This is a genomic window from Candidatus Tisiphia endosymbiont of Nedyus quadrimaculatus, from assembly GCF_964059235.1.
Classification (GTDB): Bacteria; Pseudomonadota; Alphaproteobacteria; order Rickettsiales; family Rickettsiaceae; genus Tisiphia.
Genome location: NZ_OZ060452.1, coordinates 1,211,101 through 1,268,771, shown reverse-complemented (window position 1 = coordinate 1,268,771; position 57,671 = coordinate 1,211,101). Strand labels below are relative to the sequence as shown.

Below are 57,671 nucleotides of genomic sequence, written 5' to 3'. Positions count from 1 at the left end.
AATTCTGCCTTCAGTTTTGGGAATTCTTCTACTAAATATTTTTTTAGTCCGACCTGATCGGATTTGTCTTTAATAATTCCGTATTCAATAAGTTTTTCTAAATCTTGATCACTTAGCGTAGTCGTAGAATCCTGCTTTTCAAAAATCGTCAGAGGTTTTTTAACTATTGAGTATTTAGCTCCAATTTCACCATGCAGGGCAAGCATACAAATATCATCTGAAACTAACATACCTTTAAAACCAATGTCATTTCTAATGAACTTTATGGCAATTGGCGATAAAGTCACTGGTAAATTGGGATCTAAAGCCTCAAATACAATGTGAGCTGTCATAGCCCATCCTGCCTTAGCATTTTTAGATAGTTGTCTAAACACTTCAAAATCTGTATTATTTAATTCAGCAAGCGAACTGGTAACACGCGGCAACTTATAATGACTATCACACGTAGCTCTACCATGCCCTGGTATATGCTTAATAATGGCAATGCCCCCCTGCCCTTCTATCGCCTCTATTGTTTTTGTACATAAGTCAACTACTTTTACTACAGAATCTCCAAAGCTACGATCTCCAATAGCATTATCAGTATAAGGGTAACGCAAATCAGCAACTGGACAACATGGCGAGTCTATTCTATATTCTTTTAAACTCTTCATCAGGCTTGAATAATTTGCAAAAACTTTTAAGTATGCATTCTCTGCACCTTCTTGATCATATATTTTACCGAAATCACCAGCAGGGGGATATTCTATATCTATGATAGCTGGCTTCAACCTCGCAACCCTGCCCCCCTCCTGATCGACAAAAATCAATATATTATAGTCATATAAGCCTCTTAAATCTTGTACTAACTTCACTAACTGTTCTCGATCTACAATATTTCTCTTAAAGAGAATAAAACCATATATTGGATTTTTTGACAATAATTCCTTTTCTTGCACCGTCAAACTAGTACCAGCAATACCAAATATTAAAGGTTTCTTGAACATTTATTATCCCTATAGTGTTTTCTGTAAATTACTAAATTTTGAATACTGACTATCATATTGAAGTTTTACGCTACCAACACGACCATTACGATGTTTTGCTATTATAATATCGGCAATATTATATACTTGATTTAAATTACTCAACCATTCTGCGTGTTTTTCTGCGTATTTTGCATCACTCAAAGAAGGCTCTTTACGAGTTAGATAATATTCTTCTCGATAAATAAACATCACTATATCCGCATCTTGTTCAATAGACCCAGATTCTCGCAAGTCAGATAACATTGGTCTCTTATCTTCTCTAAGTTCTACAGCTCTAGATAATTGCGATAAAGCAATTACTGGGATATTTAATTCTTTTGCTATAGCTTTTAATCCTTGAGTAATTTCCGAAATTTCATTTACTCTATTATCAGATTTATTTATCCCTCTAATCAACTGCAGATAATCTATAAATAATATACCAAGATTATATTTACGCTTCATTTTTCTTGCCCTAGTACGAATAGCCGCAATGGATAAAGCTGGCGTATCATCAATAAAAAATGGTAGGTCAAGAGCTATAATTTCTCTACGTAATCGATTATAATTCTCTTCTGTCACATGACCAGACCGTAAGGCTGAAGAGTCAATGTTAGTATGCATGGAAAGAATACGAGTAGCAAGCTGCTCAGATGACATTTCAAGAGAGAAAAAACCTACTGACTTATCTTTTTCTTGTTCCTTATTTTTTAACTGCATAGAATTACAAGCATTTATCGCAAGATTTATGGCAAAAGCTGTTTTCCCCATTGATGGACGTGCAGCAATGATAACCAAATCTGAATTATGAAAACCTGATAACTCCCTATCTAAATCAATTAATCCTGTAGAAATACCTATTACGTGATTAGAATTCTTCATCGCCCTGTTAATACTAGCAAGAGACTCTGAAAGAGACACAGCAATTTTAACAAAACTCTTGTCATTAATTCCTTCACTAGCAAGGTTATAAAGCTTACCCTCTGCATGCTCTATTTGTTGACTTGCATCATATTCTAAAGAGGAGTCATAAGCATTATTAACTACCTCCTCCCCTATCTGAATTAAATTACGCCTTACTGCCAAATCATAGATTATTCTTCCATAATCAAGAGGATTAATTACCATCATTGACAGAGTAACCAACTTATTTAGATAGTCACTGCCACCTAATTGCTGAAATAATTCATCTCGTTCTAACATACTTCTAAGCGTTACCGGAGTAGCAATTAAGCCTTTTTCGGTAATAATTTCAATAGCATTATAGATCTTTTGATGTATCGGCTCAAAAAAATGGTCTGATCTTAGGAATTCTGAAACAGTATTTAAGTAATCATGGTTGACTAAAATTGCTCCTATTAACATTTGCTCGGCCTGAACATTTGCCGGTAAAGTTCGAGCAACAGGCAAAACTATACTTGTCTGATTTGATCCACTTAACTTATCTGCTTTATCACTCTCTTTTTTACTACGAGGCATAATTTTTTATTTAATGGTTTAAAAACTTTTCTACTTCTAAAGCTGCCATGCATCCCGTACCAGCAGCGGTAACTGCTTGTCTAAAAATTTTATCTTGTACATCTCCAGCAGCAAAAACACCTTTAACACTGGTTTCCGTTGAATTTGGTTTAGTAATAATATAATTATCACTATCTATATCTAGTTGTCCTTTGAACAAACCAGTATTCGGCATATGACCAATTGCTACGAATATACCAGTACAATTAATTGAACTAAGCACACCTGTTTGAGTGTTTTCAAGCTTGGCTGAATTAACCGATTTAGGATTATCAGTACCAATGACCTCAACCAGTCTATGATTCCAAATGACCAATATTTTGGGATTTCTAAATAATCTCTCTTGTAAAATCTTCTCGGCTCTAAAACTATCCCGGCGATGAACAATAGTCACCTGACGTGCATGATTGGTTAAATATAATGCCTCTTCAACAGCACTATTCCCCCCACCAATAACTAATACATCCTGATTCTTGAAAAAAAAACCATCACAAGTAGCACAAGCTGAAACACCATACCCTTTGAATTGTGCTTCGGAAGGAATATTAAGCCACCTTGCTTCTGCACCGGTACATATTATAACGCTGTCCGCCCTAATTATACCAGACGAGGTGGTTACCACTAAGGGTTTTTTTGAAAAATCAACCTTTTCTACATAATCACAGATAATTTCTGCACCAACATTTTTTGCCTGTTGCGTCATTTGCTCCATTAACCATGGACCTTGAACAGGCTCTGCAAAACCTGGATAATTTTCAACATCTGTAGTAATAGTTAGCTGCCCACCTGGCTGCATACCATGCAATAATATCGGTTTTAGTGCTGCCCTAGCTGTATAGATTGCTGCACTCAGTCCAGCAGGACCTGAACCTATAATAAGTACTTTAGTAGAACGATTCATAGCAACCTAAATTTTTATATTTTCAAAGCATTTACCCAAGATTTTATATAACTAATCTGATCATCGGTCATTAATGAAGGTGTATGACCAGCATAATCAACAACGAAAAGATCAAAATCTTTGGTTTTTTTCATCTTATCAATAGTATCTTGTTGTAAAATTTCTGATTTAGCCCCGTGGATAACCAACAATTTACAAACAATCTTATTCCATATAGTCCATATATCAACATTTTTTGGCTTATCTGCATTAGCATTCATACCTTGTATGATGCCAGGATCATAATTCATTTTATATTTTCCATCTTGGATTTTTATAAAACTATATTTGGTAAGATGATCCCAATCTTCCTCACTACTAATACCGAATTGGCTATATATTAGCTTTAAATGTTGCTTGGCACTAACTAAATCAACAAATGAGGGAGTTTGACCTGCATATTGACCGATTTTAACCAAAGGAGCTGCTGGAATAAAAGGTCCTACATCATTTATAATCATTGCTTTGATAAGTTCCTTATATTTACTAGCTAGCACATAACCAATTATTCCACCCATGGAAGTACCAAGCCAAATACAGTTGTTAATAGCTAATTTTTTTAAAAAAAGCACCGTATCTTTTACATATACTTGATAATTATAATGCTTTTTCGTTTTAAAAACATCACTATCCCCTCGTCCTGGATAATCTATAGCAATTACTCGAAAATTATCACTTAATGCCATAGCGATTTTATCAAAATCATGAGCATTCCTAGTTAAACCATGGGCACAAATTATTACATTTTCATTATTAGGGTCACCAAACTCAAGATAAGCTATTTTATGAGCTGGAATATATTGTGAGCCTAACCAATTAATATAAGGCCCAACTTGGATAAATTTTTGTATCATTTTTTTCTACTAATTAATTTTAAGTCGGGGATATCCTCCTGAATTTATTTCAGGACGATGTCATTCCCGCGTAGGCGGGAATCTATAATATCTAATAGCCTTTGCAGGCTATTTTTTGGATTCCCGCCTACGCGGGAATGACATCGTTTTTGATTCTGTAAGTACCATACTAACGTCGGTGTTTTTGATACACACAACAAAGCCTTCCCGCATTGCACACACTGTGTTCATTGGTTAATTCAAATCGCTTAAAAATATAGTTACCATAACTGGTATATATACTACACCAAAAAGCAGGGAAAGAAATACTGTAGTAGCAACTTTTTCTGGATAGAATTTTTGTAAACTGGCTATGACAATTACGTTTGCTGCCATAGGAGCAGTTGAAAGAAGCCTTAAAGCATTGTAATAATTCTCATCATACCATCCTAAAACAAACTTATCCAAAAGAATAAATATGTTAACCCCTAGTGGATAGAATAAAAATTTTGCCATGAAAGTAGCTAAAGTAAACTTTATGTCTATTTCAAACTTTTTCAAAGCTGAAAGAGCTAAACCAACCATAACCATACCAAGTATAGAAAATGCCCCCCGCATGTTATATATAAAATCATCTAGGAAATCAGGTAAAGTAAAACCAGCAAAACTAAATAAACAACCTAGTAAAAAACCGTTTAAAATTGGTAACTTCACAACCTTCAAAATACTTTCACTACTATTAGCAAAGCTCCTAGCACAAATATAAAAACCTACTGATGATTCGAAAATATTTATTCCTATAACTGCCATCATATAGATGCTTAAAACATAATCATCAAAGAGAGCAGCGGCTATTGGCAGCATAAAATAACCACCATTAGCGGTACCCGCAGATAATGCTATAATGTTTCGTGTATGATCAAGCCAATATCGCCCAAAAAAATAGTAAGAAAATATTGATAACAAAGTGGCGATGAAAAAAACAACTACAGTAACGCTTAATGCTGATAAAGTCAAAGTAGTACTGGCGGGAATAGCAAAAAAAACAATAGGAGATATAAAATAGAATAACAAAGAAGCTATACTATCTCTCTCAACTTTAGAATATCTTCCTGCTAAAAAACCAATTACTACACTCAGTAATACAGAAATGGTTTTAAAAAAAACTATAGTAAAAATTGCCATGCAATAAAAGCCAAAAGATATCAGATGCTGTTTTACTTAACCTTTTAGAAAATAGCAAATTTATTCCACAATTAACATAAATAAAGTACCTTTATTCACCTAATTCTTGTATAGCAAGACACAGATCTGCTAATTGAGTTCTATATTTTTGTTTACTAAGATAGCGACTATTTAATTTAAGATTTTCAAAATCTTTATTACTGGTAGGTAAATATTGACAAATCTGTACTAATTCCTCATCAGAAATAAAATGTCTCCTTGGTAAATCTATTGTACTGGCTTGTTCTTCCCGATAAGCTGCCATAATTTTCATTTTATGAATAAAAGACTCTGAATGATTATCGAATCTGACTTTTTGCCAAGCTTTTTGTACATTAACAATATAATTTTCAATATTAAGCAAAGATTTTATTTGCTCGTCATATTCGTTTTGTAAATTATTATCTTGAATTATTTGTTGTAATAGCTTGTAAACCGGTTCTAAATATTCAACATCTTTAATAGCATAATTTAACATATTAGCATTAATTGGACGCTTTAACCAATCAGACCTTTGGTAAGTTTTATCAATGTGAACGAAGCAAATTTTGCTACATATATCCGCATAACTCAAATATTTACCAAAATCACAAATACCAGCTGCAATTTGTATGTCAAAAACATTTTTGGGCAGTTTCTTAAATAAATGATAAAATATCTCAAAATCCTCTCTAGGGGCGTGAACTATTTTAAGAATCTTATCGTTCAAAAATATTTCGTTAATAGGAGAAAGATCCAAATTACTCAAAGTGTCAATTATCACTTTGTAACTACTGGTCATAATTTGAATTATGCTAAGCTGAGCAAAATAGGTATTTTTACGCAAGAACTCAGTATCAACACTTATAGTCTTACAATCCAATAACTGTCGACAGAATTCATTTAATGCTTTCTGATTATCAATAATAAGTATTTTTGAAGTATTAGTAATTAAATTGCTCCTATCTAATAAACTTACGCGAATTTTGGATAAGAATTAACTAATTCTTATCCCGAATTGGGGTAACTTGGTATTTTTCTATGCTTTTTTGTGCTTAAAAGTAGCGTAACACTTTTACACTACTTTGTCAAAGATGGAATCCTTAATTTATAAAACTTATCTTGTATAAGTGTCTCATAAGTGCTACAATTAAAAAAACAATTTAAAATCATTATACGTCAATTCGGGATAAGGATATTGAGAACATGTAGATTAAAATCAAATTTTGTTGAAGGTTTATTTTTCTTTAATGAATAAGCAACAAGAGTAGATAATATATGGACAAAGGCATTTATTGGTGATCTATGTCTAGTATGTTCAAGGTTCATTTTATTTTTTAGATAATCAAAAACTGTTTCAATTAAGTTACGCTTTCGAAGTAAGATTTTTTCTTTCAAATCCATTAATTTATTTTCCATATTCTTCTTAATTCCATGAATCATTTTTAAGCCTCTTTCATATAAATTTAAGAACAAATTTTGCTTAATATAACCTTTATCAGCTGCTATAATTCCAGTTAATCTTTTTGTTAACTCCGGTACTGGAACCCTATCATCTACATTGCCTTTGGTCACTTTTAATGCCATAAACTCCCCTTTATTATTGATTATTACATGTAATTTAAAACCATAAAAATACCCCATAGAGGATTTATAGTGAAACACATTGAATTAGGTGAGTTTATATGATATAAATAAGAGAAAAAATGTCAACAAGCCCATATAGTCAAGATTTAAGAGAAAAAGTAATAAATTATATAGAAAAAGGTAATAGTCAAATATCTGCTGCTAAGATATTTGATATACACAAGAATACAATTAGTCGTTGGAAGGTAAGGAAGAAAAAAGAAGGAACAATATTAGCAAAAGCGAGATTAGGATTTAAAAGTAAAGTTGACAAGCAACAATTAGAAGATTTTGTTAAAAATAATTCAAATATTACGCTAAAATATCTTGGTAAAAGATTTGGGATTACAGGCACTCAAGTTGGAAGAATATTAAAGAAGTTAGGCTATAGTTATAAAAAAAACCCTTCAGCTATTTGGAAGCAAGTGCAGAGAAACGATCTGAATATTTAGAAAAGGTCAGTAAATATGACAAAGAGCAAATGGTGTATCTTGATGAGAGTGGTATAGATAGGACCATTTGCCAAGATAGAGGTTGGGGTAAGATAGGAGAATTGTTGGTTGGACAAAAAAGTGGTAAACAGTATCAAAGAACTAATATCATAGCTGGTTTAGTAAATAATAAGCCGATAGCCCCTTTTGTGTTTAATGGAACTTACGTCAGTTCGGGATAAGATATAGATGAAATAGTAATAGATAAAAGGATTGTCAAAAAGGAGTGCCTGCAGTATTTATATTTTTAAACAAAAAAACAAACTACAGGCATGAAAAAAGATATCACAGAATTATATAGTTTTATAGATGATTTTTGTAAAATTTATTTGGAGTATGAACAGAGAAAGTTATTACCATCAAATAAGCAGAGAAATCGCTGTTGTAGCATGAGTTTAAGTGAAATGTTAACAATAATAATTATGTTTCATACATCCTATGCTAAGAATTTTAAATTTTTCTATAAAAGTTATATAGAGTGCATGCATAAGGATGATTTCCCTAAAGCCTTGAGTTATAATAGATTTGTTGAATTAATGGCACGATTATTCATACCGCTAAATATGTTGATTCATTTGTTGTTTGGTGAGGAAACAGGTATTTATTTTATTGACTCTACAACGATTAAAGCTTGTCACAATAAAAGGCGTTATAGCAATAAAGTTTTTAAAGGATTAGCCAAACATAGTAAATCCTCTATGGGGTATTTTTATGGTTTTAAATTACATGTAATAATCAATAATAAAGGGGAGTTTATGGCATTAAAAGTGACCAAAGGCAATGTAGATGATAGGGTTCCAGTACCGGAGTTAACAAAAAGATTAACTGGAATTATAGCAGCTGATAAAGGTTATATTAAGCAAAATTTGTTCTTAAATTTATATGAAAGAGGCTTAAAAATGATTCATGGAATTAAGAAGAATATGGAAAATAAATTAATGGATTTGAAAGAAAAAATCTTACTTCGAAAGCGTAACTTAATTGAAACAGTTTTTGATTATCTAAAAAATAAAATGAACCTTGAACATACTAGACATAGATCACCAATAAATGCCTTTGTCCATATATTATCTACTCTTGTTGCTTATTCATTAAAGAAAAATAAACCTTCAACAAAATTTGATTTTAATCTACATGTTCTCAATATCCTTATCCCGAATTGACGTAACTTGTAATACAGAACTATTTAATAATTGGGTTGAGAAGTTTTTAATTAAAGAATTAAAAGCAGGACAGGTTGTAGTACTAGATAATGCTAGTTTCCATAAATCAAAGAAGACGAAAGAATTAATAGAATCAGTAGGTTGTAAGGTTATTTTTTTACCCCCATATTCACCAGACTTAAATCCAATAGAAAAATTTTGGGCTAATATGAAAAAATGGATTAAAAATAAGATAACAGAAACTAGTAAATTATTCGAAGCTATTTCTATGTTCTTTGTCACCTAATTCAATGTATTTTAGTATACTATGTTTGGCTAATCCTTTAAAAACTTTATTGCTATAACGCCTTTTATTGTGACAAGCTTTAATCGTTGTAGAGTCAATAAAATAAATACCTGTTTCCTCACCAAACAACAAATGAATCAACATATTTAGCGGTATGAATAATCGTGCCATTAATTCAACAAATCTATTATAACTCAAGGCTTTAGGGAAATCATCCTTATGCATGCACTCTATATAACTTTTATAGAAAAATTTAAAATTCTTAGCATAGGATGTATGAAACATAATTATTATTGTTAACATTTCACTTAAACTCATGCTACAACAGCGATTTCTCTGTTCATACTCCAAATAAATTTTACAAAAATCATCTATAAAACTATATAATTCTGTGATATCTTTTTTCATGCCTGTAGTTTGTTTTTTTGTTTAAAAATATAAATACTGCAGGCACTCCTTTTTGACAATCCTTTTATCTATTACTATTTCATCTATATCTTATCCCGAACTGACGTGATATGTAACTCTTCCACCAAAAAAACCTACAAATTAATTGTAAATTGACAAGTAATAAAATTTTCTATACTATTAAAATTTAGTCTAATTAACTGGAGGAAATACCATGAGTATCAGGCTTCTAACCGAAATGTTTCTAAAAGGGTTGGCGGGGCGTAGTGGACAATTTCAGAACCACGATAGACGTAAAATTGCTAGTTATTCAAACGCTCACGGTCTATTACTGACAATTAGCCTTAAGTTTTAGTTGACATCAAATAAAACATTTGTGTGATTGGATAAAAAATTTTCAGAGCTGTCCACATAGTTTTTATATACTCGGTGAACTTCAAGAATTGGTGTCGTCGTGTCTAAAGATCTCCGCTGCTCACGTACTAATGTACGCTCCGCTGCTCGACTTTGACACTCCTAGCTCTTCTTGAAGTTGACCTTCGTCTACCAACTATTCATTTACGAGCAGTATACTTGGAGGAGCAGAGTGTTTTGTATGTTTGTATCCACTAAGTCTAGCAATTAATAAAACTACCTCTTTTATACTAGGTTCAATTTTTGGTATTTCTAATTTGTGATACATATATATAGCTTGCCACTCATGTTCTCTAAAACATTTACTTGCTCTGTTATTGTCATCATTGCGACCCATAAAAATTATCCAATATAAACGGCATGCACATATTGCTATCATTGTTAGTAAATTCTTAATTGCCTCAGAACTTGAATGCAAATAAACCTTCTCTATTTGAACCCCTGTTTTTAATATTTTATGATAATCTTCTATGTGCCATCTCATACGATAGCAATTTATCACTGTTCCTAATTTCTCTATATTGTCAACTGGTAAATTGGTCAATAATATCCAACATCTATCATTATCATAGCATTTAACTACATTTAATTTTATCGCATGATAATTTTCTTTATTTAACATTTTTTCTAGAACTGGAATACTGACCTTCTCTAACTTCTTAATATTTAATAATACTTCTTCTAAACTCCTAGTTTCAGGGCCATATATCTCAAATTTTGACTGTACCTCTATTTTCTCTTTGTCTATTAATTCTATTATTTTAGCCTCTCTTCTACTAGCTTTTTCACCAGTATACCGATTATGGAAAGCTCGGATCACAAATAATTCATCATGGTTAACTAAGTCGTGTATGTAGTCAAAAAAATCCGATTCTCTATCAGAGACTCTCACTAACTTACGACTTGTGTCTTTAACTCTATCTCTTAAATTCTTATTGGCTTTAACCCAGTAATTTGTTTTTTTATCTTCTGCACAACGCTTATCTCGACTAGCTTTATTTATAAAATCTTCATTGTCATAAAATTGCAAATCTATTAACCCTAAAGGTTCATTATTTAAAGTAGTACACAAACTGGAATGTTGGATAATACCATATTGCTCTGTATTACTATTTTTCCCTATCCTACCAATGTCAATCTTGGCTTTGTGCTTAGTAAAGTTAAGATACGTACTGTCTTGTATCACTAGCAATAAATTATCATTATTGTTGTTAATTCTATCAGTAGTTTGCCTAAAATGCGGCTCTATTAAATGATCATTGTTAACTTTGTTATTAACAAAAAAATCATAAGCTTGTCTTTGATCTTGTGGATTATCAAAAAGATTTTTAATACAGCTTGTAAATTTTGCCATTAGGGCTGTAAAAATCTTTAAAGCTCTTGATTTAAGACGTTGATCTTTTAAAACTAAACTTTCAAATTCTGATTCAAAAAATAACTTATTACTTCCTTCTCCTAGTCCTACACTACTCAATTGCTTGCCTCAAATCTTAAAAAATAAAATTTAATATTATCTTATTTCTTTTTTATCCTTGCAATTAAAACTTAAGGCTAATTGTTAGGTCTATTATTAGGGTTCATTAACTTGGTATTGTAACTCCATGTTCTTACCGCAAAAAGCTATAGAAATTTTGAGTATTTGCTTAACATATTGATACTGCCTTATTTTTACATCATATTGTTTATCTATAATCTGGTTCAATCCTATTTTAGCTACTGAGGCTAAATCTTCTGTATTTTTAGCTATCTTATACTCAATAATAATTGCTTTATCTCCTTTACCAGCTTTTGGGATCATGATCACATCAGCTCTGCCACTTCCTGACTCCTGTTCACTTGCTATTATATAACTAGGTGCTAACATATTAATTAAACCAAGCATAAAGCCGCTATAAAATAATTCTGCCTTTTTCTCTCCTGTTTGATGAAAACTAGTAGAATTTAGCAACAATTCTTGTAAACGCTCTTTAAATTCCTCTACTTTACCTGTTGGCAATAAACTAATAAACGAATAATATCTAGAGCTATCAATTTTTAATTGATCAGTAACCCATTGCAGCACTCTTGTTTCATAGATATATTTTAGTTCATAATTAGGGATAGATAGCTCATAGATATTTTTTTCTGATATTTTGGCAGTAGGATTTAAATAACCGCTGAACAGTAATAAACTGAGCAATCCTACTGGTTTATTGATATCAGCAAAACTTATTTGTTTGGTAATAGGTGAGATAATACTTTTTCCAGCAACTAAGCTCTGTAAATCTTCTTGCATTTCGTCTGACAATAATGCTTTATCAACAAGACCTGTGCCTCCACTATCTAGCCAATAATAATCAAGCTTACCTTTGTGTGCTAAACATTGCATTAGTGACCACGGATTGTAAATGACCTCTCCACCAAATGTATAACCATTATACCAATCCTTAATTTGTTCAGTATTAGTGTCGAGCGGTACTTTTGTAAGCAAATCATCTACCTCTGCTTGAGTGAAGCCATAGAACTTAGAGAAATCATCATCAAGTAAAGTATATTCAGTAACATTATTCAAGTCTGAGAACAAGTTAGCTTTAGCAACCCGTAATATGCCAGTAATTACTCCTTTCTCTAAGTAGGGATTCGTTTTTAAGCTACTACCAAATATTCCTCTAAACAACTTAAGAATCTGCTCAAATTCTTTTGTTTTATGACCAAATTCTAAATATGCATTATTAATTGGTGTATCATATTCATCTATTAATATGTATACTTTTTGTTTAAAATGTTTATACAATATTTGACTTAAAAACTTCAGGCTATTTTTTAAATAGCTTATATTAATATCACCACTTAGATAATTTTTTAACTTTACTTTTTGCGGGATACTGAGAAATTTACTACCTTCTTGAGTATATTGTTCTAAATAATTAAATCTTTCGTATAATTCTATTATTTGATCTATAATGCTACTAACAATCTCCTTATAGTTACTCCCCTTCACTTCTTTAAAATTTATATATATTACTGGAAATTGGCCTTGACGCTTTATTATATTTTTATGAATGGATATTTTTAAAGGCTGTAGCTCTTTGGTTTCATCAAAGCCCAAATCTACTATGCCTCCAGTAAAGAGTTTATGATTTACTCTCTTTTCTTGAGCTAAAGGCTTACCTCTCTCATCTACTTCGATTTCTAAGAACCTCCTAATCATATCCATATTAAGGCTTTTACCCCAACGTCTTGGCCGAGTGATTAGGATAACCTTACCGCTATCTTCTAATAATTCTTTGATCATTAGACTTTTATCAACAAATACATCACTATTAACTACTAAGTCATAGAATTCATCCGTACCTACTAGCATTTTAGGCGGCTTATTACTCTCCTTAACAGTGTTAGCTCCTTTGATATATGTATTAGTGTCTGAAAGTTCAACTATCATATTATTCGATTATATTTATGTTCTAGTAGTGAAATTCTTAGTTAAATTTTAATAAAATGTGGTAGTAAGCTGTTTCGATAAAAATATGATATAGTATAGATAAGTTTGATTCAATACAGAATTACATCTCGTTGTAAATTGTAATCAGCTATTGACCCCTTTAAGGGAAAAATTGTAATGAAAATTGACCCCCTAAATAAGTAACAATATCTCCAAAAAATTAATATTTTTAATATTTGTAAATTGTAATCAGCTATTGCCCCCCTATTGTAATAAACTATTGCCCCCCCTAACCACATAAAAAAATTAGTTAATTTTGGTTAAAATTCAGATAGAATTTTCTAAAATCATTGTAATTTTTAATTAATACCGTAGTCTATTATTTTAATCTTTAATCTACATCTTTCCCTCCTCTAAAACTTTTATTACCAGTTTCTATGATTTGACAATGATGTGTCAATCTATCGATAATTACTTTTGTTGCCTTAGCATTACCAAACATATCATTCCATTCTTCAAATCTCAAATGGGTAGTAATGATCACTGAAGTTTGCTCATACAATTTAGCAAATAACTCAAATAACAGGAATCTAGCTTCGGCTTTTATTGGTATACTGCTCATAAATGAAGAGTTGGTAGACGAAGATCAAAATCAACAAGTGCTAGGAGTGTCCAAGCCGAGGAGTACAGCGTACACTAGTACGTGAGCACCGCAGGTCTTGGACAACGCAATTGTTGATTTTCATCGAGTATACATAGCCTAATTCATCTACTACAATCAGATGGAATCTCTTAACTGAATCGATGAATTTGCTTTCATAATTATGGATTCTAGCATTAAGCAATTGGCTAGCTAATTCATTTAAAGTATAAAATCTTACCCTGTAACTTTTTTCAATGGCGGTGAACGCCAAACCAATTGCTAGATGAGTTTTTGCAGACCCAGAACCACCTATGAACATGATATTCTGATGATTATCAATCACTTTTTGTATATCAATATTTTCAACCAATTTAGCTTGGCATGTATCTGATAGTAACTTTATGGTTGGGAACTTAGCTAGTTGCAACCTATAACCTAGCGAGCGTGACTTCTTATATACTACTCGTAAATGAAGAGTTGATAGACGAAGATCAAAATTATGAAGTGCTAGGAGTCGAAGGGTCGAGGAGCGGAGCGTACATTTAGTACGTGAGCACCGAAGATCCCTGAAGACGACAACGCAATTCTTGATTTTCATCGAGTATATTCACACTCTGCTTCAAGAAGTTTCTTTAACACATCATACACACTAGTAGTAGGGACATCATTTGTTAAATTACTTGACTCAGCTAACTGCATCTTCATACCGACTAAACCTAATTTATCTAATAACAATATTAAGTCTTTCATTTAATTTACCTCCGTTGTTAAATGCAACTTGCTATAAATACTACAATCAGCATCAGGAGGATTTTTTAGCTGAATAAACTCAGTCTCTTGGATATCTAGTTTCATTGCTGGTTGCAACAAATATTGCTCAACTAATTTAGAGCTACAGCCGCCAGCAGCAATTGTTAGGTTACAAGCATTTGTTACCTTTTCTAATCCATACTTATTAACAAGTAGCAGGATATCTATAAATTGTTTATCACCATCCTTGTAAGTCTCTAACTTATTTCGTAGTTTGCCAAATATCTCAGGTAACAAACTCATTAACTCTTTGAACGGTCCACCATTACGTAAAGCACCGGGTTTACGTTCTAGAGCTGCTATATAGTGCCATGGATTATAATTCTTCTGATAGCGTTTAAAACTACGAACATGCTCTGCAATAATCTTGCTTTCATGTAAAATCACTATTTGCCAAGCATAGGATTTAATCTGTACGCTAAGTCCCACATATTCACACGGAACACTATACATATTGCTGTCGTATTGTATTAAACTCAAAGGTGATACGGTCGTTGGATGTAATCTATAACCGGTAAACTGCCCTCTATATCCTATTAAATATGCCTTCTCTTCCTCATATATTTCTAGAATCGTTCTTTCTGTAAATTCAGGATGTCTTTTAGTTTTAGCCCACTCTATAGACATCTCTCTTAGCTGAATGTTAATAGCTTCATAACTATCTCCTTTCAATATTGGAGTAAAAAAGTTACGTCTAGTGTCTCCTACTTGTTTCTCAACCTGTCCTTTCTCCCATCCTGATGCTGGAGTACAGGCAAGTGGCTCAAATAAATGGTGAGAGACCATTTGGATAAACTTCTCGTTAAAGATACGATCCTTGCCAATCAATATTTTTTTGACAGCCGTCTTCATATTGTCATAAATACCATTCTTACAACAACCAGCAAAAAACTTGAAAGCTTGATCATGGGCATCCATAACCATTTCCAGCTGCTCATTAGGATAAACCACTACCAAAGAATAACGACTATAGCATAGCTTTATTCTCGCTGCTTTAACTCTAGTAACCTCCCCATTTAAACATATTTCTTCCTCTCCCCAATCAAACTGAAACGCCTGACCAGCTTCAAAATTTAATGGAATAAAAACTTGCCCGCCCCTTGCCTCGTATTCTCTACGGAAGTTTCGTACAATTAGATTCACAGATTCGTAACTTCCTGTATAACCCGATATCTGAAGCTGTTGGTATAGCTGCCGTCATTCTACGTCGAACCGACTCCTTGCTATTCTCTGCTAATAGCTGATTTAGTACTTCAAGATGATTGCCAAGAACAGGCTTACCTTTGCTATATTTTGCTAACTCAAATTTAGTTTGATTGCTGCAAATGACTTTTTTTACTGTATTCTTTGATATATTCAGTTCTCTAGCAATTGCTTTAATTGCTTTGCCATCAACGTAATACATTCTACGTATTCTTCCAATTGTTTCCACTATAAACAACCTTTTAAAAACTCCTTAAAAAAATATTAAAAATATTAATTTTTTGGAGATATTGTTACTTATTTAGGGGGGCAATTTTCATTACAATTTTTCCCTTAAAGGGGTCAATAGCTGATTACAATTTACAAAAAGCCGAAGCTAGATTCCTGTTATTTGAGTTATTTGCTAAATTGTATGAGCAAACTTCAGTGATCATTACTACCCATTTGAGATTTGAAGAATGGAATGATATGTTTGGTAATGCTAAGGCAACAAAAGTAATTATCGATAGATTGACACATCATTGTCAAATCATAGAAACTGGTAATAAAAGTTTTAGAGGAGGGAAAGATGTAGATTAAAGATTAAAATAATAGACTACGGTATTAATTAAAAATTACAATGATTTTAGAAAATTCTATCTGAATTTTAACCAAAATTAACTAATTTTTTTATGTGGTTAGGGGGGGCAATAGCTGATTACAATTTACAGATGAGCATGATTTTTACAATTATGACCTAGTAAATGAAGAATTTACCAACAATTTACTTGGCGACTTAAAATGTGATTTATACTGCTAAAAGATTGCAAAGCAGTTTGCTGCACGTATACGTTTTATCAAGTCCGTTGGGGTTTTTAATTAATATCTGTTAAAATCCTAGTTTAGAAAAAGACCTTAATTAGTTATCCAATATTTTTTTAAATGAACACAATTATGATAATTAGGCGATGTTGTCACGAGATATAATTCTATATTGAATCAAACTTATCTATACTATATCATATTTTTATCGAAACAGCATATTACCACATTTTATTAAAACTTAATCGGTAAAATAATTTATTAAAATTTAACTAAAAACTTTGGTATCAGAATATAAATATAATTGAATAATATGATAGTTGAACTTTCAAACACTAACACACATCTCAAGGGGGCTAACACTGTTAAGGAGAGTAATAAGTCGCCTAGACTGAGAGTAGGTACTGATGATTTTAAAACATTATTGTTAAATAGCGATGTATTTGTTGATAAAAGCTTAATGATCAAAGAATTACTAGAAGACAGTGGAGAGGTAGTTCTAATCACCCGACCAAGACGTTGGGGTAAAAGCCTTAATATGGATATGCTCCGTAAGTTTTTTGAAATAGAAGTAAATCAAAAAGGTACAGCTTTACCTAAAGAGGATAGAGTAAATCACAAATTATTTATCGGTGGTGAAATTGATTTAGGACTAGCTAGTGGTAAAAAAAGACTACTTAAACCACTTCAGATAACACAGTATTCAGACATTATCTCTGACTACCAAGGCCAATTTCCAGTAATATACATAAATTTTAAGGATGTTAAAGGTAGTAGTTACCAAGAAATTGAGAGTGGGATAAGGATAAATATTACAAATGCTTATGACCATCATAAATATCTAGAAAGTAGTGATAAACTTAGTGTAGAAGAAAAAAAGAATTTTCAATATTATTTAACAGGTACAGATAAGCTAGAATTAGCACAGTTGAAAATTAGTTTATCTTTCTTAAGTAAACTACTGTTTAAGCACTTTAATCAAAAAGCCTATATATTGATTGACGAATATGATACGCCTATTAATAGTTCATACATTGAATTTGGGGATAAACCAAAAGAGTTTGAGGATGTACTAAAGATATTTCGCGGAATATTTGGTAGTAGTTTAAAGAGTAACCCTTATGTGGAAAAAGGCATAATTACTGGGATATTACGGATAGCTAAGGCTAATTTGTTCTCAGATTTGAATAATGTTACTGAATATACATTACTTGATGATGATTTTTCTAAGTTCTATGGTTTCACTCAAGCAGAGGTAGATGATTTGCTTACAAAAGTACCGCTCGACACTAATACTGAACAAATTAAGGATTGGTATAATGGTTATACATTTGGTGGAGAGGTAATTTACAATCCGTGGTCAATAATGCAATGTTTAGCACATAAAGGTAAGCTTGATCACTATTGGCTAGATAGTGGGGGTACGGGAATAATTGATAAGGCATTATTGTCAGATGAAATGCAACAAGATTTACAACTACTTGCTAGTGGTAAGAGTATTATATCGCAGATTACTAAACAAATAAGTTTCAATGATATTAATTCACGCTCAGGACTATTTAGTCTATTACTATTTAGTGGTTACTTGAATCCAATGGTCATCGAGTTAGAAGAGAATGTTTATGAACTATCCGCCCCTAATAGAGAGGTAAAACATATCTATAATGCGAGATTATTACAATGGGTTAGTAATAAGTTACAGATTGATAGTTCACTATATTATCCTTTTGCTACTCTATTACCTGCTTGTCGGTTAGAAGAATTTAAGAAACGGCTTCAGGAATTGTTATTAAACGCTACTAGTTTTCACCAAACAGGAAATAAAAAAGCTGAGTTATTTTATAGTGGTTTTATGCTAGGACTTGTTAACATGTTATCTTCTGCCTACATCATAACCAGTGAACAAGAGTCAGGCAGTGGACGAGCTGATATTATGATGATCCCAAAAACTGGTAAAGAAGATAATGCAATTATTATTGAGTACAAGATCGCCAAAAATACAGAAGATTTAGCCTTGGTAGCCCAAATGGGATTAAAACAGATTATAGATAAGCAATATGACACTAAGATAAAAGAATATTCTCATGTCAAAAAAATCATTAAACTTTCTATAGCTTTTTGCGGTAAGAATGTGGAATTACAATACCAAGTTAATGAACCCTAATAATAGAGTGTAATGGCTTGAATAACCAGTAATTTTATGTCTGTTGTGGTTCTGAAATTGTCCACTACGGAGAACATTCGCTGAACTGTGTCAGTATAGAATATCATACTTTAAAATTCAACCTATCAGGGAAGAAAATATCTAGCTGCGAAACGGTCACTGCCCAATTTGGTATTGGCATATTCCATTTAGCTGTAATCTGTTTTATAGCACAAAATACCAGTTTAAACAAAGCATTTTCACTAGTAAAAGCTCCTTTTGTTTTAGTATATTTTCTGACTTGACGGTGAAAACCCTCAATCGGATTGGTGGTATAAATCAGCTTTCTAACCTCGCCTGAATACTTAAAATACGTTGCTAGATTATCCCAATTTTGTTGCCAAGATTTAATAACCATCGGATATTTTTTACCCCATTTTTCCTCAAGTCGTAGCAGGTTATATTCTGCCACATCTCTACTTTCCGCTTGGTAAATCATCTTTAAATCTACCATAAATGATTTCTGATCTTTGCTAGCTACATGCTTTAAAGAATTACGAATTTGATGTACTATACAAAGCTGTATTTCAGTTTTTGGAAATACTGTATTAATGGCTTCCGGAAAACCTTTCAGCCCGTCAATACAGGTTATTAATATATCTCTCATACCACGTGTTTTTAAATCGTTAAGAACACCTAACCAAAAATGTGATCCTTCTGATTCACAAGCATAAAATCCTAGAATATCCTTATGACCATTTTGGTCAATCCCCATAATATTATAAACAACTTTAGTTGTTACTTTGTTATCTTGTCTAACCTTAAAAAACATAGCATCAAGAAAAACTATCGCATACATCGCTTCAAGTGGTCTACTTCGCCATTCATTTAATTGCGGCATCAGCTTGTCGGTAACAGATGAAATTGTAGCAGCTGATACCTCTACACCATATATCTCTTGTAGGTGTCCAGCAATCCCTTCGTAAGATGTCCCAAGATCATAAAGAGCTAATATTTTATTATCCAGCTCCTCATTTAAAATAGTTTGTCTTTTTTTAATCAATTGTGGTTCAAAACTACCATTACGGTCTCTTGGTGTTTCAAGTTCGAAGGAACCTGTAGCCGTCTTCATAGTCTTAGTATTAATGCCGTTTCTACGGTTACTACCTTGTTCCAAACTATTTTCTAGTAAGTGATAATCCATTTCACCTTCTAGGGCAAGCTCCGTAAAATCTTTCACTAAAGACGTTAGCAGTCCACTTGGACCAAGTAATGGCTTGCCTTGGTATAGTCCTTGTATGATCTCCATACATTTATCTTGATTAAGTATTTGTGATACTTTATCTAGTTGAATTGGTTTCATTGGTTTACTCATGTCAAATTTCCTATTATTTTACGCGAAGAACATGTGGATAAGTTGATAGTAACTTATCCACATTCTTCGCTATTTACAACATCAATAATCTTTATTTTATATATTTAAAAGATTATCTTTTTCTATTTGACACAGTTAGACGAACATTCCCCCACTACCCCGCCAAATGGGACAATTGGTTAATTTTGCTAGTTCTGTGAAGGGGAAAGCCAAGGTGTACTCTAGGTTTGAACCATTAAGATTTAGGTTCGCAAACATAAAATTTAGTAATTCCCGTTTTTCAGCTATCGTCGAATCCCTAAAAGTTTCATAGGCGTTTGTAGTAATACTTATCAGGTCTACAAGCTTTTTTGATAATTTGTCATCTACCTTGTCATAACTTTTAATCAGTTCACTTAATTCATATTGCCTATCTCTTAATTGTGTTTTTTTACGCAAAAATTCTTCCCTAGTTAAAACCCCTTCTGTAACTAAGTCTACAATCGAGTCAAGTTTATTTTGAATTTGGGTATGTTCTTGCTTTAATGCACCAACTTCACGATTAAATTCATGTGCCTTTCCGTGATTAACATTCATAAGATATTCCATCGTCTGTTTTAATATTTCAGTATCTTTAATTTTTAAGCTTTTCAGTACTTCTTCAAGCTGCAGCACTATTTGATCTTCTCTGACCCAAATCATCTTTTCAGGATTTTGTGGATCCCAAGTACGTAAATAAGTCCATTCTGATACTTTACCATTTTTGTATCTTTTGGTTTTAGTATCAGCAGTAATTAGTTTATCAGTAACAGCACATTTGAGAATACCCCTAAATAAAAATTCTTTACCTCTATACTGAAAAGGTGTTTTATTCCAGCCATTTCTTACTGTTTCGCATGCCATAAAAATCTCTCTTGTGGTAAGTGGTTCATACTTATGAGGCCACAATTCTTCTTTAATCCTCATTTCTCCGTAATAAAATGGATTTTGTAAAAGTCGGTGCAAAGGTGATTTAGTAAAATGAAAACCCTTTTTACTCCTTAAACCCCACTCTTTTGCCTTGGCTACCATTTCAGATAAAGTATAAACTCCTGTAGCATAAGTTTCAAAGATTTTTTTTATTATTGGACCACTCACTGGGTCTACCACTATACTAAAATACATTGAATTAGATGACAAAGAACATAGAAATAGCTTCGAATAATTTACTAGTTTCTGTTATCTTATTTTTAATCCATTTTTTCATATTAGCCCAAAATTTTTCTATTGGATTTAAGTCTGGTGAATATGGGGGTAAAAAAATAACCTTACAACCTACTGATTCTATTAATTCTTTCGTCTTCTTTGATTTATGGAAACTAGCATTATCTAGTACTACAACCTGTCCTGCTTTTAATTCTTTAATTAAAAACTTCTCAACCCAATTATTAAATAGTTCTGTATTACAAGTTCCATTAAACACAAAAGGGGCTATCGGCTTATTATTTACTAAACCAGCTATGATATTAGTTCTTTGATACTGTTTACCACTTTTTTGTCCAACCAACAATTCTCCTATCTTACCCCAACCTCTATCTTGGCAAATGGTCCTATCTATACCACTCTCATCAAGATACACCATTTGCTCTTTGTCATATTTACTGACCTTTTCTAAATATTCAGATCGTTTCTCTGCACTTGCTTCCAAATAGCTGAAGGGTTTTTTTTATAACTATAGCCTAACTTCTTTAATATTCTTCCAACTTGAGTGCCTGTAATCCCAAATCTTTTACCAAGATATTTTAGCGTAATATTTGAATTATTTTTAACAAAATCTTCTAATTGTTGCTTGTCAACTTTACTTTTAAATCCTAATCTCGCTTTTGCTAATATTGTTCCTTCTTTTTTCTTCCTTACCTTCCAACGACTAATTGTATTCTTGTGTATATCAAATATCTTAGCAGCAGATATTTGACTATTACCTTTTTCTATATAATTTATTACTTTTTCTCTTAAATCTTGACTATATGGGCTTGTTGACATTTTTTCTCTTATTTATATCATATAAACTCACCTAATTCAATGTGTTTCACTATATTACTATATGTCGTATTGTTCAGGGTATATCTTCAGTTCTGACAGAACCCTTTTAGTTTAAGATTAACCAATTAAATTAATAAATGGAGAAATTGAATTATGGCAAAAATTACAATAAAAGAAGAAGAGGTTAGTAGATTCAAAGAAAATCCAAAAGTACTACTCTCTTTTTTGTCTGATTCTTTCAGTTCATTATATCTCCCATGCAGCTTACTTCATCATATTTGAGATAATCTCCTAGAAAAACGTCGTACTTTAAAGGATCATCTTCTACCTGTATACTATGGTCTACACCCCCAGGAACTTTTTTAACCTTGATATCCTTTCTCAACACCTTTTTCATTTCCTTATGATTAGCTTTCTTATTAAATATTGCTAAAATACCACCATCATCATTTTCGTAAATGGTTGGGTATAACCGATCATCTCCCTTTATTTTAAGTTTTAGAAAACATTTTTTTTTACATATTTTAACCCCATTAAGCTTGGGATCTGTTACTATACCTTTCTTTAAAGCATCAGTAAATTTTTGTTGTTCAGATGTATCTAATGATCCTAACAGTTTAGGGTCAATAATAGCATAAATATTCTTGTGTTTACTAATACGTATAACATCATCTTTTTTCTTTGTTGTATATGATACTTCGTTAGAAATGTTCCAAGTGTGATAATTTTTCTGATGATGATCGGAGCTTTTATCATGAGAAAATCGAGTAGCTTTTTTAATATTTTGACAATATTGATGGATAATTGTCCCGTGATTTAAAAATCTTGTAACAAAACTGTCTTTGTAAGAGACTTCTTGAATAGCAGTATCACTTATCTTAGTATCAGATTTTCTTTCAAAACTATATTCTTCTGCACCACAACTAGATGCACCAATATTATCATCCTCATGAGTCTTAGTCTCAGGCTGTTTCTTTTCACTAGTAGTTTGATTTATAATTTCTAAGGAAAAAGTAAGTTCATCATCTTCAATGATTTTATCAACAATTTTGTTAATTTGATCTTGTGAGTTTGAGCTTGTTTCAGGATCTTTGGTTAATATATGATATTGACATATATCAATTATACTGTGAAACGCCTCTAAAAACTCTTTTCTTTTAGCACTACACATGCTGTATATTTCTTTAATATACCCCCAATTTTTATTTAGAAATTCTTTGTTATTATCTGCAAATGCATTGAGCATTAAACTTAATTTATCTTCGTTAATGTGTTTTTCAATTATTGCAGAGGATTTATGACGTTGTAACAGCTTTTCTGCCCGATCTAAACAACATTTAGCTTGCTCTAAGTTTTCTATAGCTAAATAGAATTCCGCTACTTTTATATTAACTATAGGATCTTTTTTTAGATCGCTTTCTGAAAGTGTACCTAAAACTTTTGTATAATTTACTTGTTCTATATCATCTTTAGACCAATGTTGTAAACTAGTTAAAACCCTCAAAACACACTCAAAATCATTAGTATCAAGATCATCAATTACCTCCTTTATAGTGCTAACACTATACTCTCCTATTTGCATGATGAATGCCTGTAAGTATTTTATAATAGTCGTATTGATTGCCTGCTTGTTTGTTGTTATTAAAAGAGCTTGTTTAATTATTTCTACATCTTCCTGTATTGTCTTAACAAATGCTTTATCAAAACTATGATATGAAAATAACTTTATAAATTTCTCTTTAACTTCACTAGATAACTTAAAATCATTAGCTAACTGATTAAGGGTTGACGTTTTAAATTCACTACTTTCTATATTATATAAAGCTATTAATAAACGATATAAATCTGTCTTTATTTCAGTATTATCAGCATATTTTATTAATTCCAATGATACTTCAATTGTTTCTTGTAAAACCGTTCTTTTTAAATTTTCTTCATTCTTACAGTAAACAAAGCGCTTCTTATAAGCTTGGTATTTCAAATCGTTGCTAATTTTGGCCTTAGTGCTTAATTCAACCAGTGTATTAGTATAATTATCGAATAATTCTCGCTCTTCCTTTGTGAAGAATGACTTTAGACTTATTTTTTTAAGATATAGGTTTATTAACTCTTCATAGTGAATCATCTTTGATGTCTTTAATGGTATATCTTTTATAACAGAACGTATTATTTCTATATATTTATCACGATCTATCTCTTTGTAATATTTACTTAGAAGCGTATCTATCACTTCCCAATAAATTTCATCACATTTACTATATTTACGTTTATTATATACACACAAAAATAATTTCACTCGTTGCGGAATCTCATTTCTTTTATTATGTAAAATAACATCGAGACATTCTAAAAATTCTTGTGGTCTCTTGTTCTCCAATGCAGGTGTTACTACTTTTATCCCCCTTCCCTTGTGTTCCTCCTGTGGTAAATAATTTTGTAACTCTTGCTTGAATTTCTGTATATTTTCATCGTAATCCCCTTTATTAAATTTGTCTTGTAGTATTTCTGAAGAGTGCTTAGCCCCTTTTGTATCTTTTAACCATTTAATTAACTTTTTGTTGTTATTGATTTCTGGTTTAGTTCTTAATACATCCTCTAAAGATTGGAGCAAATCTAATAATGCTAAGTTATTATCGTCATCTAATTTATTAGGATTAAATAAATTCTTATCAAAAACTTCACTATTCAATAAATATTCGATAACACTTTCCTTACCTTTCCCTATATTTAAATGATCACGAATTAATACAAGATTATATAATTGTTTCTGCCATCTTAATTGTTCTATTACAACCTCATCTGTTTCTTGAACAAATTTTGACAAAAATTGCTCGATAATCTTTATATATTTTATTTTGTTTTCATTAGTTATATTAGTTGCATCAAGGGAAAGTATAATACAATTGACTATAAAATTTCCTATTTTACTATTACCTAAAAGGATATTGCAAAATGCTTGTAATTTATCATCAGATTGTTGTTTAACACTGGAATTACTTGCTGAACTACTAGTTGATGAGCTAATACTTGTATACTCTTTTGTAGAGGGTTTATGTTTTTTTGCCTTTGCCATATAAATAAACTAATATAAATTAAACATTGGTCCAGAACCACTTAATAAAAAATAAAATAACAAAAATTACAATTTATTATATTATTTATTATATAATACTTAAAGTATATTATTAATATTACTATATGCCGTATTGTTCAGGGTATATCTTCGGTTCTGACAAAACCCTTTTAGTTTAAGATTAACCAATTAAATTAATAAATGGAGAAATTGAATTATGGCAAAAATTACAATAAACCTCTTTCGAAACTGGTTAATGTAGTTCAAAATTATAAATGCCAGAGATCAAATTAAATCTAAGTATTATTTGTTCTATTAATTTTATGCTTGCAAAACTATTAAAAAAGTAGTCTCCTATTAATTGTGATAACGCTGTACTCATTCTCTTGCCTCTTAAGTCTTCAATAACCTAAGTAATAGAGCTTTGGCTACGCGTTATCTACTATTTTATTCTCTCCTTAATCTCTTTGTCCTGTACTGAGGACCGAATCTTTTACGTCTATTTCGATATTTGTCAGCAATAATTTTGAACCGTTTTAGCATACCAATAACGTTTTCATTTATAACTCTTTCTCCTGCTAACCTACGATTATTCTTTTTATCATTTTTAGTTAAAGGATTTTTCTTGCTTTTTTTCTTTGGTAATTCAGAATTATTGTGAATTGTAAATTGTAATGTGTTTTTGACCCTCTATTGTAATTATAAGTGACCCTCTTATCATAACAGTAAAACCCCTGAAGATATAGCTTTTATACAACTTATCAATGGGGTCAAAATTTGTTACAATAGGGGGGCAAAAACACATTACAATTTACAATCAACGTAATACATTCTACGTATTCTTCCAATTGTTTCCACTATAAACACCCTTTTAAAAACTCCTTAAAAAAATATTAAAAATATTAATTTTTTGGAGATATTGTTACTTATTTAGGGGGTCAATTTTCATTACAATTTTTCCCTTAAAGGGGTCAATAGCTGATTACAATTTACATTTGAAGAATGGAATGATATGTTTGGTAATGCTAAGGCAACAAAAGTAATTATCGATAGATTGACACATCATTGTCAAATCATAGAAACTGGTAATAAAAGTTTTAGAGGAGGGAAAGATGTAAATTAGTAAAGAGCAATATTGTAATAAAAAAATTATCAACTGAGTATAGTGAAATATTATCTGAATCTGAATTTTAATAATGGTTAAAATCTGATCAAAAAACTATAATTCATTTAATTTTTTACTATGGTTTGGTGGGTCAATAGTTCGTTACAATTTACAATTGTTCCACTAACTTAGCACTGCAGCCACCAATTGTATACTCCTCTGCTTTGAAGAATTGTTTTTTGAAAATATCATGGATTCGCATGCTCACGTACTATATACGCGAATTCGGGATAAGAATTTGTCAATTCTTATCCCAAATTGGAGTAAAACGCAGAAAAAACTTAGATAAATTAATTATAGAATTATTAGTGCAACAAAAACCTTTACCACAAAAAAATCATAATCATGTATTAATAGGTAATTAACCTGAATTCGATGTAACTTGTTACATCGAATTCAGGTTAATTTATAATTGCTGATTAAGAAAGTTCAACTTATCAAATGTACTTCTTAATGTAGGAATGTAAGATTTAATATTATTATAAATTTTATCCGCTAGCTGCTCATCATAAGTGTGAGAGGTAATATTTCTATCTAGCAGCATTTTTAACCACTCTTGTTCATGATCAATCAGATGTCCCTTAAATGCTTCTCTTAAAACATCTTTAGGATATTGCACTGCTACTCCTTTGCTTTCAAGAATCACCCTTAATAATTTCCAAAATAGTTCTATTGTAAACTCAAACCTTTGAATGGTAGCATCTATATTACTTCGATCTTCTAGCATGGGCTTAAATACAATATCTTCTAAAGATATTAAAGCTCTACTTAGCTTTGAGAAACCTAACTCTATTTTAGGATCTTTCATATAATTTCACCCCTTCTCGTATTATAGATAATTTTAAGTCTGATGAGTCCTCTAATTCGTCAAGCCTTATACAATCTATTTTTAAGAGTGTATCAGCATTATCAACAATTTCTTGTAATTTCAACCAATCCTTAGTAGTAGCATTATGACATACTATAGCTAAATCAATATCTGCTCTATCCTGATTATCGTTCCTTGCCCTAGAACCAAATAACCAAACTTCCTCAACCACAATCTGTGATATTAAATCATTATAAAATTTATAGTCCTGAACTTTCATTATATTAATTCCATACTTTTTGTTTATTTACCTTTTACCCCCACACAACTACTCAATGTTAAAAAATAAGGTACATGATCAGAGGGCATAAGCCAATTCCTAGCTTCTGATAAGGAGCTGACAGATAGCATCTTATCTTGTAAGTTAGAACTAGTCCAAATATGATCTAATCTACGTCCCCGATTAGATTTTTGCCAGTCTACATTTCTATAACTCCACCAAGTATAACATTTTTCATTATACGGTACGAAATGGCGGCTACTATCGATAAAACCTAAGGAAGCCTGTAATTCCAACAGAGTTGAACGCTCTATGTCTGTATGGCTGACAACATTACTCAATTGACGGCTAGACCATACATCATGCTCATGAGGGGCAATATTTAGGTCTCCCGTTATGATAATCTTACTATCTTTACTCCGATTATTAGTTAACCATTCTTGCATTAATTTGACGTATGCCAATTTATGTTTAAATTTTTCATTAACATTCACATCAGCTATATCACCACCAGCCGGTACATAAAAATTATGTATCTCAATACCTAAAACTTCTACTGCTACATGCCTTTTATTGCTATTATACAATTCAAGAATGAATTTATTGGTAAAAGGAAATTTTGATAAAATTGCTACTCCATTATAAGATTTCTCCCCTGAACAATATATATGCTGGTAACCCATATCATTAATAGCTTGGTGAGGAAATAATTCATTAATTGTTTTAATCTCCTGCAATGATATAATATCAGGCTGATGTTCATCAATTAGCTTTTTGAGCAAACTAAGTCGCAAGCGTACCGAATTAATATTCCAAGTTACTATTTTCATTTATTAAATCTCTCCAATATTTCCACTACAACATGCTTTAAAATTCTAAGAATCTTCGCCTCTGGGCTAAGATTCTTAGCCGCCCATTTCTTGATCCATGGTTCTATAAGCTGCCATACGTTAATTTCTGGATCAAGCTGCTGCCCTACCCCTTCAACTACTACTATAGTTTTTTGTAATAATAGCAATTGTGGTTGTACCTCCATGCCAAAATCTTCGGTGATTTTAAACAATTGTGCAAGTAACCTACCTATAGAAATATTTTTGACAGCATATCCCATAATCGGTTCACTCACTGCTCTGCACGCCTGAGCAAAAAGATCAAGATCGGTATTCTGAGGAATATAACCAGCCCTAAGATGGACAAGTGCTACTAACTTATAGTTTCTACTTAAAAAACCAAATAGGCTTTCAGCAATTGCCATTCTATCTTTATCAGATAACCTACCCATTATACCAAAATCTAGCAACACTATGCTACCATTCGACCTAACTAAAATATTGCCGGGGTGTAAATCTGCATGAAAGAAACCATCTCTATATACTTGGTTAAAAAATATTGTAGCAAATCTTTGGGCTACTTTAGTTAGATCTAAGCCCTGCTCTATAAGCTTATCTCGAGCATAAATTGATATTCCCTCTACCCATTCTGTGGTTATTATATATTCATGAGTCAGTTGCCAATAAACTTTAGGAATATATATAGCAACATCATTTTGCAGATTATCAGAGAGTTCTGAAGCTGCCGCTGCTTCTAAACGTAGGTCAAGCTCAAATTTCATAGTAGTATTAAATACATCTATTACCGCTACTGGTCGCAATCTTTTAAATTTTATAAATATTCTTGCTGCTAGTTTAGCAAGAATATATAAAAGTTTAATATCCTTATTATATGTATAATGAATTCTTGGGCGTAATATTTTTACTGCAACGAATTCACCGGTCTTCAACTTAGCTCTGTGTACTTGAGAAATCGAAGCTGCTGCAATTGGTATATCCTCAAAGACGGAGAATAACTCATCGGTACTTTGGCCAAAAGACTCATCAATAATCTTTCGTGCTATACTACTACTAAAAGGTGGCAACTTATCTTGCAGAGTCTGCAAATAATTGGCAATCTTAACTCCTATAAGATCCGGTCTTGTGGAAAGAGTTTGACCAAATTTTATATAAACAGGACCTAATTTTTTAAAACAATCGGTTAACCTTATACCAAAATCATCTTTTGGTGTTTTAAATAGACCAATTGGATAAACTACTATGGTTATCATCCAGCCAAGAATTTTTAACCTAGATGGTAATCTTATTGTACCAGGATAAGTCAGTATTTGCTGCTTGCTTATCACTCTTAATATATATAAAAAATTCAATAATAAGCTAATCATATATACTCAAATATACTACACTATTGATTTTGACGATTATAGTTCTTTACAATAGGGGGGCTGACACTGCTTACAATTTACTATGCTTTAGTATTTATAAACTTGACGGCAAATTGTAGACCCCTATCATCAATAGAATGCATAAGATTTGGTATCTTGTAGTTACTATGAGCAATATTATATTTCTGTAAATATTCTATTATCTCGTCCATGCTACTTACATCAACCACATCGTCTAATTCGCCATGTATTACGCAAACTGGCGTAGTTTTATTGATACATTCTAGTGGGGCAATTAATTTACCAGAAAAGCCTACCATACAAGCAAAAGGCTCTTTTTGTACCAAATTTAAATATAATCCCATCATAGTGCCTTGTGAAAAACCAATTATGATAGTATCTTTATTAGTTAAATTTAGTTCTGCTTGTTTTTTTTGAATTATCTTTGTAACTAAACCACTATTTTTAGCAACTAATTCCCCTATTACATGAGGGGTACGATCATTTATACTAAACCATTGTCTACCATACGGTGCATTATCAAATTTTTCAACTCCATGCGGCGAAATAAAATGACAATCTAGCAATTCCTTAGATATAAAGGGAACTAAGCTTATTAAGTCATGCCCATCTGAACCAAGCCCATGTAACAATACAACAAGCTTTTTACATTGACCATTCAAACTTTTTACTTCTGGGTAAGATAATATTTCACTTTCAATTTTAGTCATTTTTAACACTCTTAGGATTAATCCGAGTTCGATATAACATTGCTATTAAAATATCTTACATCAAATTCAGGTCATGGTTAACTTAGCAATAGTTTTATTAGCTTCTTCTAGCTCCTGTTTAGTATTTACTCCAAGCACTATGTCGTGGTCTGAAGATAGCAAATATGATACTTTTTCTCCGCTATCCTTAGCTATTTTTACAAGGGCGGTCAAATATAACTCTTTTGATCTATCAACCTCACCTAAAAAAATAGTATGTAGATATTTTTTTAATATACCAGCTTCAAAAGCCATAATACCAGAATTACAAATTGTTATAGCTTGTTCTTCATTCGTTGCTTCTTTAAATTCTACAATTTTTAAAAAATTTCCTAGTTTATCAGTAACTATTCGTCCATATTGCCCGGGGTTATCACGTCTAAAGCATAACGTTGTAATGGCTGAATTTGTAGAAACTAGGTGGTCTAGTAAATCATTAATAATATTTGCGGTGATTAAAGGATTATCTCCGTAAAGCACTGCTACAATTTTATTGTCATCAACTAAGTCTAAAGCAGTATATACCGCATGAGCAGTACCCAATCGTTCTAGCTGCAATGCAAATTTACACCCCTCTTTATAAGAAGGAATATATTCTTCTAATTGTAATGAGTGAACTAAGATAACATCGTTAGTCACTTTCTTGGCATTTGTTAGCACCCTATCAAGCATAGGTCTACCACCAACTTCGTGCATTACTTTTGGTAACGAAGATTCCATTCTTCTACCATTACCAGCAGCTAGAACAATAATTTGGCAGTCCATATTAAACGTCCTTCATAGTTTCATAAATTGCATCAGATAATTCATAATTACCAAAAACTTTTTGTACGTCATCGCTTTCTTCTAAAAGATCCACTAATTTTAATAGCTTCTCTGCCTTATCTTTATCTTCTATAATCATGATATTCTGAGGAATCCAACCGATGTAGGATTCCTCAGGAGTTCCATATTTATTAGTCAAAAATTCAAGAGTTTGTACAAAATTCTCAATATCTGTATAGATTAAATACGCATCTTCTTCAGAAATCACATCTTTTGCCCCAACCTCTAGGCTACTTTCCAATATAGATTCTGCCGATATTAATTCTACTGGATATTGTATTACTCCAAGATGATCAAACATATAACTGCTACTTCCAGTCTCACCTAAATTACCACCAAATTTAGTAAAAGCCGACCTAATTTCAGCAGCTGTGCGATTTTTATTATCAGTTAAAGCCTCTACTATTATTGCAATACCGCCCGGAGCAAAGCCTTCATATCTAATCTCTGTATAATTTTCGTTATTATTCGAATCACTTGCTGCACTTATTGCCTTATCTATTCGATCCTTTGGCAAATTCTGACTGCGTGCTGCAGCTATGCTACTCCGCAGGCGTGGATTATTGCTTACATCAGTTCCCATTTTAACAGCAGTGATAATTTCTCTAATTAGCTTAGTAAAAACTTTCGCCCTTTTCTTATCTTGTGCACCTTTTCGGTGTTGAATGTTTTTAAATTTCGAATGACCGGCCATAATGCTCCCATAAAACCTAAAGCTATCAAAGCCGGATCGTATCAGAAGGCAATTTAAAGTCAAGAATAAATTCTTCAAGCTTTTCCAACATTAGAGTCATTTTTTACTTTAATAAAACTGCATATCCTTTTATATTAGCTAGTATAGCACATAGAACGAACCCACTAATACCAAATATGAAAAAATTTATAATTTTATATCTGTTATTTGCTCACGATTGCTTAGCCTCAGAACCTCAGGCGTGGCAAATGTTGTTGCAAACTCCAGCAAGCCCTCTTATGGAAGAGCTTCACGGGTTTCACAATTTCCTACTGTTAATATCAGGAGGAATAGTTGTCTTTATTACCATTCTACTAGTCTATGTTTGCATTAGATTTAATGCCAAAGCCAACCCTATTCCAGCAAAATTTTCTCATAATATCTTAATTGAAGTTATTTGGACGATAATCCCTATAATAATTTTAGTTATTATTGCCATACCATCATTTCGTATTTTACGTTTTGCAGAAAAAATTCCTGAAATAGATATGACTGTTAAAGTCGTGGGCTATCAGTGGTATTGGCATTATATATATCCTGATCACGATAATATCGAATTTGATAGTTATTTAATTACCGATGAAAAATTAAAACTTGGTCAAAAACGCTTATTAGATGTCGATAACCGTATTATCATACCAGAAAATACTACTGTGAAATTTCTAATTACGGCGGGAGACGTCATACATAGTTTTGCAGTACCAGCACTGGGCATAAAGATGGATGCTGTTCCTGGAAGAATCAATGAAACTTGGACTAAAATTAGCAAAAAAGGCGTGTATTATGGTCAATGTTCAGAACTTTGCGGTGTTAATCACGGTTTTATGCCGATTGCCATTGAAGTGGTAAGTAAGGAAGAATTTCAAAACTGGTTGATTATGGCAAAATCAAAATTTTCTATGAATATGAAGACTAAAGTTATTGCGAGGAAACCATGAGGTCGACTAAGCAATCTAAGTGGATTGCCACTACACTCACGTGGTCTCGCTAATAGGCGAAAGTACTTATAACTCGTCATTGCGAGGAGCTACTTTAGTAGCGACGAAGCAATCCATTTCTAGTCATTTTCCTGGATTGCTTCGTCGACCTACGGTCTTCCTCGCTAATAGACGAGGAGACTATCTAGAATATTAACGGGTTAGCTATAGATTCCGCACTGAAGCGGGAATAATTATTAACTAAATAAGCAGGACTCATATGGTAAACTCAAATAATAATTATCCACATCTTTATGCAAAACAGGTTAAAGAAACCGTATTTTTAAAACATTTTATTCACAATCCTAACATAATGGTAGGTGATTATACTTACTATCATGATAACCAACACCCAGAATATTTTGAGCGTAATAATATCAGAGGATGCCATGAGTGTAAATTAATTATCGGTAAGTTTTGTTCTATCGCCATGAGAACCACTTTCATCATGGATGATGTGAATCACCCAATGGATGGCTTTTCTACTTATCCATTTTTTATTTTCGAGAATTGGGACAATTATACGCCAACTCTTGGTAAAAGCAGAAATACCGTAGTTGGTAATGATGTGTGGTTTGGTACGAATGCAGTCATTATGCCAGGAGTAACAATAGGAGACGGAGCAATTATCGGAGCATATGCAGTGGTCACCAAGGATGTACCACCCTATTCTATCGCTGTAGGTAATCCTAGTAGAATTATTAGAAAAAGATTCTCAGAAACAATAATAGGCGAATTAGTACAAATAAAATGGTGGGACTGGGATTATGATAAAATTACTAGAAATATCGAAGTTATAGTAGGGGCAGATATTAATCAACTTAAAGAATGTAAATAGTAACCATTATGACACTTAAAGATCAAGCCTCTACTGAATTAATATCTGATCATCACGAAACTCCTACGGGTTTACAAAGATGGATTTTTTCCACTAATCACAAAGATATTGGCGTAATGTATATTATATTCGCCATATTTGCTGGGCTTGTTGGTGGATTATTTTCTGTTATTTTTAGGTTAGAACTAGCAGTACCCGGCGGACATCTACTAGGTGGTAATTATCAGCTATACAATGTATTAATTACCGCTCATGCTATAATTATGGTGTTTTTCATGATTATGCCAGCTTTATTTGGCGGATTTGGTAATTACTTCATACCAATTTTAATAGGTGCCCCGGATATGGCTTTTCCAAGGCTAAATAATATAAGTTTTTGGCTACTTGTCCCTGCTTTTATATTATTAATGCTGTCAGGTTTGGTTGATGGAGGAGCTGGTACTGGTTGGACATTTTATCCTCCTCTAAGTAGTCTAGTAGGGCATCCTGGGGCTGCTGTGGATATGGCTATTTTAAGCTTACATCTTACAGGACTTTCCTCCATTCTTGGTTCAATTAATATGATTGTCACTATCTTTAATATGAGAACTGATGGTATGGGGTTATTTGAAATGCCCTTATTTGTTTGGTCAATTTTGGTTACTGCCTTCTTGTTGATACTGGCAATTCCTGTGTTAGGAGGTGCAATAACCATGTTACTAACTGATCGAAATTTTGGTACTACTTTTTTCAAGCCTGATGGTGGCGGAGATCCAGTGTTATTTCAGCATTTATTTTGGTTTTTTGGTCATCCAGAAGTATATATTGTAGTATTGCCGGGATTTGGTATAGTCAGTCAGGTTATTTCTACTTTTTCCCGTAAGCCAATATTCGGTTATTTTGGTATGGTGGTAGCTATGGTAATTATCGGGTTTGTTGGTTTTATAGTCTGGGCTCACCATATGTTTACTGTTGGTCTTTCGTACAATGCATTAATATATTTTACTGCGGGCACTATGATTATCGCTGTACCTACTGGTATCAAAATCTTTAGCTGGATTGCCACAATGTGGGGAGGATCAATTACTTTTGAAACCCCTATGTTATTTTCCATAGGGTTTATCTTGCTATTTACTATTGGCGGAGTTACCGGTATAATATTATCAAATTCAGCAATCGACAGAATTTTACACGATACATATTATGTTGTAGCACATTTCCATTACACTATGTCACTTGGAGCGTTATTTACTGCATTTGCTGGGTTCTATTATTGGTTTGGTAAAATGTCAGGGCGGCAATATCCTGAGATGATGGGCAAAATTCATTTTTGGGTTACCTTTATTGGTGTTAATTTGACATTTTTCCCTCAGCATTTTCTAGGATTAGCTGGTATGCCAAGAAGAATACCGGATTATCCGGATGCGTTTGCCGGCTGGAATATGGTTTCATCTATCGGAGCTAGTATTTCATTTGTTGCGGCTCTTTATTTTGTATTCATTGTTATTTATACTCTGAAATACGGGAGAAAATGTCCAAATAATCCTTGGGGGGATGGGGCGGATACTCTCGAATGGACAATCTCCTCTCCACCACCATTTCATACTTTTGAAACATCACATAAAGGAAACTAATTTTATGAATGGATATATCTATTGTGGCTTTTGGCGGAGATCTATTGCTGTAGTTTTGGATCGAATTTTCTTAATTATTTTTCTTCTAATTTGTATAATTATGATACTAGCAAGTAATCCTACACTAGCCGATACACTATCCGATTCTTTCATTTCGACATTAATAATACTATCATTAACAATACTATATGATCCAATATTTCAGTCATCTTCAATGCAAGCAACTCTTGGCGGTTATATATTGGGCATGAAGATCATAAACGAGGATGGTACTCGAATAAGCTTTTTAAAAGCGTTGATTAGATTTATTATATTAGCACTAATAAGTAGTACTGTAATATTAGGGATTATAAGTGTTTTCTGCATGATATGTACTGATGAGAAAAAGTTTCTACATGACATGATTTGTGGTACTCGGATGGTAAAAAGATAAGGTTAGTATGATACAAAAAAAACCAGTAATAGGAATAACACTAGATTTGGCTAATAATTCTGAAAAATATGCCTATGCTACTTTTCCTTGGTATGCAATTAGGCAAAATTATGCAGATAGTGTGATAAAAGTTGGAGGAATCCCCTTAATGCTACCCTATCAATATGATACAATTGAAGTGATGCTGTCAATTATCGATGGGCTAATTATTCCCGGCGGTGATGAGGATATTCACCCTAAATTTTATGGTCAAGAATTCACTTGTGATAGAACAGCTACCAACGACCAACGTGATAATTTTGAGTTACTACTTACCCAAAAAGCTCTAGAAAAGAACATGCCATTCCTTGGAATATGTCGTGGCATGCAGATGTTAAATGTAGTATGCGGTGGCAACCTTATCCAGCATATACCTGATTACATAAAGTCACAAGCAGGAGTAGCTACGGCTATTAACCACGAGCAACCTGCCCCCAAAAATACATTATCGCATTCTATAACGATAGAACCAAACACTATTCTCGCAAAATTATCGGGAAATAAGCAAACTTGTATGGTTAACTCGAGCCACCATCAAGCAGTAGGAGAAATAGGCAAGGGACTCCGAGTTGTAGCAACAGCACCGGACGGGATAATTGAAGCAATCGAGTCAATAAATCACAAATTTGTTATAGGAGTAGAATGGCATCCTGAATATTTAAACCCTAATGATTTAAATTTATTTAAAGGATTAATCGAAGCTATATAGTCGAATGATTTGAAGAACAAATCCATATAAGAGTCGATGTGATATACTCAAATGATTTGAAGAATTGGATTTGAAAATGAATGGTGAGCAGGCATAGCGTACATATAGTACGTGAGCATGCGAATCCATGATATTTTCAAAAAACAATTCTTCAAAGCAGAAGAGTATACCATTTCCCATTATTAACTACGCTAATACTACAGTTGTAGTACTAATGTTAAAACGATGTCATCCCAGCGAAAGCTGGGATATAATAATGTTTAATAGTCTTTCAGGCTTTTTTTAGACCCCTGCCTTCGCAGGGGTGACATCGAAGGGGTTTTTACTCGGTCCTTCACCCCACATAGTCTCAAAGATGACTTTCAGCAAATTGCCAATTAATCATATGTTCTATATAAACTGAGACATAGTCCGGGCGCTTATTGCGATAATCTATATAGTATGCATGCTCCCAAACATCACAGGCAAGCAGAGGTTTCATAGATTTAGTAATAGGAGTTTCACCATTACTAGTTTTTACTATTTGTAATTTCCCATTATTAGATACTAACCATACCCAGCCGCTACCAAATTGACTTACTGCCGCTTGCTTAAATTCAGTAGCAAAATTCTCATAACTGCCAAAATCTTTATTTATCTGTTCCAATATCTTACCAGTAGGGCTTCCTCCACCTGAAGGCTTAATAGAATGCCAAAAGAAAGTATGATTCCATATTTGTGCTGCATTATTAAATATGGCTGCTTCAGTTGGTTTTATGCTTGTAGAAATTATTAATTCTTCCAAACTTTTTTTCTGCAACTCCTGATTATCTTGTAGAAAATTATTCAGGTTAGTTACATATGTTTGGTGGTGTTTCCCATAGTGGTAGTCAAAAGTTTCAGAGGAAAAATGCGGAACAAAATCACTTTTACCATAAGGCAATTCCGGCAAGACAAAAGGATAAGATATTTGGTTAGATTGTTTGCAATATATCATAATTTTCTCAATTTTAGTATAAAATACTTACTTTTTTATTAAGCACTCTCGTTGTCATTCCCGCTTCAATACACTACTGTTCGGTTTAAGTCGGCAGTCATCTAAAACTTGACTATTTGTCACCCCTGACAAGTGCCACTTACTTTCTTAGTATATCATAACCATAATTATATCATAGTTTTATCTTACAATCCCTGTTAGGGTTGATGTTACCCCTGATTCCCCTTCGATGTCACCCCTACGAAAGCAGGGGGCTAGAAAAGTCTAAATAGTTTTCTTGGCTATTTTTTAGACCCCTAAAATCATGATAGTAGCGGGAGGGACTAGGCGTACATTTGTGAGTACCGCTAGAATTTTGGATAATGACGACGCAATTCTTGATTTTCTATTCTAGAGTATACTCAAATGATTTGAAAAATTGGAAATGATACTTACAAGGCCAAAAACAATAATTTTCAAAATAATCTTGTATAATCCTTAATGTTTCGTGTATAAATTAAGTTTTAAAAATTTTGTAAGCTCTATATGAAATTAGCAAAATTATTATTTTGTACAATCACTACCTGCTTAGCTTTATCTAGCTGTAAAACTAAGAAGATAGATGAAGATTTAATTGTTCCAGCTCCTGAATTATATAATGATGGTCTTGTTTTACTGGAAAAACAAAAATATTTGAAAGCTGCCGAAGAATTTTCTAGAATTTTTTATCAAGATCCTGGTAATAAAATGACTCCTCAAGCTGAGTTAATGCAAGCCTATTCTTTATTTTTAGCATGTCAGTATGAGGAAGCGGTAGATGTACTTGATACTTTTATTAAGCTTCATCCAATGCATGAAGATATTGCATATGCGTATTACCTAAAGGCATTATCGTATTATATGCAAATCTCAAATGTACAACTTGATCAATCAAGGACTTTTTTAGCTAAAGAAAGTTTTGAAGATGTTATAAAACTGTTCCCTAAAACAAAATATTCAATTGATGCATCTTTAAAAATTGATTTAGTAAATGATCATTTAGCCGGTAAGGAAATGGACGTAGGTCGTTATTATCTCAGTAGAAATAACCCGATAGCTGCTATTAATAGATTCCAGCTTATTGTGGATAATTACCAAACTACATCACATATACCAGAAGCACTTTATCGTTTAGTGGAAAGTTATTTAATGCTGGGACTTAATATTGAAGCAAAGAAATATGCTGCAGTACTTGGTCACAACTACCCAAACAGTAACTGGTATAAATATTGTCAACCGTTTATTAACAACTTTCCAAAGGGACCAAATAAAACGCCATCTCAATAATAGAATTTTTTCACAATTCTACTTTTGCTGGTAAATTTTACGTCGCTCCTAGGCTCAAATCCGTAATGCAGACTTTCATACAACTTACGGTTTCTTGCTTTTCTTGCCTCTTCTACAAATTCTCTAGCATAAGTACCTTATTTAGGCTCTATATATCTTATAGGACTGTTGCAACAGTTTCATGATATAGAATAAAGCCTTTATCATTCATTATTTAACAATCTAGGTATTTTTATGAAGCAAAAAGCTTACTTTTTATTTTTTTTCTATATTTTCTTTTGTTTTTCTGCTTATGCTAAGAAAGAATTATATACTATATGGCAGGATACTGTAGTAGTTGACGATCCACTTATAGAGGAAATAATTGATAGCAAAGCAATGCAAAGATTAAAATTAATTGATCAATCTGGACCCGCACCTTATATAGGGCTACTTCCATATTTTAGTAGATATGATCATAGTATAGGGGTATTTGTATTACTTCAAAAAGCACAAGTATCCAAAATTGAACAGATAGCTGGTCTATTGCATGATACTTCCCACACTGTTTTTTCTCATTTAGGAGATCATTTATTTTATAATCAGGAGCAAGAAAAATCTTATCAAGATACTATTCATTTATGGTTTTTACGTTCTATGAAAATAGATGAAATTATAAGTAGATACAATATTGCAATAAAAGATCTTGATCCAGATGATCCAAAATATACGGCTCTTGAAAGACCATTACCTGAGCTTTGTGCTGATAGAATACAATACAATATTCATACAGCAGTAATACTTAACAAAATATCTAAATTAGAAGCAAAGGAAATAGTAGATGATCTGAAATTTAGCAATGGAATCTGGTTTTTTAGTAATAAAGATATTGCCAAGAAATTTGCAATGATTCCTCTATATTTAATTAAAGAATTATGGGGAACACCATTTAATGCTGTAATTTATGATTATTTTCATAAAATTTTAAAGCGTGCTATAGAAATAAAACTAGTTTCTAAAGATGAGTTACATTTTAGCGTAGATCAAAATGTAATGCAAAAAATAGAAAATAGTAATGATAAAATTATAAAAAATTTATTAAATAAATGCAAAAAAGATGCAAAATCTTTTAGACTAGCTAAATATGGTAAAGGGCAAATAAATATAAAACCAAAATTCAGAGGTATTGATCCTTTAATTCTTGATAACAACAAATATAAAAAATTATCTCAATTAGATGAAGATTTTTCAAAAAAATTTAAAGAAGTGCAAAATTGGTGTAAAAATGGTTATGGAATTAACCTTGCTAATTTAGAGGATTAAATTTATTAGACTTCTTGCAGAATTCTACTTCTGCAAGAGATATAAAGGATCATTTGAGTATATTTAAAGAATTCGAATATACTACTTAACCTCAGTTCGATATAAGAATTAATAATTCTTATGGCTTTGTTATAAGGAAAAATGCACTCTTGAAGCGGCTGATGCGAGTGCATTTTAACTTTTTTCATCATTCAATATGTGATTTTAATTATTAAAATCACATATTGAATGGAGTGTTATATTTTAACAATCAGGTGGGCAGCCTCTTCAAACCTGATTGTTTCTATATATAACACGAAAGTTCGATGTAACAAGTTACATCGAATTCAGGTTACTTAAATAATAATTTTTAAAATAATCTTGTCTAATCCTTAATGTTTCGTGTATAAATTAAGTTTAAAAAACTTGTAAGCTCTATATGAAATTAGCAAAATTATTATTTTATATAATCACTACCTGCTTAGCTTTATCTAGCTGTAAAACTAAGAAGATAGATGAAGATTTAATTGTTCCAGCTCCTGAATTATACAATGATGGTCTTGTTTTATTGGAAAAACAAAAATATTTGAAAGCTGCCGAAGAATTTTCTAGAATTTTTTATCAAGATCCTGGTAATAAAATGACTCCTCAAGCTGAGTTAATGCAGGCCTATTCTTTATTTTTATCATGTCAGTATGAGGAAGCAGTAGATGTACTTGATACTTTTATTAAGCTTCATCCAATGCATGAAGATATTGCATATGCGTATTACCTAAAGGCATTATCGTATTATATGCAAATCTCAAATGTACAGCTTGATCAATCAAGAACCTTTTTAGCTAAAGAAAGTTTTGAAGATGTTATAAAACTTTTTCCTAAAACAAAATATTCAATTGATGCATCTTTAAAAATTGATTTAGTAAATGATCATTTAGCCGGTAAGGAAATGGACGTAGGTCGTTATTATCTCAGTAGAAATAACCCGATAGCTGCTATCAATAGATTCCAGCTTATTGTGGATAATTACCAAACTACATCACATATACCAGAAGCACTTTATCGTTTAGTGGAAAGTTATTTAATGCTGGGACTTAACGTTGAAGCAAAGAAATATGCTGCAGTACTTGGTCACAACTATCTAGACAGTCATTGGTATAAACATTGTTACCTACTTATTGACAACTCTTTAAAAGAATAAAATATAATAGACCTCTTGCATAATTCGCTTATGTTAGGGAATTTGCAGTAGGTCCTTCACTGCGGAACGCAAGCAGTACGGTAAACGCGAATTCGGGATAAGAATTGACAAATTCTTATCCCGAATTGGGGTGGTAAGTTACGGCGTTGAGTCTAGCCTAGATGCCCAAATCACCAACAGAAGTAGAGTTATGCAAGAGGTCTAATGTTACAAAGTCTTTCGGTGAAGAATTTTATTCTGATAGACGAATTGGACATAGAGTTTGAAAAAGGACTATGTGTGATTACCGGCGAAACTGGAGCTGGCAAGTCTATTTTGCTAGATGCAATTTTGTTCTCTTTAGGTAACAAATTCTCTGATAATGTAATAAAACATGGATGCGATTATTGTACGGTTGCTACAACATTTACTCTCAATAATGATTTAAAAAAGCTTTTGGAACAATTTAATATTGAGTGTGACCAAGAATTACTGATAAAACGTATCCAAAAATCTGGTAACCGCAAAAAATTTCTTATAAATGATCAAGCGGTGACAGTAAATACCTTGCAACAAGTAGCAGATTATTTATTTGAACTTCATGGACAAAATAGCCCTACTACCCTTCTTACCCCCTCCTCCCATATTAATATTCTAGACGATTATGGAAACCTTCTAGGTTTAAGAGACGAATTATCCAAGCATTTCAATATTCTACAAACAACTACTAAAGAAATCAATAAAGTCACAAAAGATAAAGATACTATAGAACGAGAGATAGATTATTTAAATTTTGTAACCAAGGAATTAAAAACTCTTGACTATCAAGTAGGAGAAGAAGAAAAACTTACCATTATAAGACGCAGTTTACAAAATCGTGATAAAGAAATACAAGCAACTCAAGATATATTATCACATCTTGAAACTCCTGAAATTAATAAGTCCATTACTAATGTTCAACGTTTAATAGCCCGTAACTTACAGGGAAATGAAGAATTTGCCTCTATTTCATTAAATTTAGATGATTGTTATAATAGTCTAGAAGAAGCACGTATAAAATTACAAAACATTATTAATAACTTCGATACAAATGAATTTAACTTAGATGAAGTGGAAGAAAGGCTGTTTAAAATCCGTGACATAGCACGAAAATATAATATTTCTTGCAATAAAATACATGAATTTGTTGACAATTCTAACCAACAATTAAATGCCCTAGAAGATAAAATTAATAACGTTAAAATCCTAGATATTAATAAGCTAGCTGACCATAAAAAATATTTTGAACTAGCTGAAGCTTTATCGCATCAGCGTTCTAAAGTAGCCAAGAAGCTAGAGTTAGCTGTGCAAAAAGAGCTTGAACAACTTAAAATGGAAAAGGCAATTTTTAAAGTAGAAATAGTATCTAAGGATAATATTGCAAACCAAACTGACAATAAGCATTTTTTAGAATACAGGGATACTTCTCAAATAATGTTATGTAAGGTATCAGATAATGGTATCGATAATGTGCGTTTCGTTGCCTCAACTAACCCTGGTATGCAACTTGCTCCTATTGATAAAATTGCTTCTGGTGGTGAATTATCAAGATTTATGTTAGCGCTAAAAACTTGTCTTTTTGATAAACTACTTAAGGAAACTATTATTTTTGATGAAATAGATACAGGAATTGGTGGTATCGTAGCCGATAAAGTAGGAGAAAAACTAAAAAAGCTTAGCTCTATTGCCCAAGTTATCGCAATTACCCACCAACCGCAAGTGGCAGGTAAGGCAGATCAGCATATTATCGTTAACAAGCTGCAATTGAATGAAAGCACTAAAATTACTGTAAAAAATCTAAACCTTCAAGAGAGGCAAGCTGAACTTGCTCGCATGATCTCAGGCAAATCTATCACCGATGCGAGCTTGAAGGCGGCTAAAGAGCTTCTACATCCTTAGCCCCCTTCCCCTTTTAAGCAACCACCTTTTTCTTAATTACTTTATTAGGATTTACTTGAAGTTTTTCTTTAATTCTAGCTGCTTTACCACTTAGATTTCTTAAGTAATATAGTTTAGCACGACGTACTACACCATATTTAACAACTTCAATCGAATGTACAATTGGTGAGAAAATCATAAATCGTCTTTCCACACCTTCACCATGACTAACCTTACGAACTACAAAAGAAGATGCAACACCACTATTCCTTCTAGCAATTACTACGCCTTCATACATTTGAAATCTTTCTAGTAATTTTTCCTTGCCATCTTTCTCAACTGTTCGGTCAATTATCTTTACAGTAATTTTTACAGTATCCCCTGCTTTAAAGTCAGGAATCTTTTTATTTTCCGTTAGTTTCAGAATTTGCTGTTGTTCAAACTCTTCAATAATATTCATTACCTTAAACTCCTATAAATATTTAATAAATCCGGTCTACGTTTTTTAGTAATCTCTAAAGATTGCTTGCTTTTCCAATCTCTAATTAACTGATGATTACCAGACAACAAAATACTCGGAACTTCTCTACTTTTCCACTTTGCCGGTCTCGTATACAGAGGACATTCAAGCAATCCAGCAAACTCTCCATTTTCCTCAAAAGATTCTGATTGTAATGTGTCTTGATTCAGTAATACATTCGGAAGTAATCTAATCAAGCAATCAAGAATAGCAAGAGCTGCCACCTCCCCACCAGATAAAATATAATCCCCTATACTAATTTCCGTTACATTATACTCTTCAATTATACGTTCGTCAACCCCTTCAAAGCGACCACATAAAATTATTATTTGCTTTTCTTGTATAATTTCATGAGCAATATTTTGGTTAAATAGCTTTCCTCTTGGTGAGGGATAATATATTTTGGCATTAGGGGTTGAAGACAAAACATGATCTATACAACTACCAACCACATCTGGACGCATGATCAGCCCGCTACCACCACCATAAGGCTCATCATCAACATTTTTATGCCTAGTTAATCCAAAATCTTTTATATTAACCATATTATAAGACCAAATACCCTTTTCTAAGGCTTGCCCTGCAAGGGAATATTGCAAAAATCCAGGGAACATTTCTGGAAATATGGTTAATATTGATGCATGTAATGAAGACATTTAATAAATATGATGAAATTTTTAAACAAAAAAATTGATTTGACTTATATTATAGTTTATATAATTAGGCAATATGAATCCACTAACACTTATTGTTAATCTTCATTATTTATTTTTCGGAGCATGGCGCAGCCTGGTAGCGCATCTGGTTTGGGACCAGAGGGTCGGGAGTTCAAATCTCTCTGCTCCGACCACAAATTTCATTGTATTTAACATTTAATACCTCCTTTTTAGTCATTAAAACCCTAATACTTATAAGATTTCTTCATTTACTCAAACTTCAAGATTTAAAAGTATCTAAATTTAATATATTTGTCAATCTGTCATAAGAATTAAGGTCATTTTTCTTAAAACATAGCATATAATTAGCATGAGAAATGCTACTTTTTCCTCCATATTTTCATTGAAATTGTTATTAATATAAACAAAAAAAATTAATAATTAGAACAAATGAGTCAATACTTAAAATTGAAAATTAATATTTATAAATAAAATAAATCCATAATTATAAATAAAACAGGTTAATACTTGTAAACAAGAAGATAAATTAAGACTTGCTTTGTTTTTATTGACGCTATTTAATCATCTATTAAGTCAATCTGAAATTAACTATCTAGCCAACTTTTGAAACGATAGAGTGGGTTAGGTTATATTAATTATGCAATAACTTAAATAAGAGGATAATATGGCAACCTATTCATTTAATCTTACTAAAGAAGCTATAGATAAAATTGCTTACCCTAAAACCAAACGAGATATTTATGTTGATACCAAGGAAGATGGTTTAATTTTAATTGTATCCTATGGTAGAAGTAAGGTTTTCTATTTGCGAAAGACAGTTTATGGTATAAACCGCAAAATTAAATTAGGTGACTTCCATAATGATAGATTCGAGAAGTTACCTAATGATATTTCTCTTGTAGAAGCTAGAGAAAAAGCCGTTGAAATCAAGGGTCAGATCAACAAAGGCATTCACCCTTTTAACAAGTCACCTATTTTAAACAATGAAATAAATCATCAACCAACTAAGGCAACTGAGCTAACCTTTAAACAGTTTTTTTTTGATAAATATATTGAAGAACACTGTAAGCGTAAGAATACGAATTGGGAAGATGCTATTGATACAATGAATCGAGATGGTGATGATTTGTATGATAAAAAGATATCGGCTATAACAAGGGAAGATATTCAGAAAATATTTAATGTTATTAGTAATAGGGGCAAATATAGTGCTAACAGGTTTTTTGAGTTGTTAAGGGCGGTATTCAATAAAGCTATTGACAGGGGGCTATTAGGGCAGAATCCGGCTATTGGTATTGAAGAACATGAAGAAGAAGCGAGAGAAAGATATATTAACACCAAAGAGGAAATGTCAAGATTTATTAAGGCAATTAAGGCAAGTACAAATAGGCAAATGGCAGATGTATTTTTACTATCATTACTTACTGGGGCAAGGAAAAATAATGTTTTGTCTATAAAATGGAATAATATTAATTTTGAAGATAGAATATGGTATATACCAGCTGTTCAGACTAAGAATCGCAAGGCACTCCCAATTCATTTAGTAGAAGATGCCATAACAATGTTGGCAAGAAGGAAAGAGGAGAATAAAACTGGATCAATATGGGTATTTCCTAGCAAGAGGAGTCGCTGTGGTCATTTAACATCACCCAAGAGAGCGTGGAAGAAAATTTGTCAATTGGCTAATATTGATGAGTTAAGGATTCATGATTTAAGAAGAACGCACGGTTGTTTGATGCGTAAAGCTGGAGCTGATAGAGAGTTAATAGGTGAAGCGTTAGGTCATAAGGATCTAAAATCAACAAAAATATATGATATTATAGAGAGTGATCAAGTTAGAACATTTAGAGAGAAAGCCATGAAAAACCTAATGTCTTCAAAAGAAAATAAAGTAACTTTTCAAATAGAAACAGAAAGAGCTAACAATAATACTGAAGCATTGCATAAGAAGATAGAAGAGTTAGAACAACAAATAAGAGATCTTAAACGGCTCTGTCCAAAAAACTGTGTAAATTCGAAAAAATAGGTCATTAAATTTTGTTAAGCCTATCCTCAAATTTAACCATCAAATGAGCCATAGCTTCATTCCAGTTTGGAATGGGCATAGTCCATTTTTTGGTCATATAGTCAATTGTCAAATATAAACTTTTAAAAACAGCATTATCATTAGGAAAAACCCGCTTATTATTTGTTACTTTACGCAATTGACTATTGACAGATTCAACTGAATTAGTTGTATAAATTACCTTTCTAATTGACTCAGGATACCCTAGAAAAATCATTAGATTGTCCCAATTATTATACCATGATTTGGCAATTTGTGGATATTGTTTATTCCATTTTTCTTCAAAAGATACTAAAGCTAAATGGGCTTGTTCTTCCGTTACTGCAGTATATATCGGCTTTAAATCGCTAGACAGTTGCTTCCTATCTTTATACGACACATATTTTAAACTATTTCTAATCTGATGTACAATACACAATTGATGTTCTGTTTTTGGATAAACTGCTTCTATTGCCTCAGACATACCAGTAAGATTATCGCTACAGGCAATCAGTATATCTTTTAGCCCTCTATTTTTCATTTCGGTAAAATTACCGAGCCAAAATTTTGCCCCTTCATTTTCACTGATCCATAATCCCAATATATCTTTTTTACCAGATAAATCAATTCCTAATGCAACATATACTGCCTTATTGATTATCCTTTTATCTTGCCTGACTTTTACTACTAAACAATCAAAAAATACTATCGGATATATCTCTTCTAATGGTCGACTCTGCCAAGCTTTAACCTCATCCATTACATCATCAGTAATTTGGCTGATTAAGCCTTCACTTATTTCAACACTGTATAACTCCTGTAACTGAATCTTAATATCAGATATACTCATGCCTTTAGCATATAATGATAGTACTTTATCGTCAAAACCATCAAAACGTTTCTGGCGTTTTGGTAGTATTGCGGGTTCAAAGGTATTATGCCTATCCCTTGGTACTTCTATTTCTACAGCTCCATGTTCGGAGATCAGTTTTTTGCTAGTTATACCATTACGAGCATTATCATTATCTGCACAACTGTATTTATCATAGCCTAGATGATTATTCATTTCTGACTGCAGTGCCTTCTCTATTAAACGTTTGGTCAATTCTTTTAATAAACCTCCTTCTTTCAGTATTGTACTTACATCTGTATCATTATCTATTAATAAATCTACTGCTTGCTTTATTGATTCATTAGTTTTTTTATTCATGTAATTTCCTTTTTTGTTATACTTTTATATATAACCTATTTCGAAATTTACACAGTTTTTTGGACAGAGCCTCAAAATATTCTAAAAATGTACCTATCGAAAGCAGACCAACAGATTCTTTTTGTGCTTTAGTTAGACTAGTCGGAGTATTAATAATTTTCAAATCTGCTTGGACAAATTTGCTCATAATTACCTAACCACATATTTTTAGTTACTCAATAACACTATGCACTTCATACTTTACGCAAGCTGTCTTGGTCTTGATAAATACGATAAATATTTTCAATTGCTTGCTCATAAGCAATAAGTTCTTGTATAGTCCAATTAAACTGGCTAAAGATATCATAAGCCTTATTTAGCTCAGTATTAATACCAGCTATATTCAACATGCCACTAGGCAGTAACTCTCTTATCTTTGCTGCCTGTGTCTTTTTATATTCATTGTGATTTGCTATACCAAATTCTGCTATATCATGCATCTCATTGGTTCGTACCTGCATTTCCACATCACGTCTAGGGTTGCCGACACTCGTAACAATATGCAAGGAACGATAACCATTATCTTTAGGATAATCAATATAATTCTTTTTCTCTGCTATTTTAACAGAATAGATGCCACGGATAATATCCAACACTTTATAACAATATTCTAGCTTATCAACTATAAATCTAAAAGCAACTAGATCCGTTAATTCGTTAGTCTTTAGTATCATCTTATTTAAGGCAGAACAAGGGTCTTTTAATCTGTAATATGTTTTTGCTGCTATATCATTTTCACTTAGCTTAGTACTAATAATATCGGCTATTTTACGTAAATCGTTAGTATCTTGAGATTGCATATTTGATATTTTAGTTCAGTTGTAATGAATTTGTTTTTTAAATGATATTATGGTAGTCTTTAATGCTAACAAATAAAAATAAGATTGTCAATTACTAGTAAATCATATATTGAATAAGTAATAGGCAATTATACCTACTGAGAGTAAACATATACAACCTAATTTGTTTGGTACTCAAGCATAGCAAACAAAAAAACTAATAATAAATTATCATAATGGTCACAAAGAAGTCCAAAAAGTCAAAGAAGCCGAAGCATGATGAAATTGTTAAAGTAGCAATGGAAAATCCTAGAGTAGCTTATGATTTTCTTAAAACTCATTTGCCTAAGGATGTGCTGGCTATAATTGATACTTCTTCTTTAAAAGTAGAAAACGCAAGCTTCATTGAACCAAGGCTTACTCGTAGTAGCTCGGATGTATTATTTTCGGCTAAATTTAATGATCAGGATGGTTATATTTTCATTTTGCTGGAACACCAAAGTACCACTGATAAGTTCATGGTCTTTCGTTTATTTAAATATATGACCCGAATTTGCGATCGATATTTAAAAAACAACCCCAAATCTAAGCATCTACCGCTAATATATCCAGTCGTGTTGTATAATGGCACTGAAGAGTACGACGTAGCACGCAATTTATGGGATTTATTTGGGACTAATAACTACCTTGCACGAGAGTTTTGGCTGAATGATTATCAGCTGATCAATGTTCATAAGATTCCTGATAATGAATTAAAAGAAAGACCATGGTCTGGTCTATTAGAGTTTTTTTTAAAGTATATACACGAACGTGATTTATTAAGAAGGTGGCAAGAAATTGCTTATCTTCTACCACAATTAACTAAGGTTAATATAGGATATAATTACATTGAGATTTTGCTTTATTATACGTTAGACTTTATTGACCAAAATGATAAAATAGGTTTAGACAAGTTGTTAACAACCATTTTGAATCAAGAAAAAGAGGAAGAAATTATGGGGAGTATAGCACAACATTGGAGAGAAGAAGGTATTGAGAAAGGTATTGAGATTGAAAAAGCTAGAAGCGATGCAGCTATAGAGGCAGCTAGAGAGGAAGCCACTAGAGCTAGAGAGGAAGCCACTAGAGCTAGAGAAGAAGCCACTGAAGCCACTAGAGCTATAGCCAAAAATCTACTTAAAGCTGGTTTATCTATTGACGTTATTGCCAAATCTACTGGACTTAGCAAATCTCAAATTGAGGATTTAAAAAATCACGGTGACTTCAGGAACAATTAGTTATTTTCTATTAATGCATTGATGAGTCGTTTTAGGTTATATGGAGATCATCCTATGTAAATTTACAGAAATATTTCTGAATTTTATAATTGCTGTTAAATTGCAGGCGCGGCTCTGTCCAAAAAACTGTGTAAATTCGAAAAAATAGGTCATTAAATTTTGTTAAGCCTATCCTCAAATTTAACCATCAAATGAGCCATAGCTTCATTCCAGTTTGGAATGGGCATAGTCCATTTTTTGGTCATATAGTCAATTGTCAAATATAAACTTTTAAAAACAGCATTATCATTAGGAAAAACCCGCTTATTATTTGTTACTTTACGCAATTGACTATTGACAGATTCAACTGAATTAGTTGTATAAATTACCTTTCTAATTGACTCAGGATACCCTAGAAAAATCATTAGATTGTCCCAATTATTATACCATGATTTGGCAATTTGTGGATATTGTTTATTCCATTTTTCTTCAAAAGATACTAAAGCTAAATGGGCTTGTTCTTCCGTTACTGCAGTATATATCGGCTTTAAATCGCTAGACAGTTGCTTCCTATCTTTATACGACACATATTTTAAACTATTTCTAATCTGATGTACAATACACAATTGATGTTCTGTTTTTGGATAAACTGCTTCTATTGCCTCAGACATACCAGTAAGATTATCGCTACAGGCAATCAGTATATCTTTTAGCCCTCTATTTTTCATTTCGGTAAAATTACCGAGCCAAAATTTTGCCCCTTCATTTTCACTGATCCATAATCCCAATATATCTTTTTTACCAGATAAATCAATTCCTAATGCAACATATACTGCCTTATTGATTATCCTTTTATCTTGCCTGACTTTTACTACTAAACAATCAAAAAATACTATCGGATATATCTCTTCTAATGGTCGACTCTGCCAAGCTTTAACCTCATCCATTACATCATCAGTAATTTGGCTGATTAAGCCTTCACTTATTTCAACACTGTATAACTCCTGTAACTGAATCTTAATATCAGATATACTCATGCCTTTAGCATATAATGATAGTACTTTATCGTCAAAACCATCAAAACGTTTCTGGCGTTTTGGTAGTATTGCGGGTTCAAAGGTATTATGCCTATCCCTTGGTACTTCTATTTCTACAGCTCCATGTTCGGAGATCAGTTTTTTGCTAGTTATACCATTACGAGCATTATCATTATCTGCACAACTGTATTTATCATAGCCTAGATGATTATTCATTTCTGACTGCAGTGCCTTCTCTATTAAACGTTTGGTCAATTCTTTTAATAAACCTCCTTCTTTCAGTATTGTACTTACATCTGTATCATTATCTATTAATAAATCTACTGCTTGCTTTATTGATTCATTAGTTTTTTTATTCATGTAATTTCCTTTTTTGTTATACTTTTATATATAACCTATTTCGAAATTTACACAGTTTTTTGGACAGAGCCGCAGGCGCAACAAAGCTTTACCAGACCAAAGGATTATTAATGCTTTTTTGTTCAATGCCTTTTCCTGCTTTAAGTGCTTCTATTGATTGCAAGATTTGATCAGTCACGTCTTCAGCTGGAACTCCACTATCATAATTCATCCACCATTGATCTTCGGCAACTGTTATTTTTAAGTCATCTTCCTCTGAAATTAATAAAAAATCAGGGTTAATGAGTCTTTTAAAAAATTCACTCATCTTTTGTTTACTGATAATCTTGTTATCCGTGGCTATAGCATCACGCCAAATTGAATGTTCGTGAGTTAGATGGCGTAAGTAAGAGGCTGTATGCTCTCCATAAATAGAATACACTTTGTAAATCAATTCTTTTTCTTCTTTATCATATAATTCAAAATCAATTTCACTAGGGGCTGGAATAGCAGAATCTTTAAAATTACCAAATGTTTTACGCAACACCCTAACTACAGACCCCTGTTCCCATGCTTCAATTTCTTCAGTGAACAAAGGTCTATCTAATAAAGCAAGGCTTACCCCTTGAGCAAAATAAATTAACTTCTGCAATTTTAGTTGAGTTATGGTATCTCCAGCTTCTCTATCTACTAAAACAAGGAAGTAATTAGCTACATCAAAGCAGCTTAATATTCTTTTTTCGAGTATTACGTGCATAGTTCTATTTTTTTATCTAATTATTTTAACACACATTTGTTATTATTAACATACTATTAGTAAAAAATTCATTTTAACTTAATATTAATAATGTTAAGATACACTAAAATAGTATGTAAAGGGTATAGCTATGGATGAAATTATTCAATCAAAGGTAATACTTACTCAGACTCATCTAACAACAGAGCAAAAATATACTACAGGTTTACTTTTAATAGGTACATTTTTAGAGTATTTTGATCTGATGCTATATATTCATTTAGCAATTCTGTTAAATGATCTATTTTTTCCTAAGACTGACCCCCACGCTGCTTCACTCCTAGCTGCTTTAACTTTTTGTTTGACCTATATATTCAGACCTGTTGGTGCTTTGATTTTTGGTTATATCGGAGATAATGTTGGTTATAAAGCAACAATTATTATAACAACGTTTATGATGTCTATTTCATGTATTACTATTGCTAATTTACCTGTTTATGACCAAATAGGTATTGTCTCTACTTGGATAATTATCATATGTCGGATTTTTCAAGGTATATCTTCCGTAGGAGAGATAATAGGTACTGAACTATATCTGACTGAAATGACCAAGCCACCCATCCAATATCCAATTGTAGCATTAGTTTCAATTTTTACCCTCATAGGAGGGATGGGATCGCTTGGTATAGCATCTCTTAGCACTTCACTTGGATTCAGTTGGCGTATGGCTTTTTGGGCAGGTGCAGCAATTGCAGTTGTTGGTACAATGGCTAGGACAACGCTGAAAGAAACACCAAAATTGCTAAAGCAAAAGGAGAATTCTATTGAACCGACAAAATTTAATATGACGACAATGTTAGCTTACTTCTTGATGATGTGTGGATGGCCAGTATGCTTCTATTTTGCCTATATCCATTGTAGTAGCATCTTAAAAAACTCTTATGGTTATAAGCCGGAGGAGATAATTCACCATAATTTCATTCTGTCAATAATATCTTTAGTTGGCTATTCAATCTTTACGTATTTAAGCTATAAGATATACCCATTAATAATTCTTAAGATAAGACTAGCGATATTTTGTATTTTTATTGTTAGTTGTCCTTATTTACTAGATCATTATAAAACCCCCTTTGCCCTACTGCTAATTCAATTAATTACTATAACATTTGGTTACTACTCCATGCCAGCTTCTCCAATTTTTTTTCGGCATATTCCTATGTTTAGACGATGTACTTACGTTAGTTTGTCTTTTGCTTTATCTCGCACTTTAATGCATATTATTACTGCTTTTGGTCTTGTATATCTAATAGAGTATTTTGGTAATTATGGATTATTAGTTATTATGATTCCAATAACTCTAGGGTTTGCTTTTGGCATCTATCACTTTGAAAAGTTAGAGAAGCAAGCTGGTTTTATTCCAGTAACTATACAAAACTTATAAACTTAACTGCTATAAGCAATATTATAATGAGTATCGCAAAGGTAAGTATTCTCATTTTAATGTTAAAAAGCGTGCAATAATGACCCACTAAATGGGTTAATGTGCGTTGAAAAATGACCCACCTAAGAAGTGGGAAAAGTAGTACGTTATTAATCCATTATTATCAACCTATACTTCTATTATTTTCAGAATAAATAATAGGAGTATAAAATCAGAGATGTTAATAATGGAAAGTAAGAGAAAGATATTAGGACGTTATCGTCGTGGAGAAGGTATACGTTCAATAAGTAGAGAATTAAATATATCACGTAATACAGTTAGAAGTATCATTCGTACGCAAGGAGAGATTAAATCTGATTATATACGAATAATTCAACCTATACCTAAACTCGGGAAATATATTGAGAGTCTTGAGAGGATGTTGCGGGATAATAAGAATTCAAAGCCTAAAAAAACAGGGAAAGCTTTATTTGAGGAGTTAAAGATTTATGGGTATCAAGGCAGTTACTCTGCTGTTAGTCGTTATATTAACACTTGGAATGATAGAAATTTTGAGATTAATATAAAAGCTTGCGTACCTTTATCCTTTGCTCCTGGGGAAGCTTACCAATTTGACTGGAGTAGTGAGCAAGTAATATTAGCTGGAGAAATAATAAATGTTAAAGTAGCTTACTTTGTTTTGTGTTATAGCCGTAAAAAATTTATCTATATTTATCCTACTGAAGCTCAAGAGATGGTATTTGATGCACATGTTAGAGCCTTTACTTTTTTTGGTGGTAGTCCAACTAAAGGGATTTATGATAATATGAAGACTGCTGTCAGTAAGGTTTTAAAAGGCTCTAATAATAGAGAATGGAATCCAAAGTTTGAAAAGCTCTGCGCACATTATCTCATTGAACCGATAGCATGTTCTCCAGCTCGAGGTAATGAAAAAGGTAGGGTTGAGCGACAAGTACAGATTGACCGGGAACAGTTCTTTACTCCTATGCCAAAAGCTTTAACCTTGCAAGAATTAAACGATATATTAACCAGCAGATTAGTTACTTATAATAGCTCTCATAAACACCCCGAATATAAAGATAAGACTATAGATGAAGCATATCAACTAGAACGTAATTTTTTAGTATCCGTGCCTGTATTATTTAACGGTTGCAAAGAAATAGATATCAAGGTTTCTATTACTTGTTTGGCTAGATATGAAAGCAATAATTATAGCGTTCACTGTAGTTGTGCTGGGAAAATAGTACAATGTAAGATATATGCTGAACATCTAGTATTTATTTATAATGGTCAAGAGGTAGGTCGTCATAAACGGAAATTTACTAAGGGAGAAACTTGTTATGACGTCAATCATTATCTGCCAATATTAAGGTATAAACCCGGAGCATTAAGAAATGGTGAACCATTCCTTAATATGAATTTACCAGAAGAGCTCATAGAAGTTAGAAGACGTCTTGAGAGCAGCCCAGCAGGTACAAGAGATTTTGCTCATATATTATCGTATATAGCAATGGAATCCATAGAAGCAGTAGTATCAGCATGCACCCAAGCACTAAAAATAGGAACTGTTAGTAAGGAGGTAATTTTAAATATTATATTACGTAATAAAGATGAGTTAAAAGTAACAGAGCCAAGTAATTACCAAGAATATCATACTTTAAAACATATCCCGAAAGCTAATTGTGAGATATACGATAATTTTCTCAAGTTAGGAGGTAAGTAATGAACAATGTATATCAAGAATCTACTAGAGAAGATATTATAAATGTTATGAGAAAGCTAAAATTTACAGGGATGCTTGAGTCTTATGATGAAATTATATCTGATGCCATAAGGCGTAAAGAAGCCTCGAATTATATTTTACATAATTTATTAAAATCTGAACTAACAACACGAACTCTTAGGTCTATTCAAAGTAGGATTAGCGCAGCAAAGTTTCCTGAGAAAAAAGATATAGATAATTTCATATTTATCGATACCCCAATAAACCAAGAACAAATTATGCATCTATATAGTTGCGAGTTTATTAAAACATCTAGAAATATAATCCTAGTTGGTGGTACTGGTAGCGGTAAAACTCACCTAGCTATTGCATTAAGTACAAAAGCAGTACGAAAAGGTTATAAATCAAGATTTTTTAATCTTGTAGATCTTGCTAATCAATTAGAATATGAAAAGAACTCTGCTCAGGTAGGAAAACTAGCAGCTTCCTTGCAAAAAATAGATGTACTAGTCCTAGATGAGCTTGGTTATCTACCATTTTCTAAGAATGGCGGTCAACTTATCTTTCATCTATTATCTAAAATACATTCCAACACTTCAATTATTATTACTACTAATCTTATATTCTCAGAATGGTCACAAATATTTGGTTGTAATAAAATGACTTCAGCGCTACTTGATAGAGTTTGTCATAATTGTGATATCATTGAAACGGGAAATGAAAGTTATCGTATGAAAAAAAAACAATAGTTCTAGACTTATGTGGGTCATTTTTCAACGCTCTTCCTGGGTCATTTTTCAACGCTTATTGACACCCTGTACGGGAATGACATTGAATAGGAATGGAAGCAAATTTTGACGACAAAATTACCATAACTCTTCTATTAATGCTATGGTATTAGCCCTTAGATCTAGGTCATAATCTATGGTGTTATTTATTATTCGCTTGATATTTGCAAATTTTGTTATCAAATAATCAGGGGAATTAGAACGCAATTGATTAAATATTTTATTCTCTAATTCATTGAATTCAATATTGATATTGAGAGATTTTTTAGTAATTCTATTAACTAGATATAGCATGCTACAAGCAAAATCTCCCCATAATTCCTTGTTTTTACTAGTAAACTCTTCGATAAGATCTAACCTCACTTTAGGATTTGCATAGTTAGCAATATACGTCGTAAATTTAACATATATATCGCTTCCCACTAAGCGATTTTGTGATTTTATGTTAATTTTAGCACATCTAGATCTTATAGTACTTATTATTCCGGCAACCCTTGAGGTAATCAAGAAAATAAAACCATCCTTTGGCGTATCTTCTAAAAGTTTAAGACAGGAATTTGCTGCATTGAGATTCATTAGATCTGCTTGATAAATAACAGCTACTCTATATTTAGAGATTGATGATGTTCTATAAAAAAATTGCTGTAAATCTCTAATTTGGTCAACAGATATGTCTTTGACACCGCTCGTCACAGAATTATCCCTAGCTACTAACCGATAATCTGGATGATTTGTTAATTGAATTTTACCTACAATCAAACTGCTTTCTATAAATATAAGCAAATCTTCTAAAGCTTTTGCAGTATCATCAACATCAATCAGCCAACTATTATAAAGCCTGGCCTGTTTGAATCTACATTCAAGATATTCTTTGATCATTCTGCTAATGGCATAATAAAAAATAAGTTTCTAGGCTTTGCCAACATGGGTCAGAAACGCCAACATAAGTAATGGTACTTGTATGGCAAAAGCGATGTCAATCCCTACATAGGCAGGGATGACACTAGCTTTGTTGTATTGAACTCAGAGTACTTAAACTTGCACACTTGGTAAAAACTACAATATTTTATAGAAGCAAGTTCTAAGTAAAACACGAAGTTACGAATTATTACAGGCTTCCTTCATTTTCTTACCGGCTCTAAATACTGGTTGTTTATAGGCAGAAATATGCATTTTCTCACCAGTTTTTGGATTACGACCTTCACGTGCAGCTCTACTTTGTATATGGAAAGAACCAAACCCCACTAGGTTAACATCCTCACCACGACTAAGTGCTTTAAGTACACTGTCTACAACCCAAGTAAGGGCTTTCTCTGCATCACTTTTTGAATGACCTGCTTCAGCCATTAATGCTACTAATTCTCCTTTATTCATATGATCAACTCTCCAAATAAATTGTTAACATTTCAGACATTAATGTATTTAGTATACTCAAATGATTTGGAGCATTGGATTTGAAAATGAGGAACAAGCGGAGCGTACATAAGGTACGTTGCCTTGATATTTTCAAAAAACAATTCTTCAAAGCAGAAGAGTATATACTAACATGCCAGCAAGATTTGTTATATCTCGTTGGCTAGATTATAGCAAACACTAAATTGACTGCAACTGAGACTTCTTTAGAACTTTTGAATATATTATTTTATAATCTAATTTCAATAA

Annotated in this window: 57 protein-coding genes, 1 tRNA gene and 4 pseudogenes (1 of these 62 running past the window's edge); 23 read left to right on the top strand and 39 right to left on the bottom strand. The window is 32.2% G+C overall.

The window, feature by feature from the left end; translation table 11 throughout:
• From AB3211_RS06095 to AB3211_RS06065, 7 genes and pseudogenes are all read right to left on the bottom strand, one after another.
• On the bottom strand, nt 1-986 hold the 5' portion of the coding sequence (locus AB3211_RS06095; RefSeq protein ID WP_367363973.1) for a glycoside hydrolase family 3 N-terminal domain-containing protein. Its footprint begins 112 nt before the window's first position; only the first 986 of its 1,098 coding nucleotides appear in the window; its start codon is at nt 984-986; its stop codon lies off the left edge, out of view.
• Between the two features lie 9 nt (nt 987-995).
• Nucleotides 996-2,486, bottom strand: a complete 1,491-nt coding sequence (locus AB3211_RS06090) for a replicative DNA helicase (RefSeq protein WP_367363972.1) — start codon at nt 2,484-2,486, stop codon at nt 996-998.
• A 10-nt stretch (nt 2,487-2,496) separates the two neighbouring features.
• Nucleotides 2,497-3,426: a thioredoxin-disulfide reductase gene (trxB, locus tag AB3211_RS06085; protein ID WP_367363971.1), complete on the bottom strand. Its 930-nt coding sequence runs from the start codon at nt 3,424-3,426 to the stop codon at nt 2,497-2,499.
• Between the two features lie 14 nt (nt 3,427-3,440).
• Entirely contained in the window at nt 3,441-4,319 is an 879-nt protein-coding gene (locus AB3211_RS06080; protein WP_367363970.1) for an alpha/beta fold hydrolase, read from the bottom strand.
• Between the two features lie 234 nt (nt 4,320-4,553).
• Nucleotides 4,554-5,483 (bottom strand): AEC family transporter, encoded by a 930-nt coding sequence (locus AB3211_RS06075; RefSeq protein ID WP_367363969.1) that lies wholly within the window; start codon nt 5,481-5,483, stop codon nt 4,554-4,556.
• A 91-nt stretch (nt 5,484-5,574) separates the two neighbouring features.
• The gene (locus tag AB3211_RS06070) at nt 5,575-6,435 is read right to left on the bottom strand and encodes a ribonuclease D (RefSeq protein ID WP_367364830.1); all 861 of its coding nucleotides are present in this window, start codon (nt 6,433-6,435) and stop codon (nt 5,575-5,577) included.
• Between the two features lie 245 nt (nt 6,436-6,680).
• Nucleotides 6,681-7,154, bottom strand: a pseudogene (locus tag AB3211_RS06065) (IS982 family transposase); the annotation flags it as partial.
• Between the two features lie 53 nt (nt 7,155-7,207).
• Here AB3211_RS06065 and AB3211_RS06060 point away from each other — a divergent pair.
• The 4 genes from AB3211_RS06060 (at nt 7,208) to AB3211_RS06045 (ending at nt 9,067) form a co-directional block, all read left to right on the top strand.
• Entirely contained in the window at nt 7,208-7,579 is a 372-nt protein-coding gene (locus AB3211_RS06060; RefSeq protein WP_367363850.1) for an IS630 transposase-related protein, read from the top strand.
• Nucleotides 7,543-7,800, top strand: a complete 258-nt coding sequence (locus tag AB3211_RS06055) for a transposase (RefSeq protein WP_367363968.1) — start codon at nt 7,543-7,545, stop codon at nt 7,798-7,800. The genes AB3211_RS06060 and AB3211_RS06055 overlap by 37 nt, the downstream gene beginning before the upstream one ends.
• Before the next feature lie 90 nt (nt 7,801-7,890).
• Nucleotides 7,891-8,781 carry an IS982 family transposase gene (locus tag AB3211_RS06050; RefSeq protein WP_367363772.1) on the top strand — a complete coding sequence of 297 codons (891 nt, stop codon included), beginning with the start codon at nt 7,891-7,893 and terminating at the stop codon, nt 8,779-8,781.
• Nucleotides 8,753-9,067, top strand: a complete 315-nt coding sequence (locus AB3211_RS06045; RefSeq protein ID WP_367363896.1) for a transposase — start codon at nt 8,753-8,755, stop codon at nt 9,065-9,067. The genes AB3211_RS06050 and AB3211_RS06045 overlap by 29 nt, the downstream gene beginning before the upstream one ends.
• Here the strand turns inward: AB3211_RS06045 and AB3211_RS06040 are convergent.
• Nucleotides 9,032-9,475 (bottom strand): transposase, encoded by a 444-nt coding sequence (locus AB3211_RS06040; protein WP_367363895.1) that lies wholly within the window; start codon nt 9,473-9,475, stop codon nt 9,032-9,034. The genes AB3211_RS06045 and AB3211_RS06040 overlap by 36 nt on opposite strands.
• Before the next feature lie 214 nt (nt 9,476-9,689).
• Between AB3211_RS06040 and AB3211_RS06035 the strand changes: the two genes are divergently transcribed.
• On the top strand, nt 9,690-9,830 hold the full coding sequence (locus AB3211_RS06035) for a hypothetical protein (protein WP_367363967.1): 141 nt from the start codon (nt 9,690-9,692) through the stop codon (nt 9,828-9,830).
• A 195-nt stretch (nt 9,831-10,025) separates the two neighbouring features.
• On the opposite strand, the gene AB3211_RS06030 is transcribed toward AB3211_RS06035, so the two are convergent.
• From AB3211_RS06030 to AB3211_RS06000, 7 genes and pseudogenes are all read right to left on the bottom strand, one after another.
• A complete protein-coding gene (locus AB3211_RS06030; protein ID WP_367363966.1) occupies nt 10,026-11,363 on the bottom strand; it encodes an IS4 family transposase in 1,338 nt (445 codons plus the stop codon).
• A gap of 96 nt (nt 11,364-11,459) precedes the next feature.
• Complete coding sequence (locus tag AB3211_RS06025) at nt 11,460-13,310, bottom strand: AAA family ATPase (RefSeq protein ID WP_367363965.1); 1,851 nt, start codon at nt 13,308-13,310, stop codon at nt 11,460-11,462.
• 391 nt (nt 13,311-13,701) lie between these two features.
• Nucleotides 13,702-13,899: pseudogene (locus AB3211_RS06020) on the bottom strand (ATP-binding protein); the annotation flags it as partial.
• Nucleotides 13,900-13,972: 73 nt separating this feature from the next.
• A complete protein-coding gene (locus AB3211_RS06015) occupies nt 13,973-14,380 on the bottom strand; it encodes an ATP-binding protein (RefSeq protein ID WP_367363754.1) in 408 nt (135 codons plus the stop codon).
• A gap of 167 nt (nt 14,381-14,547) precedes the next feature.
• Nucleotides 14,548-14,703, bottom strand: a complete 156-nt coding sequence (locus tag AB3211_RS06010) for a hypothetical protein (RefSeq protein WP_367363755.1) — start codon at nt 14,701-14,703, stop codon at nt 14,548-14,550.
• Nucleotides 14,704-15,906 carry an IS21 family transposase gene (istA, locus tag AB3211_RS06005; protein ID WP_367363964.1) on the bottom strand — a complete coding sequence of 401 codons (1,203 nt, stop codon included), beginning with the start codon at nt 15,904-15,906 and terminating at the stop codon, nt 14,704-14,706. It abuts the gene before it with no gap.
• Nucleotides 15,878-16,168, bottom strand: coding sequence for a LuxR C-terminal-related transcriptional regulator (locus AB3211_RS06000; RefSeq protein WP_367363728.1), 291 nt, complete (start codon nt 16,166-16,168; stop codon nt 15,878-15,880). Before AB3211_RS06000 ends, istA (AB3211_RS06005) begins: the two co-directional genes overlap by 29 nt.
• 182 nt (nt 16,169-16,350) lie before the next feature.
• On the opposite strand from AB3211_RS06000, the pseudogene AB3211_RS05995 reads away from it, so the two are divergent.
• Nucleotides 16,351-16,545 (top strand): annotated as a pseudogene (locus AB3211_RS05995) (ATP-binding protein); the annotation flags it as partial.
• Between the two features lie 535 nt (nt 16,546-17,080).
• Nucleotides 17,081-18,931 carry an AAA family ATPase gene (locus AB3211_RS05990; RefSeq protein ID WP_367363963.1) on the top strand — a complete coding sequence of 617 codons (1,851 nt, stop codon included), beginning with the start codon at nt 17,081-17,083 and terminating at the stop codon, nt 18,929-18,931.
• A 103-nt stretch (nt 18,932-19,034) separates the two neighbouring features.
• Here AB3211_RS05990 and AB3211_RS05985 read toward each other — a convergent pair whose 3' ends face one another.
• The 7 genes and pseudogenes from AB3211_RS05985 to AB3211_RS05955 all read right to left on the bottom strand — a co-directional run.
• Nucleotides 19,035-20,219 carry an IS256 family transposase gene (locus tag AB3211_RS05985; protein ID WP_367364791.1) on the bottom strand — a complete coding sequence of 395 codons (1,185 nt, stop codon included), beginning with the start codon at nt 20,217-20,219 and terminating at the stop codon, nt 19,035-19,037.
• A 201-nt stretch (nt 20,220-20,420) separates the two neighbouring features.
• Nucleotides 20,421-21,401, bottom strand: coding sequence for a recombinase family protein (locus AB3211_RS05980; RefSeq protein ID WP_367363962.1), 981 nt, complete (start codon nt 21,399-21,401; stop codon nt 20,421-20,423).
• A gap of 31 nt (nt 21,402-21,432) precedes the next feature.
• Nucleotides 21,433-21,951, bottom strand: coding sequence for an IS630 family transposase (locus AB3211_RS05975; protein WP_367363961.1), 519 nt, complete (start codon nt 21,949-21,951; stop codon nt 21,433-21,435).
• Nucleotides 21,915-22,286 carry an IS630 transposase-related protein gene (locus AB3211_RS05970; protein ID WP_367363850.1) on the bottom strand — a complete coding sequence of 124 codons (372 nt, stop codon included), beginning with the start codon at nt 22,284-22,286 and terminating at the stop codon, nt 21,915-21,917. The genes AB3211_RS05975 and AB3211_RS05970 overlap by 37 nt, the downstream gene beginning before the upstream one ends.
• 238 nt (nt 22,287-22,524) lie before the next feature.
• Nucleotides 22,525-25,359, bottom strand: a complete 2,835-nt coding sequence (locus AB3211_RS05965; protein WP_367363960.1) for a hypothetical protein — start codon at nt 25,357-25,359, stop codon at nt 22,525-22,527.
• A gap of 253 nt (nt 25,360-25,612) precedes the next feature.
• Nucleotides 25,613-25,741 carry a hypothetical protein gene (locus AB3211_RS05960; RefSeq protein WP_367363959.1) on the bottom strand — a complete coding sequence of 43 codons (129 nt, stop codon included), beginning with the start codon at nt 25,739-25,741 and terminating at the stop codon, nt 25,613-25,615.
• 65 nt (nt 25,742-25,806) lie between these two features.
• A pseudogene (locus tag AB3211_RS05955) lies at nt 25,807-26,022 on the bottom strand (transposase family protein); the annotation flags it as partial.
• Between the two features lie 349 nt (nt 26,023-26,371).
• Between AB3211_RS05955 and AB3211_RS05950 the strand changes: the two are divergent.
• Entirely contained in the window at nt 26,372-26,482 is a 111-nt protein-coding gene (locus AB3211_RS05950) for an ATP-binding protein (RefSeq protein WP_367363958.1), read from the top strand.
• A 448-nt stretch (nt 26,483-26,930) separates the two neighbouring features.
• Here AB3211_RS05950 and AB3211_RS05945 read toward each other — a convergent pair whose 3' ends face one another.
• From AB3211_RS05945 to AB3211_RS05915, 7 genes are all read right to left on the bottom strand, one after another.
• Complete coding sequence (locus tag AB3211_RS05945; protein WP_367363957.1) at nt 26,931-27,332, bottom strand: HI0074 family nucleotidyltransferase substrate-binding subunit; 402 nt, start codon at nt 27,330-27,332, stop codon at nt 26,931-26,933.
• Complete coding sequence (locus AB3211_RS05940) at nt 27,319-27,612, bottom strand: nucleotidyltransferase domain-containing protein (RefSeq protein WP_341747307.1); 294 nt, start codon at nt 27,610-27,612, stop codon at nt 27,319-27,321. The genes AB3211_RS05945 and AB3211_RS05940 overlap by 14 nt, the downstream gene beginning before the upstream one ends.
• A 23-nt stretch (nt 27,613-27,635) precedes the next feature.
• Nucleotides 27,636-28,442: an exodeoxyribonuclease III gene (xth, locus tag AB3211_RS05935; RefSeq protein WP_367363956.1), complete on the bottom strand. Its 807-nt coding sequence runs from the start codon at nt 28,440-28,442 to the stop codon at nt 27,636-27,638.
• Entirely contained in the window at nt 28,439-29,827 is a 1,389-nt protein-coding gene (ubiB, locus tag AB3211_RS05930; protein WP_367363955.1) for a 2-polyprenylphenol 6-hydroxylase, read from the bottom strand. Before ubiB ends, xth begins: the two co-directional genes overlap by 4 nt.
• A gap of 80 nt (nt 29,828-29,907) precedes the next feature.
• Nucleotides 29,908-30,558 (bottom strand): dienelactone hydrolase family protein, encoded by a 651-nt coding sequence (locus AB3211_RS05925; protein WP_367363954.1) that lies wholly within the window; start codon nt 30,556-30,558, stop codon nt 29,908-29,910.
• 66 nt (nt 30,559-30,624) lie between these two features.
• Nucleotides 30,625-31,362 carry a sugar phosphate nucleotidyltransferase gene (locus tag AB3211_RS05920; protein ID WP_367363953.1) on the bottom strand — a complete coding sequence of 246 codons (738 nt, stop codon included), beginning with the start codon at nt 31,360-31,362 and terminating at the stop codon, nt 30,625-30,627.
• A gap of 1 nt (nt 31,363) precedes the next feature.
• Nucleotides 31,364-32,116 carry a YebC/PmpR family DNA-binding transcriptional regulator gene (locus tag AB3211_RS05915; protein WP_367363952.1) on the bottom strand — a complete coding sequence of 251 codons (753 nt, stop codon included), beginning with the start codon at nt 32,114-32,116 and terminating at the stop codon, nt 31,364-31,366.
• Between the two features lie 176 nt (nt 32,117-32,292).
• On the opposite strand from AB3211_RS05915, the gene coxB reads away from it, so the two are divergent.
• The 5 genes from coxB to AB3211_RS05890 all read left to right on the top strand — a co-directional run bounded on the left by coxB (nt 32,293) and on the right by AB3211_RS05890 (nt 36,764).
• Nucleotides 32,293-33,093: a cytochrome c oxidase subunit II gene (gene coxB, locus AB3211_RS05910; protein ID WP_341758459.1), complete on the top strand. Its 801-nt coding sequence runs from the start codon at nt 32,293-32,295 to the stop codon at nt 33,091-33,093.
• A 259-nt stretch (nt 33,094-33,352) separates the two neighbouring features.
• Nucleotides 33,353-33,970, top strand: a complete 618-nt coding sequence (locus AB3211_RS05905; protein ID WP_367363951.1) for a CatB-related O-acetyltransferase — start codon at nt 33,353-33,355, stop codon at nt 33,968-33,970.
• A gap of 8 nt (nt 33,971-33,978) precedes the next feature.
• Nucleotides 33,979-35,583 (top strand): cytochrome c oxidase subunit I, encoded by a 1,605-nt coding sequence (ctaD, locus tag AB3211_RS05900; protein WP_367363950.1) that lies wholly within the window; start codon nt 33,979-33,981, stop codon nt 35,581-35,583.
• A gap of 4 nt (nt 35,584-35,587) precedes the next feature.
• Nucleotides 35,588-36,016 (top strand): RDD family protein, encoded by a 429-nt coding sequence (locus tag AB3211_RS05895; protein ID WP_367363949.1) that lies wholly within the window; start codon nt 35,588-35,590, stop codon nt 36,014-36,016.
• A 10-nt stretch (nt 36,017-36,026) separates the two neighbouring features.
• Nucleotides 36,027-36,764 carry a gamma-glutamyl-gamma-aminobutyrate hydrolase family protein gene (locus tag AB3211_RS05890; RefSeq protein ID WP_367364829.1) on the top strand — a complete coding sequence of 246 codons (738 nt, stop codon included), beginning with the start codon at nt 36,027-36,029 and terminating at the stop codon, nt 36,762-36,764.
• Nucleotides 36,765-37,113: 349 nt separating this feature from the next.
• On the opposite strand, the gene AB3211_RS05885 is transcribed toward AB3211_RS05890, so the two are convergent.
• Nucleotides 37,114-37,740, bottom strand: a complete 627-nt coding sequence (locus AB3211_RS05885) for a superoxide dismutase (RefSeq protein ID WP_367363948.1) — start codon at nt 37,738-37,740, stop codon at nt 37,114-37,116.
• Between the two features lie 525 nt (nt 37,741-38,265).
• On the opposite strand from AB3211_RS05885, the gene AB3211_RS05880 reads away from it, so the two are divergent.
• From AB3211_RS05880 to recN, 4 genes are all read left to right on the top strand, one after another.
• Nucleotides 38,266-39,045, top strand: a complete 780-nt coding sequence (locus tag AB3211_RS05880; RefSeq protein WP_367363947.1) for an outer membrane protein assembly factor BamD — start codon at nt 38,266-38,268, stop codon at nt 39,043-39,045.
• A gap of 234 nt (nt 39,046-39,279) precedes the next feature.
• The gene (locus AB3211_RS05875) at nt 39,280-40,347 is read left to right on the top strand and encodes a hypothetical protein (protein WP_367363946.1); all 1,068 of its coding nucleotides are present in this window, start codon (nt 39,280-39,282) and stop codon (nt 40,345-40,347) included.
• A gap of 418 nt (nt 40,348-40,765) precedes the next feature.
• Complete coding sequence (locus AB3211_RS05870; RefSeq protein ID WP_367363945.1) at nt 40,766-41,524, top strand: outer membrane protein assembly factor BamD; 759 nt, start codon at nt 40,766-40,768, stop codon at nt 41,522-41,524.
• 204 nt (nt 41,525-41,728) lie between these two features.
• Entirely contained in the window at nt 41,729-43,441 is a 1,713-nt protein-coding gene (gene recN / locus AB3211_RS05865) for a DNA repair protein RecN (protein ID WP_367363944.1), read from the top strand.
• Nucleotides 43,442-43,454: 13 nt separating this feature from the next.
• Here recN and rplS read toward each other — a convergent pair whose 3' ends face one another.
• Together rplS and trmD are read right to left on the bottom strand one after the other, a co-directional pair.
• Entirely contained in the window at nt 43,455-43,880 is a 426-nt protein-coding gene (gene rplS, locus AB3211_RS05860; RefSeq protein ID WP_367363943.1) for a 50S ribosomal protein L19, read from the bottom strand.
• Nucleotides 43,880-44,596, bottom strand: a complete 717-nt coding sequence (trmD, locus tag AB3211_RS05855) for a tRNA (guanosine(37)-N1)-methyltransferase TrmD (RefSeq protein WP_367363942.1) — start codon at nt 44,594-44,596, stop codon at nt 43,880-43,882. The genes rplS and trmD overlap by 1 nt, the downstream gene beginning before the upstream one ends.
• A gap of 117 nt (nt 44,597-44,713) precedes the next feature.
• Here trmD and AB3211_RS05850 point away from each other — a divergent pair.
• Both AB3211_RS05850 and AB3211_RS05845 read left to right on the top strand, forming a co-directional pair.
• Nucleotides 44,714-44,790 (top strand) — tRNA-Pro (locus AB3211_RS05850).
• A gap of 491 nt (nt 44,791-45,281) precedes the next feature.
• Nucleotides 45,282-46,643, top strand: coding sequence for a tyrosine-type recombinase/integrase (locus tag AB3211_RS05845; RefSeq protein WP_367363941.1), 1,362 nt, complete (start codon nt 45,282-45,284; stop codon nt 46,641-46,643).
• A gap of 4 nt (nt 46,644-46,647) precedes the next feature.
• Here AB3211_RS05845 and AB3211_RS05840 read toward each other — a convergent pair whose 3' ends face one another.
• Genes AB3211_RS05840 through AB3211_RS05830 form a run of 3 tightly spaced genes read right to left on the bottom strand, consistent with a single transcriptional unit; the run spans nt 46,648 to nt 48,710 of the window.
• Complete coding sequence (locus AB3211_RS05840) at nt 46,648-47,871, bottom strand: IS256 family transposase (protein WP_367363661.1); 1,224 nt, start codon at nt 47,869-47,871, stop codon at nt 46,648-46,650.
• Nucleotides 47,872-47,887: 16 nt separating this feature from the next.
• A complete protein-coding gene (locus AB3211_RS05835) occupies nt 47,888-48,058 on the bottom strand; it encodes a hypothetical protein (protein WP_367363940.1) in 171 nt (56 codons plus the stop codon).
• Nucleotides 48,059-48,104: 46 nt separating this feature from the next.
• On the bottom strand, nt 48,105-48,710 hold the full coding sequence (locus AB3211_RS05830) for a bifunctional (p)ppGpp synthetase/guanosine-3',5'-bis(diphosphate) 3'-pyrophosphohydrolase (protein ID WP_367363939.1): 606 nt from the start codon (nt 48,708-48,710) through the stop codon (nt 48,105-48,107).
• Between the two features lie 215 nt (nt 48,711-48,925).
• Between AB3211_RS05830 and AB3211_RS05825 the strand changes: the two genes are divergently transcribed.
• The gene (locus AB3211_RS05825; RefSeq protein ID WP_367363938.1) at nt 48,926-49,966 is read left to right on the top strand and encodes an Rpn family recombination-promoting nuclease/putative transposase; all 1,041 of its coding nucleotides are present in this window, start codon (nt 48,926-48,928) and stop codon (nt 49,964-49,966) included.
• Between the two features lie 152 nt (nt 49,967-50,118).
• On the opposite strand, the gene AB3211_RS05820 is transcribed toward AB3211_RS05825, so the two are convergent.
• Together AB3211_RS05820 and AB3211_RS05815 are read right to left on the bottom strand one after the other, a co-directional pair.
• Nucleotides 50,119-51,342, bottom strand: a complete 1,224-nt coding sequence (locus tag AB3211_RS05820) for an IS256 family transposase (RefSeq protein WP_367363661.1) — start codon at nt 51,340-51,342, stop codon at nt 50,119-50,121.
• An 88-nt stretch (nt 51,343-51,430) separates the two neighbouring features.
• The gene (locus AB3211_RS05815) at nt 51,431-52,078 is read right to left on the bottom strand and encodes a Panacea domain-containing protein (protein ID WP_367363937.1); all 648 of its coding nucleotides are present in this window, start codon (nt 52,076-52,078) and stop codon (nt 51,431-51,433) included.
• 130 nt (nt 52,079-52,208) lie between these two features.
• Between AB3211_RS05815 and AB3211_RS05810 the strand changes: the two genes are divergently transcribed.
• From AB3211_RS05810 to istB, 3 genes are all read left to right on the top strand, one after another.
• Nucleotides 52,209-53,498 (top strand): MFS transporter, encoded by a 1,290-nt coding sequence (locus tag AB3211_RS05810; protein WP_367363936.1) that lies wholly within the window; start codon nt 52,209-52,211, stop codon nt 53,496-53,498.
• A gap of 226 nt (nt 53,499-53,724) precedes the next feature.
• Nucleotides 53,725-55,221: an IS21 family transposase gene (istA, locus tag AB3211_RS05805; protein WP_367363935.1), complete on the top strand. Its 1,497-nt coding sequence runs from the start codon at nt 53,725-53,727 to the stop codon at nt 55,219-55,221.
• Nucleotides 55,221-55,970 carry an IS21-like element helper ATPase IstB gene (gene istB / locus AB3211_RS05800; protein WP_367363705.1) on the top strand — a complete coding sequence of 250 codons (750 nt, stop codon included), beginning with the start codon at nt 55,221-55,223 and terminating at the stop codon, nt 55,968-55,970. The genes istA (AB3211_RS05805) and istB overlap by 1 nt, the downstream gene beginning before the upstream one ends.
• A 117-nt stretch (nt 55,971-56,087) precedes the next feature.
• Here the strand turns inward: istB and AB3211_RS05795 are convergent, their stop codons facing one another.
• Nucleotides 56,088-56,888, bottom strand: coding sequence for a DNA polymerase III subunit delta' (locus tag AB3211_RS05795; RefSeq protein WP_367363934.1), 801 nt, complete (start codon nt 56,886-56,888; stop codon nt 56,088-56,090).
• A 219-nt stretch (nt 56,889-57,107) separates the two neighbouring features.
• The gene (locus AB3211_RS05790; RefSeq protein WP_341754294.1) at nt 57,108-57,383 is read right to left on the bottom strand and encodes an HU family DNA-binding protein; all 276 of its coding nucleotides are present in this window, start codon (nt 57,381-57,383) and stop codon (nt 57,108-57,110) included.
• Between the last annotated feature and the right edge of the window lie 288 nt (nt 57,384-57,671).

What these genes read in the sequence shown, in the direction of transcription:
- AB3211_RS06090 (WP_367363972.1), bottom strand. Translation starts at nt 2,486, where the DNA reads ATGCCTCGTAGTAAAAAAGAGAGTGATAAAGCAGATAAGTTAAGTGGA.
- trxB (WP_367363971.1), bottom strand. Translation starts at nt 3,426, where the DNA reads ATGAATCGTTCTACTAAAGTACTTATTATAGGTTCAGGTCCTGCTGGA.
- AB3211_RS06080 (WP_367363970.1), bottom strand. Translation starts at nt 4,319, where the DNA reads ATGATACAAAAATTTATCCAAGTTGGGCCTTATATTAATTGGTTAGGC.
- AB3211_RS06075 (WP_367363969.1), bottom strand. Translation starts at nt 5,483, where the DNA reads ATGGCAATTTTTACTATAGTTTTTTTTAAAACCATTTCTGTATTACTG.
- AB3211_RS06060 (WP_367363850.1), top strand. Translation starts at nt 7,208, where the DNA reads ATGTCAACAAGCCCATATAGTCAAGATTTAAGAGAAAAAGTAATAAAT.
- AB3211_RS06050 (WP_367363772.1), top strand. Translation starts at nt 7,891, where the DNA reads ATGAAAAAAGATATCACAGAATTATATAGTTTTATAGATGATTTTTGT.
- AB3211_RS06045 (WP_367363896.1), top strand. Translation starts at nt 8,753, where the DNA reads ATGTTCTCAATATCCTTATCCCGAATTGACGTAACTTGTAATACAGAA.
- AB3211_RS06040 (WP_367363895.1), bottom strand. Translation starts at nt 9,475, where the DNA reads ATGAAAAAAGATATCACAGAATTATATAGTTTTATAGATGATTTTTGT.
- AB3211_RS06035 (WP_367363967.1), top strand. Translation starts at nt 9,690, where the DNA reads ATGAGTATCAGGCTTCTAACCGAAATGTTTCTAAAAGGGTTGGCGGGG.
- AB3211_RS06025 (WP_367363965.1), bottom strand. Translation starts at nt 13,310, where the DNA reads ATGATAGTTGAACTTTCAGACACTAATACATATATCAAAGGAGCTAAC.
- AB3211_RS06010 (WP_367363755.1), bottom strand. Translation starts at nt 14,703, where the DNA reads ATGAAAGACTTAATATTGTTATTAGATAAATTAGGTTTAGTCGGTATG.
- AB3211_RS06000 (WP_367363728.1), bottom strand. Translation starts at nt 16,168, where the DNA reads ATGTATTACGTTGATGGCAAAGCAATTAAAGCAATTGCTAGAGAACTG.
- AB3211_RS05990 (WP_367363963.1), top strand. Translation starts at nt 17,081, where the DNA reads ATGATAGTTGAACTTTCAAACACTAACACACATCTCAAGGGGGCTAAC.
- AB3211_RS05985 (WP_367364791.1), bottom strand. Translation starts at nt 20,219, where the DNA reads ATGGAGATCATACAAGGACTATACCAAGGCAAGCCATTACTTGGTCCA.
- AB3211_RS05970 (WP_367363850.1), bottom strand. Translation starts at nt 22,286, where the DNA reads ATGTCAACAAGCCCATATAGTCAAGATTTAAGAGAAAAAGTAATAAAT.
- AB3211_RS05965 (WP_367363960.1), bottom strand. Translation starts at nt 25,359, where the DNA reads ATGGCAAAGGCAAAAAAACATAAACCCTCTACAAAAGAGTATACAAGT.
- AB3211_RS05960 (WP_367363959.1), bottom strand. Translation starts at nt 25,741, where the DNA reads ATGAGTACAGCGTTATCACAATTAATAGGAGACTACTTTTTTAATAGT.
- AB3211_RS05950 (WP_367363958.1), top strand. Translation starts at nt 26,372, where the DNA reads ATGTTTGGTAATGCTAAGGCAACAAAAGTAATTATCGATAGATTGACA.
- AB3211_RS05945 (WP_367363957.1), bottom strand. Translation starts at nt 27,332, where the DNA reads ATGAAAGATCCTAAAATAGAGTTAGGTTTCTCAAAGCTAAGTAGAGCT.
- AB3211_RS05940 (WP_341747307.1), bottom strand. Translation starts at nt 27,612, where the DNA reads ATGAAAGTTCAGGACTATAAATTTTATAATGATTTAATATCACAGATT.
- xth (WP_367363956.1), bottom strand. Translation starts at nt 28,442, where the DNA reads ATGAAAATAGTAACTTGGAATATTAATTCGGTACGCTTGCGACTTAGT.
- ubiB (WP_367363955.1), bottom strand. Translation starts at nt 29,827, where the DNA reads ATGATTAGCTTATTATTGAATTTTTTATATATATTAAGAGTGATAAGC.
- AB3211_RS05925 (WP_367363954.1), bottom strand. Translation starts at nt 30,558, where the DNA reads ATGACTAAAATTGAAAGTGAAATATTATCTTACCCAGAAGTAAAAAGT.
- AB3211_RS05920 (WP_367363953.1), bottom strand. Translation starts at nt 31,362, where the DNA reads ATGGACTGCCAAATTATTGTTCTAGCTGCTGGTAATGGTAGAAGAATG.
- AB3211_RS05915 (WP_367363952.1), bottom strand. Translation starts at nt 32,116, where the DNA reads ATGGCCGGTCATTCGAAATTTAAAAACATTCAACACCGAAAAGGTGCA.
- coxB (WP_341758459.1), top strand. Translation starts at nt 32,293, where the DNA reads ATGAAAAAATTTATAATTTTATATCTGTTATTTGCTCACGATTGCTTA.
- AB3211_RS05905 (WP_367363951.1), top strand. Translation starts at nt 33,353, where the DNA reads ATGGTAAACTCAAATAATAATTATCCACATCTTTATGCAAAACAGGTT.
- ctaD (WP_367363950.1), top strand. Translation starts at nt 33,979, where the DNA reads ATGACACTTAAAGATCAAGCCTCTACTGAATTAATATCTGATCATCAC.
- AB3211_RS05895 (WP_367363949.1), top strand. Translation starts at nt 35,588, where the DNA reads ATGAATGGATATATCTATTGTGGCTTTTGGCGGAGATCTATTGCTGTA.
- AB3211_RS05885 (WP_367363948.1), bottom strand. Translation starts at nt 37,740, where the DNA reads ATGATATATTGCAAACAATCTAACCAAATATCTTATCCTTTTGTCTTG.
- AB3211_RS05880 (WP_367363947.1), top strand. Translation starts at nt 38,266, where the DNA reads ATGAAATTAGCAAAATTATTATTTTGTACAATCACTACCTGCTTAGCT.
- AB3211_RS05875 (WP_367363946.1), top strand. Translation starts at nt 39,280, where the DNA reads ATGAAGCAAAAAGCTTACTTTTTATTTTTTTTCTATATTTTCTTTTGT.
- AB3211_RS05870 (WP_367363945.1), top strand. Translation starts at nt 40,766, where the DNA reads ATGAAATTAGCAAAATTATTATTTTATATAATCACTACCTGCTTAGCT.
- recN (WP_367363944.1), top strand. Translation starts at nt 41,729, where the DNA reads ATGTTACAAAGTCTTTCGGTGAAGAATTTTATTCTGATAGACGAATTG.
- rplS (WP_367363943.1), bottom strand. Translation starts at nt 43,880, where the DNA reads ATGAATATTATTGAAGAGTTTGAACAACAGCAAATTCTGAAACTAACG.
- trmD (WP_367363942.1), bottom strand. Translation starts at nt 44,596, where the DNA reads ATGTCTTCATTACATGCATCAATATTAACCATATTTCCAGAAATGTTC.
- AB3211_RS05845 (WP_367363941.1), top strand. Translation starts at nt 45,282, where the DNA reads ATGGCAACCTATTCATTTAATCTTACTAAAGAAGCTATAGATAAAATT.
- AB3211_RS05840 (WP_367363661.1), bottom strand. Translation starts at nt 47,871, where the DNA reads ATGAATAAAAAAACTAATGAATCAATAAAGCAAGCAGTAGATTTATTA.
- AB3211_RS05835 (WP_367363940.1), bottom strand. Translation starts at nt 48,058, where the DNA reads ATGAGCAAATTTGTCCAAGCAGATTTGAAAATTATTAATACTCCGACT.
- AB3211_RS05830 (WP_367363939.1), bottom strand. Translation starts at nt 48,710, where the DNA reads ATGCAATCTCAAGATACTAACGATTTACGTAAAATAGCCGATATTATT.
- AB3211_RS05825 (WP_367363938.1), top strand. Translation starts at nt 48,926, where the DNA reads ATGGTCACAAAGAAGTCCAAAAAGTCAAAGAAGCCGAAGCATGATGAA.
- AB3211_RS05820 (WP_367363661.1), bottom strand. Translation starts at nt 51,342, where the DNA reads ATGAATAAAAAAACTAATGAATCAATAAAGCAAGCAGTAGATTTATTA.
- AB3211_RS05815 (WP_367363937.1), bottom strand. Translation starts at nt 52,078, where the DNA reads ATGCACGTAATACTCGAAAAAAGAATATTAAGCTGCTTTGATGTAGCT.
- AB3211_RS05810 (WP_367363936.1), top strand. Translation starts at nt 52,209, where the DNA reads ATGGATGAAATTATTCAATCAAAGGTAATACTTACTCAGACTCATCTA.
- istA (WP_367363935.1), top strand. Translation starts at nt 53,725, where the DNA reads ATGGAAAGTAAGAGAAAGATATTAGGACGTTATCGTCGTGGAGAAGGT.
- istB (WP_367363705.1), top strand. Translation starts at nt 55,221, where the DNA reads ATGAACAATGTATATCAAGAATCTACTAGAGAAGATATTATAAATGTT.
- AB3211_RS05795 (WP_367363934.1), bottom strand. Translation starts at nt 56,888, where the DNA reads ATGATCAAAGAATATCTTGAATGTAGATTCAAACAGGCCAGGCTTTAT.
- AB3211_RS05790 (WP_341754294.1), bottom strand. Translation starts at nt 57,383, where the DNA reads ATGAATAAAGGAGAATTAGTAGCATTAATGGCTGAAGCAGGTCATTCA.